Below are 57671 nucleotides of genomic sequence, written 5' to 3' on the forward strand. Positions count from 1 at the left end.
GGGGGTGGCTTATGACTCGAGTCCCAAGGAGCCGCAACTAGACAAGCTTATGACCCCGAGCCCCTAGGCTGCTTGCGCTAGATTGAAAACAAATAAACTGCCGCTTGGCGGCAGCTTTTTTATTTTAAGGGAAGGTCTAACCGAAGTAGATCTTCGTACGTTTCTCTTTTAACGACAAGAGTTTCCTTACCATTCTCAACAAAAACCACTGCTGGACGTGGAATGCGATTATAATTGTTCGCCATCGAATATCCATATGCTCCAGTACAAAAAACAGCAAGAAGGTCATCATCCTCAGTCTCCGGGAGTGGTAAATCCCATATCAGCATATCACCTGATTCACAGCATTTACCAGCTATAGAAACTTTATTTGTGCTTTTCGCTAATGGTTTATTTGCTAGCACCGCTTCATACTTAGCTTGATAAAGAGCAGGTCTAATATTGTCACTCATTCCACCGTCAACAGCTAAATATTTTCTAACCCCTGGAACCTCTTTAGAAGAACCAATTTGATATAATGTTGTACCTGCATCACCTACAAGTGATCGACCAGGCTCAATCCAGATTTCTGGCATTTCCATGGAGTATTGCTGTATTAATCTCTTTACTTCTTTAATAATTTCACTAACATATTGAGAAGGCAATAGTGGTTCATCTTCACTTGTATAGCGTATTCCGAAACCGCCGCCTAGATTTAGTACCTTCGCTTCAAAATTAAGTGAATTTTTCCATTGATTCATTTTGCCAACAATTTTTTCAGCAGCCAGCAAGAAACCAGTTGTTTCAAAAATTTGCGAACCAATATGACAATGTAACCCTAAGACATCAAAATGATTAAAACGAAGCGCGGTCACTAATGCTTCTTCCGCTTGTCCATTTTGCAAATCAAATCCAAACTTAGAATCTTCCTGCCCAGTTAAGATGTAATCATGTGTATGTGCTTCAATTCCAGGAGTAACTCGAAGTAGGATGCTTATTTTTTCGTTTTTTTCAAGGCAAATTGTTTTTAAAAGTTCTAATTCATAAAAATTATCAACTACAATACAGCCAATTTTGTTTTCTAGCGCCATTTCTAGTTCTTCTCTACTTTTATTGTTTCCATGAAAATGAATTCTCTCAGATGGAAAACCAGCTGCAATGGCTGTATATAACTCTCCACCGGACACTACATCAAGAGATAAGCCTTCCTCTTCAGCAAGCTGGAGCATGGCAATCGTCGAAAACGCCTTACTTGCATACGCAACCTGTGCTTTGACATTTTGCTGTTCAAAGGTCTGTTTAAAACCCCTTGCTCTTTCTCTCATTAATGATACGTCATAAACATAGAGAGGAGTTCCAAATTGCTCGGCCAATTCTACTGCATCTACTCCGCCTATTTCCAAATTACCTTTGCCGTTTACGCCTGTTGTTCCGTAAAAATACATTTCCTTCCCTCTCTCCGTAAAGACTCTTTATTAGTGTATGGTCAAGCTTAAAAAAGGTAATAAATAATAGACAGAATCCATAAAGGATACTGCCTATTTTTTTAGCTTTTTATCCTTTTATATAATTAAAAATACTTTAGCATAACCTTTCGTAAACCGCAATAAATTATTCACCTTTAGGCGGCTGGCGGTAGCGATTCCTCGGATGCACTATACTTGGACGAAGAATGGACCCTGGCACAGCACGTCGGAAAATAATTTGTAAGAATCCCTTTGGTTCGAAAGGGAGAAATGGCCAAAAATACGGAGTATTTAAAGCACGTGTGGTTACCAAATGGATAAATAGCAAGGTAGAGCCAATTACGAAGCCTGGTGTATGGAAAATGGCTACGAGAATAACTAGGGTCATTCTGCCCATTTTGTTCGCAACACTTAACTCATAACTTGGTGTAGTAAACGAGCCAATACCAGCAATCGCAACATATAGTATTACCTCAGAAACAAACAAACCTACTTCGATAGCAATCTGACCAATCAACACTGCAGCAATTAAACCCATGGCTGTTGAAAGTGGAGTAGGCGTATGTATCGCTGCTATCTTTAAAAATTCAAGACCAAAATCTGCTAATAATATCTGTACCACTATTGGAATATTAGTTTGTTCATTTGGTCCGATAAACGAGAGCTTATCTGGCAGCAAGGACGGTTCTAACACGAACAACAACCATAATGGCAGTAAAATGATTGATGTTATAATACCCAAAAAACGTGACCAGCGCATGAAGGTCCCCATTATGGGAGCTTCCCGAAACTCCTCAGCATGTTGTACATGATGGAAATAGGTGGTTGGTGCAATGATTACACTTGGTGAGGTATCGACATATATAACCACATGCCCTTCTAAAAGATGTGCAGCTGCTACATCTGCACGTTCTGTGTATCTTACCAACGGATAAGGATTAAATCCTTGTTTTAGTATAAACTCTTCTATCGTCTTATCAGCCATCGGAATCCCATCAATTTTAATTGACTTAAGTTCTTTACGAAGAATATTGACTAAGTCTGGATCTGCAATATCATTTATGTAGCCAATCGCTATATCTGTTCTTGAACGTTCACCAACTTTAAGAATCTCAAATCGAAGTCTTTCATCTCTAATTCTTCTTCTGGTTAACGCTGTATTAATTACAATATTCTCAACAAATCCATCACGAGAACCTCTAACTACTTTTTCTGTATCTGGTTCTTGAGGTGAGCGGCCTGGGTAACTTCTGACGTCAACAGCAAAAGCTGTATCTGCTCCCTCCACTACCACAACAATTAAGCCCGATAAAACCTGAGTGACCATTTCATCAAGTGTTTTAATTGGACTAACCGATTGATTGACGAGTCGGTTTTCGACAATCTTAAAAAGATCCGCTGACAGTTTTTCATGATCATTAATACGGACTAATTCTTCTACTGTTTCAATAATAAATTGAGTATCACATAAACCCGTTATCCAGTAAAAATGCACATCTTTTCTTAGAATTTTTAATTTTCGGACACCAAAGTCAAAACTTACACCTAAACCGACTCGCTGTTTCATGTAATGTTCAATTTCTTGCAGCGACTCAGGTATCGGCCAAGCTGTTTGATTCTCTCTCGTCACGAAAACCACTCCTTTCAAGTATTAGTTCAACCGCTATTTTCGTAATCGGTGCCCCACGTTCATAGTGATCACGCCGCGCCATCTTCCCCACATCTCCGATTCCTACAATAATCGGAACATCTAATTCATCCAGGCAGTAAACGGTATCTCCATTTAATCTTCCTATCTCAAGTTCTGGTATACCATGTTTATCTACACCATAAGGAGTTAATTCTCCATCTCGATCGATACTTACATCGATTCTTGTCCACTCTGCTTGATGAGTTTTTGCAGCGACTGCAATAATTCCCAATACTTCAATATCCTTATGGGTGGCGACATATTTTAATGCTCTTTCACCTGCACCTTCACCAACAAGTCCACTGTCATCAAACATTACTAAAACTGGATCATTAGCAGCCTTTTTAATTAACTTAATAAGTTCCTCCCCTGTTAGCATAGAAGGATTCCCATGAGACTGCGTAATACAACGCCCGCCTATTTCGTGAGCGACATGCTCTATAGCTCTCTTTGCATATTCATCACCATCAGTAATTAATATAACCCGCCTTCGAATACTCATTCTTCGATGTCCTTTCTAGTTGGAAATGCGGATGGAGCCTCGAAACAAGCAAAAACCGCTTGTTCTTTCGAGGCTTATTCTGTGAAGATTCCCTAAGTGCTTATCGGCGAAAAGCAAAAGAAGAGCCGGCATGATGGTTGTTCTTTAACCTTCTTGTCGGATTGACTTTTGACCGAGGAAAAAGCTATTTCCTTTTTCCCTCGAGCCGAAGGCGACTGCAGCTAGACAGTTCTCAAAGTTTTAATGATGAACAAAATAGACCCATTGAAAAATTGACCCAACAATTTTTCCTAAAACAATCGCCATAATTAAGATGATAATTTTCCCATCAATCCCCAGCCTCTTTGCAAGGACAGGAAACACATTTAATACCTCTGTAAGTCCTGCCGCTAACATTCCAACAAAGACGCCTCCAACTAATCCAAGAGGCAGCATAAGAAATGGGGATAACCCTAATATTGGATCTCTTAGGCTCCCTGCACAACCCGTAAGCGCTCCTACTACGACAGCCCATTCATAGTGCCGAATCATTTTCATTGTTTTCGATAACTGTGTCAACCTAGGGATGATTCCAAGTACTGTTAAAAATGCTACAAAGCCTGAACCAACTGCTAATCCACCTGCAAGCCCGATAAACATAACCGCAATTACTTTAATTGTCATTTGTTTGTTTCATACTTTCCTTATTTTCGTGAATGATGACATAGTTATCTAAATCCATTTGATAATTAAACATCTCGACTTCCAGGGGACTCGGTTCTTCGTTGATCCTTTTTTGAAATACATGATTAAAAAATAAAATCATGCCCAGACCTAACCCAATTGAATAGGGAATTTGAAATATCCATGGCTTAGAATCTTCCACACCTGTAATAATCTTGTATAACTTTTCCTGAACACTCCGCATACTGACATCGTCATGAAAGTTCATAATAGCCATTGCTGAACCAAAAAATAGTAAGAACCAGATTAAGATAAAGAACGGAAACGACATTTGTTTCTTTTTTAATATCACTTCTACAATCGTTTGCGCTGGTCCAATGGTCTGGACATCTACATCCTCAAGTAAACCTGAAATCAATCTAATTACTTTCATGACATCAATGATGACAATGTTTTTGTCCTTTAAGGATATTTGATGTACTATTAGTTTTTTCAATTCAGGGATTACTGTTTCTGGAGCAATGATTTGAGCTATATCCATTAAATAAATACTTTCTTCCGGTTTTGCCAGAACACGATTCCGCATGCGGATGTAGACTGTTTTTTCCAAAACATTCACTCCCCACACATTGATTTCCTTGTATAAATAGTATGAGCAAAAAAACTTACTTTACTAAAAAAAAAGACCGCGTGGATCAGAGATCCATACGGTCTTTCATTTGTTGTAAAATCTTTTTTTCAAGTCTTGAAACTTGAACCTGAGATATTCCTAGTCTCACTGCTACTTCCGATTGAGTTTGATCCTTATAGTATCGTAAATAAACAATGAGCCGCTCCCGTTCATCTAATTCTCGGATTGCTTCTTTTAAGGCAATTTTATCGAACCATTTGCCTTCATTTCCGTCATCTATTTGATCTAATAATGTAATAGGATCTCCATCATTTTCATAAACGGTTTCATGAATCGAAGATGGCGTCCGACTTGCCTCTTGAGCGAGAATAACATCCTCTGGCGACAGCTGAAGATGCTCTGAAATTTCATTCACAGTTGGAATTCTTCCATATGTTTTCGATAATTCATCTTTCGCCTTTCTAATTCGGTTTCCCATTTCCTTTAATGAACGGCTAACCTTCACTGTTCCATCATCACGAATAAACCTTTGGATTTCACCAATAATCATTGGAACCGCATAGGTAGAAAATTTTACATCATAGGAAAGATCAAACTTATCCACTGATTTCAGCAATCCGATACATCCAATTTGGAAAAGATCATCTGGATCATATCCCCTATTTAGAAACCGCTGGACAACGGACCAAACAAGTCGCATATTTTTTTCAGCAATTAGGTCTCTTGCTGCTTGGTCTCCATCTTGGCTTTTTTTAATCAATTCCTTCACTTCATGGTCCTTTAAATACGTTTGCGCTTTATCTTTTTTGACCTCCACATCCATTGGCAAGTCTCCTTAATTGCATAGCATTTTGCTCTGTGATAAATGCTTTTTTAGTCTTACTTCGGTTCCTTTACCTGGTTGTGTGAGAACCTCAACCTCATCCATGAAATTTTCCATGATAGTGAATCCCATACCAGATCTTTCTAAATCTGGCTTCGTTGTAAATAATGGCTGTCGAGCTTCTTCCACATCTACAATTCCTAATCCGGCATCTTTGATTGAAATATCCACTAGATTATCTTCAATGGTTACCTGGATATAAACAATTCCATTCGGGTCATTTTCATAACCATGAATAATGGAGTTGGTTACTGCTTCAGATACAACTGTTTTGATTTCAGTTAGTTCATCCATTGTAGGGTCGAGCTGCGCAATAAAAGCTGCCACAGTGACACGAGCAAATGATTCATTTTGACTTAAAGCACTGAATTGAAGATTCATCTGATTCTTCATATCAGGCCACCCCCAATCTTTGCAATGCAAACTCTTCAGTCGGTTCCAGCTTGATGATCTTAAACATCCCCGACATATCGAATAATCGTTGTATTGCAGGGGAAATTGCACAAACGACCATTTCACCATGCACCTGCTTTATTTGCTTGTACCGCCCTAAAATGACTCCTAATCCAGAGCTATCCATAAAAGAAAGCTGTTCTAAATTTAGTACTATATGACGAATATCATTTTTTTCTATTGCACTAGCAGCTTGTTCTCGTAATTCGTCCGCTGTATGATGATCTAGTTCCCCGCTTAAACGCAGTAAAAGAACATCATGTTTTATTTCCATTTCAATGTTAAGACTCACTATTCCTAGCCTCCTTCATCCGGTATAGTGAGTCAATTCGTTACCGTTAGAGCAATCTCCTTCTATCAAGACAAAACTAGTTGATATTTGCTAAAAATAGTTGTAATTCGACACGAAAAGCGGAAACGCCTTCGGAACAAACACAGCTTGTTCCTGCGAAGATTATTCTAAGGAGCTTTCCTTAGTGGTCAGTGGCTTATGACCCCAAGCCCATTGGCGCTGGAGAGCTGGACATTATCTATTTTCCAGCTTTAGTAAACATTCCGAAGGAACGTTTATATAGCGTCCACCAGTTTGCTTCTTTTACATCGTTTTTCGCAACTAATTCACTTTCAAGAACTACTTTTCCATCTTTCATAAGCTTAATGGTTCCAACCTTTTCTCCTTTAGTAATAGGTGCGTTTAGGTTTTTGTTAAGGGTAACTTTTCGTTTCACATCCTCTGTTTTTTCACCTTTTTTTGTGAGTAATGAAAGAGGTTCACTTGTTACTGCCTCGACTTTCTTGTCTTTTCCCTTATTAACATGGGCGTTACCAATCACTTCGTTTCGTTTAAACATTGGGTGTGTTTGATATTGGGCGAAAGCATAATTAAGCATTTTTGTCACTTGGGCATTTCTTTCTTTTGAAGTCGGTGCTCCAAAAACGACGGCAATTACACGCATGCCATCCTTTTGCGCAGTTGCGGTTAAACAATACTTTGCTTCAGCAGTAAAGCCTGTTTTTAGTCCATCCACTCCTGGGTAAAAGCGAACTAATTTATTGGTATTAACAAGCCAGAATTTATTATCTGTATCTTCACGAAGATACGCTTCATACATTCCAGTAAACTTTGTTATGTCTTCATATATTAATAGTTCCTTGGCCATAACCGCCATATCATGTGCGGAACTATAATGACCGCTTCCTGGAAGACCTGTAGTATTTTTAAAGATCGTATTTTTTAAACCAAGTTCTTTTACTTTGTTATTCATCATGTCAACAAAGGCTTCTTCAGATCCGGCAATTTTTTCAGCCATAGCGACAGAAGCGTCATTTCCAGAACCAATCGCAATGCCTTGGAGCATTTGTTTGACTGTCATTTCTTCTCCAGCTTCAAGGAAAATTTGTGAGCCGCCCATTGATGCAGCATACTCACTTGTTCGAACTTTTTCATCCCATTTGAGTTTTCCTTGATCAATTGCTTCCATAATCAGCAGCATAGTCATAATTTTTGTCATGCTTGCTGGTGGCAGCGCTTCATTGCTATTTTTCTCATAAAGAATTTGACCTGTATCACGCTCGATTAGAATCGCTGATCTAACATTATTTGTTATATCGGTACTCGGTGTTTCTTCTGCAGATACGGATGGAATCCATAAACTTGTAAGTAACAAGGCTATTACTAGTAAAGAGATATATCGTTTCATTCGCATAACCCTCCATTCTTTATATAGATTCCATTTTTTCCAAATGCAACAACTTTATACAGTATTTTCCTGTTAATGAAATAAAAAAGTCCAGGATTTTTTCCTGGACCTTCAAATCTATGTTCTATTCTGTTATTTCTTCATGAATTAGGATTGGTGCCTCCACTTTATCAGAAGAAAGGATTATATTTTCATAAAGCTTTTCTTTTACTTCATTTACATTTTCAAAGTTACTGTAAATAGTAACTAATGATTCGCCTTTTTTCACTTGGTCGCCGATTTTCTTTCTTAGGACAAGTCCTACAGCTAAATCAATAACTGATTCTTTTGTTGCTCTACCTGCCCCTAAAATCATTGCAGCCGTACCTACCTCATCCGCAACGATTTCAGAAACATAACCATCTTCCTTCGCTTCCAGTTCAAAAGTAAATTGAGCTTGCGGCATCTTAGAAGGATCATCAACAATCGATGCATCTCCACCTTGTGAGCTCAAGAAAACCTTTAATTTTTCAAGTGCAGAGCCGTCTTGAATGACATTTTCAAGCATTGTTCGTGCTTCTGCTAATGAACTCGCCTTTTCAGCTAAGTAAACCATGTGACTGCCAAGAGTTAAACAAAGTTCAGTTAAGTCCTCGGGACCTTCACCCTTTAAGGTATCAATTGCTTCCTTTACTTCAAGCGCATTTCCGATTGCAAAACCGAGTGGCTGACTCATATCAGAAATAACCGCCATCGTCCTTCTGCCAACATTATTTCCGATACCTACCATTGCTTTCGCTAATTCTCTTGAGTCATCAATCGTCTTCATGAATGCACCAGCACCAGTTTTCACGTCTAGAACAATTGCATCAGCTCCGGCTGCAATTTTTTTACTCATGATCGAGCTGGCAATTAATGGAATACTATTTACTGTTGCAGTAACATCTCTTAACGCATATAGCTTTTTATCAGCAGGGGTTAAGTTACCGCTTTGCCCAATGACTGCAATCTTGTTTTTGTTTACCAGTTCAATAAATTCCTGGTTCTCGATTTCAACATGGAATCCTTTTACTGCTTCTAATTTGTCAATGGTTCCGCCGGTATGCCCTAAGCCGCGCCCTGACATTTTTGCAACAGGAACATCTAGTGCTGCAACAAGCGGCCCAAGTACTAGTGTTGTTGTATCCCCAACCCCGCCAGTAGAATGCTTATCTACTTTGATTCCTTCTATTTGAGATAAATCAATTTGATCGCCTGATTCAACCATCGCCATTGTTAAATCTGCTCTTTCTTTTTCTGTCATCCCTTTAAAAAAGACGGCCATGGTAAAAGCGCTAATTTGATAATCTGGAATAGAACTATTTGTATATCCATTGATAATGTACTTAATTTCTTCCGTAGTTAGTTCATGTCCATCTCTTTTTTTCTCAATTAAGTCAACCATTCTCATTTTTATCACCACTTTTATAAGATAATTTCAGATTATTTCGCTATGCTTTTAACAATTTCTTTTATATATAATAGAAAGTTGGCTTTTACTCTCTCCGTTGTTTCAATTACCTCTTCATGAGATAAAGGCTGGTCAAGAATGCCAGCAGCCATATTTGTAATACATGAAATTCCAAGAACTTTCATGCCACTGTGACTTGCAACAATTACTTCTGGCACCGTGGACATTCCAACAGCGTCGCCACCAAGAGTTCTTACCATTCTAATTTCTGCTGGAGTTTCATAGACCGGTCCTGAAAATCCAAAATAAACGCCTTCTTTTACATCAATATTTAAGCGAGAAGCAACTTCTTTCGCAGCTTTCCTTAAGTCTTTTGTATAAGCCTCCGACATATCTGGGAAACGGGGGCCAAATTTGGAATCATTCGGACCTATCAAAGGATTAGTACCTGTAAAATTAATATGATCAGTAATAATCATTAGATCTCCTGCTACGAAGCTTTCATTTACTCCCCCTGCCGCATTGGTTACGATTAACATGTCCACACCAAGTTCTTTCATTACACGAACAGGGAAGGTTACTTTATCCATGCCATAACCTTCATAAAAATGGAACCGGCCTTGCATCGCAACAACTTCTACACCCTCTAATATCCCAAAAACAAGTTGTCCTGCATGACCTTCAACAGTTGAAATAGGGAAATCAGGTATCTCGTTGTATGGTATTTTAACTGGATTTACGATTTCATCAGCTAGAACACCAAGACCCGATCCTAAAATAAGACCAATTTTTGGTGTGTTGGAGTATTTTCCTTTTAAAAAACCTGCAGCATTTTGAATTTTTTTGATATCCATTTTTATCCCCCTTAGTTTAATTCTTGTAAAAAGCTTTTTCCGAAATTTGGCATTTTCACACTAAAGTTATCTGCAACTGTTGCTCCAATGTCAGCAAATGTTTCTCGAATAGGTAGTTCTTTACCTTCTGGCATTTTCTTTGAATAGACAATTAGCGGGACATATTCACGTGTGTGATCCGTTCCAGGTGCTACTGGATCATTCCCATGGTCAGCTGTAATGATTAACAAATCGTCTTCTTGCAACTTGGCAAACACTTCCGGTAAGCGTGCGTCATATTCTTCAAGTGCGTTTCCATAGCCTTCTGGATCGCGGCGATGCCCATATAGTGCATCAAAATCAACTAAATTCAAGAAGCTAATCCCTGTGAAATCCATATTCAGTGTCTGTACTAGCTTATCCATCCCATCCATATTGGAAATCGTTCTTAGAGACTGGGTAACACCCTCACCATCATAAATATCTGAGATTTTTCCAATCGCAATTACATCTAAACCAGCATCTTTCATCTCACTCATTACCGTTCTATCAAACGGTTTTAATGCATAGTCATGACGATTAGCAGTTCTTTTAAAATTGCCTGGTTCACCCAAGAATGGACGAGCAATGACACGACCGACCATGTATTTTTCATCAAGGGTTAACTCGCGAGCGATTTTACAAATTTTGTATTGCTCTTCAATTGGAATAATTTCTTCATGTGCTGCAATTTGCAGCACTGAATCTGCAGAAGTATAGACAATCAATGCTCCAGTTTTCATATGTTCTTCGCCTAGTTCATCGAGTATTTCCGTTCCACTAGCAGGTTTATTGCCTATAATCTTTCTTCCTGTGCGTTCCTCTAATTCTGAAAGAAGCTCATCGGGGAATCCATCTGGGAATACACGAAAAGGTGTTTGTATATTTAAACCCATTATTTCCCAGTGACCTGTCATGGTGTCCTTACCATTCGATGCTTCCATCATCTTTGTATAGTATGCCATTGGTTTTACTGCTTTTTCGATCCCCTTAATTTCACGGATATTACTTAAACCTAACTTTCCCATGTTCGGCATGTTTAGACCGTTCATTCTTTCAGCAATATGTCCAAGCGTATCTGCACCTTTATCACCAAACTTTTCTGCATCAGGTGATTCGCCAATTCCTACAGAGTCCATTACGATTAAAAATATACGTTTATATGTATTTACTGCCATTCTTGTCTTCCTCCTTTTTCTCCAATAATGACTACTTTGCTCATTTAATACAAATAGATTGCCCTTATTAAAATAGGATTATTAACACTTTTAAAAATATAACGTCAGAAGTCTGACCTCTATATTTTACTAAACATTAATAAAATTACAAGAAAAAAACTGCCAATTATTATGGCAGCTTTTCGACACTTTTGTAATTTTTATGTAACTAGTATCCTATTAAGCTCTTGGATGAAATTTACTATAGACATCCTTTAACCTTGTCTTCGTTACTTGGGTATAAATTTGGGTTGTAGAGATATCAGCATGTCCAAGCATTTCTTGGACTGCTTTTAGGTCGGCACCATTTTCCAAAAGATGTGTCGCAAACGAATGCCGAAGAGTGTTTGGTGTTAACTCATTGTCAATTCCAGCTTCTGTAGCAAGCTTTTTTAAGATCTTCCAAAATCCTTGACGTGTTAATCTTTTTCCTTGATGGTTTAAAAATAATGCATTGTCAGAGTGATTTTTCTGTAGAAAATTCACAGGATTATTTTTAGAAACAAAAATTATTCTACCTTTTTCTATGTAATGTTTTAGTGCCTCAATTGCTGTTGTTCCGATTGGAATGATTCGTTCTTTATTACTATTACCACTGACGTTAACAAATCCCATTGTTAAATTGACATGCTCCACATCAATTTGAATAAGCTCACTGACACGAATACCAGTAGCATAAAGAAGCTCTAACATTGCTTTGTCCCTCAAACCAAAATGCCCTTGTCCATTGGGTAAATCTAAAAGTTTTTCTACTTCCTCCAAGCTTAAAACTTTCGGAATTGACCTTTCTGACTTAGGAGGTTCAATAAGTACAGATGGGTCCTGATTCGATGCCTGATCCCGCAACAAAAATTGATGGAATGCGCGAATAGAAGCAACGTGCCTTGCCAATGTTTTTGCAGATTTTCCTTGTTCCTTTAAAAAGGACAGGAATTGGACAACGTGAACCCGCTGTACTTGATTTAATGTCTCAATTGCTTCAACGTTTTTTAAGTAGCGTAGATAGGTTTTTAAATCTCGTTCATACGACAGCAGCGTATTCTTTGCCATCCTCTTTTCTACGAGTAAAAACTGCATAAAATTTTTTAAATGATCATCCATTGAATACTACTCCCCATTTAAGTAAAACAAAATCAGCCGATCCAGCCACACAGGATTCTCATCTTTATTTAATGTCGAAACCTTTAAAGCAGAGCCTTCTGGTGAATCATAGCGATGATAATTTTGGTACTCCTCATTTACCCACATAATACCATAATAAAAGAGGATCGTGCATCCAGTGAATATGATAAAAACCTTTAAGGTTTGTAGTACTACTTTTATAAACGAGAACATTTACCTTCCCCCAAACAGTTAGCCTAGTAAAAGATATGCCAATTTGTCCAACTTTTATACCTAGCGTAACGGTTTTAGAGGAATTAATTTTGATAGAATAAAAAAAGCCCTTTTTCTTAAAAAGGACTCTTGGCTACAATTCTGCGTTTTCCTCAGCTTTTCCTTTATCCTTGCAGCGATAGCAGATGCCATGGAATGTAAGGCGATGGTCTTTTATCTTAAAATTCCACCTACGCTCGACTACAGCTTCCACATCTTCAAGAAGATCTTCTTGGATTTCATCCACTGCCCCGCATTCAATACAAACAAGATGATGATGAAAATGTGCTGCCCCTTCTTGGCGAAGGTCATAACGTGAAACTCCATCACCAAAGTTAATTTTATCAACAATTTTCAATTCAGTTAGTAATTCAAGTGTACGATATACAGTTGCCAATCCGATTTCAGGCGACTTTTCCTTAACTAGGAGGTATACATCTTCTGCACTTAAATGATCCTCTTCATGCTCTAACAATACCCGAACGGTTGCTTCACGCTGAGGTGTTAGCTTATAGCTTGATGAATGCAAATGCTTTTTAATTCTTTCAATTCTAGTTTCCATCCCGTAGTCCCTCCCTCGCCGCTGCTATTCTCATTATAACAGATGAGAAAGAGGTGTCAAAATAAAATTATTATAAACAAGTGATTATATTTAATATTATATAATAATTGTTATAAATCAAGTGATCCCATCATCGATTTCATTAGCCATGGTGATACGTAAGCCTCTACTCCTGAAGCAGCAGAAATAAGAACTACTGCAACTATGAAGATGAGAATATAGTTCTTAAAAAATGGTAAAATCGGTTGTCCATATGTTTTAAAGAATTGTTTTTTTATCATTCTCAATGAGAATATAACGGATAAAGCAGCCATCAAAATGAAAACGGGAATGATAATCAAATTTTGTGGCAGAATGGACACAAATGCAAGCAAAAATCCTTTCAATCCCAATTGACTAACTAAGAAACCAACCGTAAAACCTACAACCAAACCTTTAATAAATAATAGAATGAGGATCACTGGCAGTCCAATGATCGAAATGCCTAAAATCCAAATCAGCCCAATAAACTTGCTGTTATGAAGAAAACTTTGTGCAAATAAATCATTATTCTCTGCTACTTTACCATTTAGTATTTGACCAAAGAATTGTGATAAATAATAAAATAAATCTTCTTTTTGGGTGATACTCATACTATTCACGACAATAGCCCCAAAGATGACACCCATTAAAAATAAAATTACAATAAATAAAAAAATTGAGGAATGCTCACGGAAATAACTGGCGGCATCGTTCTGGTACAATCGTTTCTTCAACTGCAGTCCCTCCTATTTCTCCTAATCAGTTATTACATTTTATGCCTTTCTAGTATTTCTATGACCATAAATTAATAGATTTTAATTTTTGAGGGAGAGCGGTGGATTAGTTGGGCATCGCTAATATTTTTACTTTTTCCTGATATATTTCATTTTTTCCTGATATATATAATTTTTTGCTGATATATTTATTTTTTCACTGATATATTTTAATTTTCGCTGATATATTATTTTTCAGTAAAAATTCTGTTCAGAAAGACATAAAATAACCCGGCAGTTTGTGGATCTGCCAGGTTTTCAATGAAATAAATGATATTAATCAGCTATTTTTCCGTACTTTCCGCCGCCGCCGGCTGCCAAAGTAACTTTTCCTTCTCTTGCTTTCATAATCATATCAGCAATCTTAGGTGGAACCACTTCGTTCAATGCCTGTAAAGGAACTTCATGCAAAATGGCCATTTCTGATCCAAAATGATTGACCAGCTTTTCGAGTAACTTTGGTCCCAATCCCGGTATAAATTCTAGCGGGACTTGATGGACATAGGGAGGACGTCCTTCTGGACTCTGATCAGCAGTCTTCAATTCAAGAATTCGATCGGCTACACCTCTAATAATCTTTTTGTTACTACACTGACTACAAATTTGGTCTTCATCACTAGCTGGTTGCAAGCATTCGGCACAGACGGTTTTGTGATATTTCCCCAGGAGCGGATCTAACCCATAATTCGCTAGGATACGTCGTCCGTCTTCCTTTCTCAAAGCCATACCCAATTCTTTAAATGATGGTTCCATCATGGATATAACCTGATATTCACGGGCAATTTTCGCTAACGAGTGCGCATCTGAATTGGTCACAAAGGTATAGTTGTGTAATTCCTTTATCTGATCCGCCATCCTTGTATCCGAACTTAACCCAAGCTCAATCCCATCGATCAAATCAGGGTCGAATACTTCTGTTAACGATTTATTGACACCTTTACCGTAAAGGCTTTTAAAAGGTGTAAAAACATGAGCAGGAATAAATAATCCGCCAATTTCTTTTACTTTTCTTTGCAATTCGAGACCTGACACATAAATCCGCTGAGAACTCAATTGAACATTTTTCAAATGACCCGACAGCCAAATAGAGAACTCTCTCATGATGACGATAGTTGGAAAATAACAAAGTACATGTATCGGTCCATTGCATTGTTCATCATAGATTTCTAACTCTGAACCGGGGATTACGGTTAGATCACCGAATGCTAAGCCTCCATCTGGATGTTCAATAATGTCTCCACTCGTAACTAGGCTTTCCATTTCTATGATTACTTCTGGTGAGTGGCTATCAATAATTCCAATCATATTCAGGCCTTTTTCATGCCTAGCATGCTCAATGATGTTGGTAAACGTTAATGTTTTGGCACCTGTTATTTTTACAGGCTTACCCGTCCAGGTTCTCCCGATATGAATATGTAAATCTACATAATAGCGTTTCACTTATTTTCTAATGCCTCTTGCAGCTGCAGATATTGGACAGCATAGACGGTTTTGGCATCATAAATTTTTTGTTCCTTTATATATTGAAACGCTTCATCAAGTGTTAATTCCTCTATGTTTACAAACTCATCTTCATCTAGTGCCGCGGCATTTTCTTTCTTTGTTAATCCTTTGGCTACAAATAGATGAACGATTTCATCTGCAAATCCAGGTGATGTATAGAACGAGATGAGCAGCTCCAAACTTTCACATTCATATCCTGTCTCTTCCTCTAACTCTCGTCGTGCACAAAGAGCTGGCTCTTCGTCCTTTTCTAACTTTCCTGCTGGTATCTCAACGATCGTCCGCTCAAGAGCTTTACGAAATTGCTCTACCATAACAATTTTTTTATCATCGGTGATCGCCAAAATAGCAACTGCACCTGGATGTTTAACAATCTCCCTTTTTGACTGTTTTCCATTTGGAAGTTCAACATCCTGAAGGTGGAGACTAATGACTTTTCCTGAAAAAATTTCTTCGCTATGTATTGTTTTTTCCTGAAGATTATTCATCTATGTCAACTCCTGTTCTAATTCGCTATATGCTGCTCATACATTTTACCATACATTATTTGGAGGGGTATGGATGAAGGTATACGTGCATGATAAAGGAATTATTCTTGTTGGTAAGGGATGGGAGATTATCCAAAAGCTAAAAGAATACAATAAGGATTATTCCACAGTTGCCGAATGGGTAGAAAAAGTCGCTCCAAAATAACCTTTTTCGTTTGTAGTCTTCCCCAGACTCTCGTAAAATTATATAAAAGAACGGGGTGATCTATTTTGAATAAAAGAAAACTGGGAAACTCAGATTTATGGGTTACTGAATTAGGCTTAGGCTGCATGTCGATTGGCACTGAGGAGAAAACAGCTAGAGAGATTATTGAGACCGCGCTAGATGAGGGAATCAATTATTTTGATACTGCTGATTTGTATGATTTTGGAGAAAATGAAAAAATCGTCGGGGCTGCATTAAAGGAAGTACGTGAAAAGGTATTTATTGCGACAAAGGTTGGAAATCGTTGGAAATCAGATCGGACAGGCTGGTCATGGGATCCGTCCAAATCGTACATTAAGGAAGCAGTCAAACAAAGTTTGAAACGACTAAACACTGATTATATTGATTTATATCAGCTGCATGGCGGGACAATCGAAGATTCGATTGATGAAACGATAGAGGCATTTGAAGAATTAAAATCAGAGGGCTTTATCCGCTATTATGGAATTTCATCAATTCGTCCTAATGTCATTCGTGAGTATGTAAAGAAGTCCCATCTTGTTTCTGTCATGATGCAATATAGTATATTAGACCGTCGTCCAGAAGAAGAGGTATTGCCTATGCTGCATGAACATGGAATTAGCGCAGTAACCCGCGGCCCTCTCGCAAAAGGACTACTAAGTGATAAAATGTTAGAAAAGGTGTCACAAAAAGGATATCAAGACTATAGTCAGAAAGAGTTGCTTGATGTGTTACCTGCCCTAAAGGACAAGCTGGCAGCGGACCGTTCTTTTACTGAAATAGCGCTACAATATAATTTGGCACACCCTGCTGTTGCCACGGTCATCGCCGGAGCTAGCAGTCCTGAACAAGTAAGAAGCAATGCCAGGTCGGTTAGAAGCCAACCCTTGACCGAAGAAGAAATTACCATTATTAAAGAGACTTCAAAGGCTGAAACATATATAGAACATCGTTAAAACAGGAGACCATTTGGCCTCCTATTTAAATTCCTTCCAGTTCATTCCGCTCTCGTTTAGCAGCTCTTCAAATGATTTATTTTTTTCCTTTAAGCGGCGTTCTTCTCGTTTCCGTTTCTCTTCTTCTTCTTTCTTACGCTCTTCTGCTGCCTTCAGCTGATCCTGCTGTTCTTTTAGCTGCTTAATTAATTCAGGATTGATCATATCTTTAAGCGTTACCGCTGTTTCTTCTTTTTTTGGTTTAGTTTGATTTTTTTGTTTCAATTTCTTTTTCATCCTAAATCCCCCATAATCATCATTTCATATGTATTATAGCATTTTTGATAGAAAAAGCAGGCTGTTCTGTTAATCAGCCTGCCACACTTTTAATATGCTTCCACTACCACGTTTTCGTCTACTTCCAATGAAGCCTCTGTCGAGTTTATTACATCCCCGACAGTAAACCCTTTTGCTACTTCAACTAATTTTAGACCAGTATCCGTTACATCCATTACCGCCCGCTCGGTAATAATTCGATGAACCACACCTTTGCCCGTTAATGGCAGTGTGCATTGTTTTAATATTTTCGATTCGCCGCGCTTGTTGACATGCTCCATGATGACAATGATTTTTCGAGCCCCATGGACAAGATCCATGGCTCCACCCATTCCTTTTATCATTTTACCTGGTATCATCCAGTTTGCGAGGTCTCCAGTTTCAGAAACCTCCATGCCTCCAAGGATAGCCACATTGATGTGTCCGCCACGAATCATTGCAAAGGATTCAGCACTATCAAAATAGGATGCACCACTAATGGCTGTTACTGTTTCTTTTCCAGCATTGATTAAATCAGGGTCAACCTCTTCCTCGGTTGGATAGGGGCCAATCCCAAGCAGGCCATTTTCCGATTGCAGGACAACCTGCTTATTTTCAGATATATAATTAGCTACCAGCGTAGGCATCCCGATTCCTAAGTTCACATAAAAACCGTCTTCGATTTCTTTCTCTGCCCTTATTGCAATTCTCTCTCTAACAGAGACCATTGGACTCTCTCTCCCTTCATAAATCTATTTTCTAATGGTCATTCGCTCGATCCTTTTTTCCTGTTTACCTTCAATAATCATCTGAATGTACACACTCGGTGTGTGAATAAAATTAGGATCAAGTTCTCCGATTTCATAGAGGTTCTCTACTTCGGCAATTGTTACTTTTCCTGCTGCCGCTATCATCGGATTAAAGTTTCTTGCTGTTTTGTGGTAAACAAGATTCCCCATCTTGTCTCCCTTCCATGCCCTAACAAAACTAAAATCTGCAGTCAACGCTTCCTCTAGCAGGTACTCTCTACCATTAAAGACTTTTGTTTCCTTCCCTTCAGCAATCGGTGTTCCTACACCCGCAGGAGTGTAAAAAGCCGGAATTCCTGCTCCACCAGCCCTAATTTTTTCAGCTAACGTACCTTGTGGTGTTAGTTCTACCTCAAGCTCACCTGCTAGTACCTGTCTTTCAAACTCTTTATTCTCGCCCACATAGGAGCCTATCATTTTTATAATCTGTTTATTTTTTAAAAGTGGTCCAAGACCCCAATCATCGATTCCACAGTTATTGGAGATAACAGTTAAATCCTTTACGCCCTTATCAACCAATGCTTGGATTAGATTTTCAGGAATGCCACACAAACCGAAACCGCCAACCATCAACGTCGCTCCATCTTGAATATCCGCGACTGCTTCCTGGAAGGATGTACTAATTTTCTTCATCGTACTGATTCTCCCCTCATTGTAGGCTTACGCTAGCTCTACGACGGTTGCAACTCCTTGACCGCCGCCAATACAAAGTGTTGCTAATCCCTTTTGGGCATTCCTTCTTTTCATTTCATGAATCAATGTGACGAGAATTCTTGCTCCGCTTGCGCCGATTGGGTGACCAAGTGCAATAGCCCCGCCATTTACATTTAATATTTCTTTATTAAAATGAAGTTCACGGTCAACTGCCAGTGATTGGGCAGCAAACGCCTCATTCGCTTCAATTAACTCAAGGTCTTCTATAGAAATAGACGTTTTTTCCAGAACCTTTCTTACCGCTGGAACCGGTCCGATTCCCATAATGCTTGGGTCAACACCAGCGCTAGCATTCCCTTTAATTGTTACTAAAGGCTTAATCCCTAGTTCGTCAGCTTTTTTCCTGCTCATCACTACTAAAGCTGCTGCTCCATCATTGATTCCTGAAGCATTTCCAGCCGTTACACTGCCATCTTTTTTGAATGCTGGACGTAATCCTGCGAGTTTTTCGGCTGTTGTTCCTTTTTTCGGATATTCATCTGTATCAAAAACAATTGGATCCCCTTTGCGCTGCGGAATAACCACAGGGACAATCTCATCTTTAAATTTACCTGTTTCAATTGCCTTAACAGCCTTCTCCTGACTCCATGCCGAAAATTGGTCCTGTTCTTCTCTTGTAATGGAATATTTATCAGCTAAGTTTTCAGCTGTAACTCCCATATGATATTGGTTAAATACACATGTTAGTCCGTCGCTAGTCAAAGTATCTACTAATTTTTGATCACCCATTTTAAAACCATCACGGGCATTTTTTAATAGATAAGGAGCTTGGCTCATATTTTCCATTCCACCAGCGACAACAATCTCAGCATCTCCTGCTAGAATTGCCTGTGTTGCTAGATGAACAGCTTTTAAACCCGAGCCGCAGACTTTATTGATTGTCATGGATGAAACACTTTCAGGAATTCCCGCTCCTATTGCAGCTTGTCTGGCTGGATTTTGACCAAGTCCTGCTTGCAGAACATTCCCTAAAATGACTTCGTCTACTTGCTCCGGCTTTACGCCAGCTTGTTCGAGCGCTCCTTTGATAACAGTTGCACCTAATTCTTGTGCTGATACATTTTTTAAGCTTCCGTTAAAATTACCTAGTGCAGTACGAACAGCACTAACGATTACTACTTCTGTTTGACTCATTTTTTTCCTCTCCTTTTCACTACTTTTACCTTTACTATTTCTAGTGTGAACAAAGAAAATCCTCTTATTTTGTCAAAATTTCTATTATTCTTGATTTTTAGATTTCAACACCTCTACAATGAAAGTATGAAGATTCAAGGGGGAAAATGGTGTTTAATTTACCTAAAAACGTAACGATTATCGAAGTTGGTCCGCGTGATGAGTTGCAAAACGAAAAGTTATTTGATCCGACTGAAATAAAAAAGAAATTTATTAAGGAATTATAATTGCTGGTCTCCAAGAAATGGAGCTGAGATCGTTTGTTTCTCCAAAATGGGTACCGCAAATGGGCGACGCAGCTGATATTGTAGCTGACTGTCTGGATGTGAATACCAGAAACATTGTCTTAGCACCTAATCGTAAAGGAATTGATCGTGTTTACATGTCTGAATGTAAAGCCGTTGCCTTTTTTGTCGGTGTCTGTAACACCTTTAATCAAAAATATATCTTTCAAGGCAGATTGAAAGCGGCTATTTTAAGCTTCATGCTCAAACGGTATAGTTTTTTCACATGAATAATCAGTCTCCTATATAAGCACCTTATTAAATGAAACCAGTTCGAAGGGAGTCTGAAGATTATCATGAGCCAAAAACGGGATAAAGGCTATAGCCAAAAAGGTAAGGATTATGCAGAATCAGCTGGTGGAGGAAAGCGGATGATTGCTGCCGAGGAACTAGAAAAAGCGCTTCATCCAACGAAGAGACAAAATGCAGAGCAATAAGTTTATTTTAAATTAAGCCGCTAAATGGAGTTAGCGGCTTTTCCTATGATAAAATAAGTGCCAAGATAATTTCCAGATATATCTAACCTTTGGGAGGTGTACTTGTGAGGAAGGCAATGCGAGCTCTTTTAATTTCATTCTTGTTTACATTTTCTTTAGGTTTTTATTTTACAAATCGGCTTATGTATATGAAAAAGAAGGATGAGCAATTTATTGTACAGCGGGAAAAGGAAGCGGGGAGATTTAAACCCGAACATTTCGAATCACTTCCAAAGCGGGAGGTTACTATTGACTCCCCTTTTGGATATCCCATTAAAGCTTTGCTGGTAGAGCCTCACGATTCCATTCGCTATGTCATTATTTCCCATGGTGTGACGGAAACAAAAATTAATTCTATAAAATATATGAATCTTTTCTTAGAGCGCGGATTTAATGCCATCATATACGACCATCGGCGCCACGGAGATTCCGGGGGAAAGACAACCAGCTTTGGGCATTTTGAAAAATTCGATTTAAAGGCTGTTATTGATTGGGTAAAAAAAGAGAAGGGACCGACTCTTACGCTCGGTATTCATGGGGAATCAATGGGGGCAGCTACGATGCTTTTGTACGCAGGTATGCTTGAGGATGGCGCTGACTTTTATATTGCAGACTGTCCGTTCTCTGACTTGAAAGAGCAGCTTTCGTATCAACTTAAAAAAGAATACAAAATGATACCGACACTATTAATTCCCATTGCTGATTTTATTTTGCGTCTTCGTGAAAAATATTCAATCAGGCATGTCTCACCCATTTCGGTCATTGAAAATATTAAACATCCCATTCTATTTATTCACAGCGAGCACGATGATTTTATTCTTCCAACCATGACGAAGGAATTATATGAAAAAAAACAAGGTCCAAAAATGCTTTATCTCGCTGCGAATGGGCGCCATGCCCAGTCATTTAATGAAAATCCGGAAGAGTATCGAAGTGTCCTAGATAAATTTTTGTTAAAATACGTTGAGAATGCATAAATTCTTGAGGCTGTCTCACTTTATTTGCGTTAATCTGAATATATCTGCGTTCCGAAAAAAACAGACTGCCCTTGTAGGTCAGTCTGCTTTTTCTGTCACAACAAAACTCATGAATCCGTTCAAGATTTGCTGTGGGCTTTTTAGTTGAAAGCTATTTGTTGCATTTGAAAAATCAATCGTCATTTTTTCATCAAAGAAAACAGTTTTCGACTTTTCTATATAAACAGTTTGATCATTTGTTTCAAAACTTATATCGTCAGTATCCAATTCCGGTACGAACCACAAGGCAATTACACCACTTACCGCACAACCACAGCCCTCTGTATCCCATTTTAGCTTTAAGTAACCTTCCCGCCCTGCTGTTCTCTGATTAATTTTCTCAGCTGCTGCCGCTGTAATTACAATCTCCATGTTTAAATCTCCCCCTAGTTGGCATACGCTGATTGTATCATAATTTTTTGCAGCTGCTAGAGTATTTGCTCACTTGCATTTTCCTTATATTCATTATATTCTGAAGACAATATATATATTTTTCAAAGGAGTGTCTGGAATGACAAAGGTACAAATTAAAGTAAATGATAATGGTTCACTGCGGATTACCGGTGAGGTGGAATTGCTAGATGGTGCGGGAAATGTGATGGAAACAAAGCCTGCCTTTTCGCTTTGCCGCTGTGGGCTATCCAATAACAAACCTTTTTGCGATGGTTCGCATAAAGGAAAATTTGACTCTCAAGTGCGATTTGTAAAAGAAGATTAATGTCAACAGAAAAGGACTTCCAGTAGGAGAGTCCTTTTTCTTATCCTTATACTTTTTCTAAATGACGTACAATTTGTCCGTAATGTCCAGTTACGTGCTTAACGATTAAATGGTCGACTAAAAAGGACAATGGTTTTCCATCAAAGTTTGGATTATAACTTGGAGCTGTTTTTACTAAATCCTCTTCTTTCACTTTTACAAGAGCTGACTCTACTTTCAGGACTAAGTTTTGTAGTGCAGCTATGGCATCCTCTTTCTTATTTCGAGATACAAGGATTTCATCTACTGCAGCTAAACGACGCACATGTTCATGATTGCGTCCCCATTTTGCACCTGGAACAACTAGCAATGCTTCCAAATCTGCCACCCAAAAATCTACAGCTTCTAAAATATGAGAAACAATTTGCATGGCTGACCATTCATCTTCAGAAGGTTTAACATAAAGTGCCGCCTCTTCCGTATTTTTCAAAACCGCTACAATTTCATCTATACTCTGTTTAAACACTTCCAATTTTTCATTCAATACTACTGTTGCCATAAAATACTGCCTCCTTCAATTCATCTAATACATAAATTTTAAAAATGCGTTAGAGTTAGCTCTAACGCGTTTTTTTGTAAATTAGCAATCTACACGTTGGTAATTTTTCTTGAAATAGCCATATAGGAAATCAACAACATTGTAATCAGTTGGTTTGTGTTGTTCGAAAATAAAGTTGCGAAGTGCAAGTGCAGTTGGATCCTCCGCATGAATAATCTCGCCCCATCTGCGTGCTGATCCTTGTACCATTGCAGAACGTGGGATTCGAATTTCTTGGTATGCTTTAAATGCTTCCTCGTAGGTTTTATGTTCTTTTAATTTCTCACCTAATACAAACGCATCCTCGAGGGCTTGAACGCCGCCTTGAGCTAAATATTGAAGCATTGCATGACCTGAATCTCCTAATAGCGTAATGTTGCCATTTGTCCAATTTTCGATTGGTTCACGGTCATACATCTGCCAACGGAATTGACGGTTAATGTAAGTTAAGGCGTTTTCAACTTTTGGATGACAATTTTCAAAACGACGTGCCATTTCTTCTGGAGTTCCCCAATCTTCAACAGTAGCATCATATGATTTAAATACTACTACTTGGTTGTAAAGCTCTCCGCGACGAACTGGATATTGTACCATGTGCAGGTTTGGTCCAATCCACATGATTACATCATCTAAGTCTAAGTTTGCATTATTTGACACTTCTTCAATTGGAATCGTTCCACGGTAAGCTACATACGCAGAATTCACTGGTTTATCATCAACTAGCTGCTTACGCATGTTTGATTTTACCCCGTCTGCACCAATAACTGCTTCTGCAATAAACGTTTCACCATTTTGGTTAACAATTGTTACAATATCACCATTTTGTTCTGCAGTTTGAATCGTTTGGTTTGTAAAGAATGTGATATTACCGCTTTTTTGACATGCTTCATAAAGAGCTCTGTGTAAGTCAGAGCGATGCAATACGATATAGGGCTGGCCGAATTCGTTTTGGAAACCTTCCCCTAAATCAAGAGTTGCTAATTCTTTTGCAGTATATACATCTTTTAGTACAAGACGTTTTGGTAATACCACATGCTTTAAAATTTCTTCCTTTACACCTAAACGGTCTAAAACTTCTAATGCGTTGGGTGCTAACTGGATCCCTGCACCTACTTCACCAAATTCAGGTGCTTGCTCAAAAATTGCTACTGATTTACCCGTTTCTTGAATTGATAGTGCTGCTGCTAAACCACCGATTCCTCCACCCACTATAATGATATCGCTTACATTAACCATTGACATTTACCCTCCAACCGAGTTATTCTTTCCATAAATAGAGAACGATGTTATCTAATAAGAAAATTTTAAATCATTTTTCAGCATTTCGTCAACATAAAAGTTTTAAAATTTAGAAATTTCTATAAAGAGGATTTTATTTTTCTGAAAACAAATAATATTGACAATATTTTAAAATCTTTTAATATTTTTTATAAATAGTGAACTAGTTTCATAATTAGTGAAATTGAGGAGGACAACAATGAAACTTATTAATTTTACTGCCGCCGGGCATACACGTGCAGGGGCAATCGTTGATAACAAAGTAATCGACTTAAACTATGCTTACCAAGCAGAGTTAAAAACAGAAGGAAAATACCGATACGAAGCAATCGCAAAAGCTTATGTGCCAGATAATACAGATGAGTTATATCAAGGGGGCAATGAGTCGCTGCAACTAGCGCAAAATGCAATCGATTTCATTTTAGCTAATCCTGAAAGCTATGATAAAAAAGTGATTTACAATCTCGAGGAAGTTAAGGTAGAAGCACCAGTCAGGCGTCCAGGCAAAATTATTTGTGTAGGTCACAATTACCGCGAGCACATTTTAGAAATGGGTCGCGAAATCCCCTCGAACCCAGTTATCTTTGCTAAATTTGCTAATACCATTTTAGGGCCAGAGGACGATATCCCACACTATCCAATTTCTGACCAGCTTGACTATGAAGCCGAGTTTACTTTTGTTGTTGGCAAACAAGCACGCAACGTCTCCGAAGAAGATGCATTGGACTATGTAGCAGGTTATACCATTACTAATGACGTAACATATCGTGATATTCAACGACGCACTCTTCAATGGTTACAAGGAAAAACAGTAGATGGCAGCGCACCAATGGGACCATATTTAGTAACTTCCGATGAATTACAAAATCCATCTGGCCTAGATGTTGTACTAAAAGTAAATGGTGAAGTACGTCAAAAAACGAATACTGCCAATCTAGTATTCTCGGTTCCAAAATTAGTAGCTTTCTTATCAAATTTAATGACGTTAGAGCCAGGAGATGTTGTCTTAACAGGAACTCCTGGTGGAGTTGGAGTTGCGATGAATCCTCCGCAATTCTTAAAAGATGGAGACGTAGTTCGAATTGAGATCGACCAAATCGGTGCGCTTGAAAATAAAGTAAAGGCAACAGAAGCGGCAGCCACTGTTTAATTACGAGATACAAGGGGCGAGTAGAAATACACTACTCCCCTTTTCTCTATAAAATTTGAATTGTGAGGAGAATGTGAAATGGCTGAAGTAAATCCAGAAGTTCAAGAGTTTATGAAAAGCTCAATTGTAACCGATTACACCAAAGATATTCAACAATACAACTTAGGACCTCTTTGGGAGGCAATTCCTGCAATTATGCACAAAACGCCAAAGCCTCAAGCACAAGCTTATCTTTGGAGCGATGAATTAATTAAAAAGAAAATGGCCGAAGCAGCTCAAATCTTCACACCAGAACGCGGTGGAGAACGTCGTGCGATTTATTTCCAAAATCCTGGCTTAACTTATCGTGAACCTTGGGGATGGGGATCTACTACTCAAACCATTTATGCAGCTGTTCAAATGTTATTGCCTGGTGAAAAAGCTCCATCTCACCGTCACTCACAAAGTGCATTGCGCTTCATTTCTGAAGGTTCAGGTGCATACACGATCGTACAGGGCAAGCGTATTTTCATGGAAGAAGGCGACTTTTTAATTACTCCAAAGAACTTATGGCATGGGCATGCGCACTTAGGTACAGAGCCTATGTATTGGATGGATGCTTTAGATATTCCTACTATTTACGCAATCGGCGGTACATTCTTTGAACCTTATGAAGACGGTTTACAACAACCAGATATTCCGGATAACTTTACAGAGAGACGTTATCGTGGCGGTATGGTTCGTCCTGTTGGTGATGATAAATTCACAGTTGCTCCGCTTGCTAATTATAAATGGGATCGCACTGTTGAAGGAATTAAAGGCTTGATGGAATTCGATCCAGACCCACAACATGGCTATGCAGTAGAGTACATTAACCCATCTACAGGTAAATCTGCTAACCCGACGCTCGGCACAAGAATGCAGCATTTACCACATGGTTTCAAAACAAAGGCATTACGCCATACACACTCAACCGTTTACCAAGTACACAAAGGTTCAGGTCACACAGTAATTAATGGTATCCGCTTCGATTGGAAAAAAGGCGATTACTACGTTGTTCCAAACTGGGCTTGGTATGAACACTCTGCCTCAGAAGACTCTTACCTATTCTCAGTAAACGATTTACCAATTATGAATCGTTTTGACTTAGAACAAGAGCAATCGTTTAAAGAAAATAACGGTCACCAAAAAATTACTGGTGAATTTAAAGCGGACTTCCGGTAATAGATTGGACCATTTTTTTCAATATATAATAAGAGAGCGAATCCGAATGGAGCCGCTCTTTTTTAATGTTTACACATCCGTTATCCTGATATCCGCAATGGCATCAATAGGAATGCGGTGTACCTCTTCAAAGTGATCGACAATATGAAGCCTTTGCGTCATTTCGTCCCAATAATGGATTTTTCCAATCACGAGCTCATAATTTCGATTTCGATAATGAGTAATGGTAACGAATTGGTCGAATTCGATTGCTTCAGATAAGGTCATATTCATGAGTTCTAGCTGCTGCTCATCCATTTCTTTTTTCACTTCATACTGATCTTCCTTCACCCAATCCCTAAGCAATTTCACATGCTCAGGAAGCATCATCGAAACCCATTTGATCCTTCCACGGTCGCGAATCATCCGACTCCTCCTCCTTCGTTGTCTAGCTCCAGCGCCTAGGGAAAAAAGAGGTTCATTTTTTTCCCTGTTCAAGGCGCTTCTGCTTTTCTTCCTACCTCTTATGTCCTCCAACTAATGTGGCCCGGTGCTTTGCCGTTCCGGCAGCTGTATAGGAAACAGCCCGTAATAAGGAACCTGAACCAAAGCGTCTGCGAACAGAATCAACTACATAGCCAAGCTCCCGCCGCTTTACCGCACCCATGTCAAAAAGATCGAGCTGAAACTCGTGATCATCGACAATATTTCCGATACTAATCGCAATTTGCCTTACCGTCTTACCTGTATAGTGTTCGTGGAATAATTCGAGACAGACACGATAAAGATCCATGGTTACATTTGTTGGCTGCTTGATGGTTCTTGAGCGATGAAAGCCGCCGCCAAGTTCATCTTGGCTATATCCAATGCTAAGGCTGATTGTCCTCCCAGCTTTACGGCGAGATCTCGCTCTTCTGGCCACTTCTTCACACATTTCTAAAATCACATGCTTTATTTCTTCTTCCTCTTTATAATCTCTTAAAAGAATTTGGCTTTTTCCAAAGCTGATTTGCCCCTCAATCAGAGGTGCTCCCAAGTCTGAAAGATCTACTCCCCATGCATGATGATATAGCTGATTGCCCATGATTCCGAATTTCTTTTCCAGCGCTTCTAAATCATATCGAGCCAGCTGACCAACCGTGAAAATGCCCATTCCATTTAGTGTTTTTTCAACACGCCTGCCGATTCCCCACATTTCTCTTAGTGGTGAAACGTTCCAAAGCTTCGTCTGGACGTCCTCATACTTCCATTCGGCGATTCCGTGCTTCTTTGCTTCAAGATCGAGGCAAAGCTTCGACAGTAACATATTAGGACCAATTCCGACCGCACAGGGAAGCTGGAATTCACGTTCAATATCATCCTTTATTTTTGCTGCAATCGTAAAAGCGTCCCCCCACAAACGAAGTGCTCCATCCACCTTGATAAAACTTTCATCAACACTATACGTGTGGATGGCTTCCTTTGGCACATAACGATTAAACACGCGGGTAATTTCAGTAGAAATACGCAAATAAGTTGCCATTTTCGGCTCAACTACTCGGATACGGGGATCATCGGGAATCTCAAATAGCCTGGAACCTGTTTTAATTCCAAATTCTTTCTTCAAACGCGGTGAAGCGGCAAGCACAACACTTCCATTTCGTTCTTTGTTACCAGCCACAGCTAGATAGCAAGTCAAGGGATCAAGACCAAGCATGACAGCGGAACAGCTTGCATAAAAGCTCTTCATGTCTACGCATAAAATTTGATTGTGCGGTAACGTGTTGTAATCAACCATGACTTTTCCTCCCAATTCGAAAAGCGTAGGGCGCCCGCCCATCGGCGACAAGCGTAAGACGAGCCGGCATGAAGGTTGCTCTTTAACCTTCTTGACGGATTGGCTTACGACCTCGAGCCGATGGCGCCCGGAGCTAGACACATTAAATATCGAACGTTTGTTCCTTATATTATATACATATCTTACGCGAATATACGTTCGTATTCAATGGGAATTTTTTGACAGGTTTCATGGTTATGGTTATTTTTCTGGAGAAAAAAACGGTATAATGGTGAATGAGGTGCACGCACATGGAGAAAAAATTGATAGTCAAAATGATAAAAAATTGCTTTAAACAATATTATTCCGAAGTGGATTCACTGCCAATGAGCAGTGAAGATTTAGAGGAACTTGCGGATCGGATTATTCAAATAAAAGTAGAACAGCCAACTGTAGATTTATACGAGGCTGTTAATGATACAGTCTACGAATTTTTAACAGGATGAAAGCATTTAATGAAAACAAAAAACCGCTAAGTGCGGTTTTATTTTTTGTTAAACGCTTTTTTTCCAATGCGCTCAAAAAGTCTCGGAAAGAGAACATAAACGACGCTGCCCATGTTCATCCAGCGCGGTAGATTGATTTCTCTTGTTTTCGTAAGCATACTGTCAACAACTTTCCGAGCGACATATTCAGGCTGAAGCATAAACTTTTTAACATTTTTAACATACGTACCTTTTTCATCAGCGATGTTAAAAAAGTTCGTTGCAATGGGTCCAGGATTCACAGATGTTACTAGAACATTATAATCACTAAGCTCCATTCTAAGTGAATTGGTGTAGCCGAGAACAGCATGCTTGGTAGCCGAATAAACACTTGATTTTGGCGTAGCGATTTTTCCCGCCTGGGAGGCAATATTAATAATATGACCGAAACGGCGTTCGCGCATTTTAGGAAGCACCATACTTGTACACGCCATCAGTCCGACAACATTGACATCAAACATCCCTTTAATTTCCACCATAGTTGCTTCATGAGCTTCACGGAAAACACCGAAACCAGCGTTGTTCACAAGTATGTCAATATGGTCAATATTCTCTATAATATCGCTAAAAACTGCCTTCACTTTTTCCGTATCAGAGACATCTAGTTGATAGACATCAACCCTAACTTGATGCTTTTGCTGCAATTCCGTTTGCAGCTGTTTCAGCTTTTCAATGCTGCGTGCTATTAACACAAGATTCGCGCCACTTTCGGCACAAAGCCTTGTAATTTCAGCACCTATTCCCCCGGATGCACCGGTAATAACAATATTTTTACCCTTAAGTAGTTCCCTTGCCATATACACACCTCACCGAGCTTGATAAAGGACAGGTCGATGACCCTCACTACTACTAATCTCGCCGATAGAGGCTAAATAGTCAAGCTGCCCCACTGTTTCCGATATCGTTAACTTCAATTCACGCTTGTAAGCAGCCGGAAAAAGCCGCTTGCAAAGTTCAAAAACAGTTTGCTGCTCTTCTTTAAGCCAATTATTGACCTTCATCGCCCGTTCGTGTTGGTGAAGCAATCTTTTTTCGACCAGCTCTTTTAATTGGAAGACTTCCTCGCCATGTCCTGTGTAAACAAACTGAATCGGATAAGACAACAGCTTTTTCATCGAATGATTGTGCTGCAGCTGCGGCTTTGGTCTTTCTTTTTCGCCTGGTGCTGGTGTCTCAAGGAATGGATTGGGTGAGATATGTGCAAGAATCAAATCCCCTCCAATTAGAATCCCATCTCTTTCTCGAAATAGAGCAATTTGACTCTGGGCATGGCCAGGTGTCTCAATAACCGTCCATTCACTTAACCCCGGCGGGACCATCCCTTCAACCAGTCCTCCAGTCAATGAGCGGTTACAGGAATACCTGAATGCAAGTCTTATATTTAAAAGAGAAGGAAAATATTCTGCTGGGATTCCAAAGTCAAGAAATTGTCTGCGAAAAAAATCCTCTTGTTCTTGAAAAAAAAACTCCGTTGGTTTAATCCATCGTTCATTCAGCGGATGACCGTAGACCTCTACCTTATCCGATAAAAAATCAAGCATCCCAACATGATCAGCATGGTGATGGGTAATAATCACCTGTTCAATATCATCCGGGCTTAATTGTAATTGAGACAACTGGGCCTTAAATGCAATCCATGACTCCTTTGTTTTTACACCACAATCAACAAGTGTCAGCCTTTCCCCTTTTATTAAGTAAACATTAACGTCCCCGACTGCATAAGGAGTCGGCAAAATTATTTTTGCGATACCGTCTTTCCATTTTGCCATTCAAAAAAACTCCAATCGTTATTTTTAAATAGAATGTGAACATTTTTTGACAATTATTTATAAAGTAAGTGTAACGATTTCCTTGCCAATTGTCAGTATTTTTGCATAATAAATAAAAAATTCAGATTTTTATTCCTTGACAGACAGGCTGTTTATCTTGCATAATCACTAGTAAAATTTGATTCGTAAATTGCGATGATTAAGACCAGTAAATGAAAAATGGCGAAAGAGAGTGAAGCTCACCGGCTGAAAGGCTTCACAGTCCTCTTTATCATTGAACCTACCTTATGAGCACTTAGGAAAACCTAACGTAAATCCGGCGTTATCGGAGTCGAGTGAACCCTGACTGTATTTTTTAGTTTGGGGTAAATGAAGGTGGTACCGCGGAAGATAGACCTTTCGTCCTTTTTGGATGAGGGGTCTTTTTGTATTTTATTAAGAATTTGGAGGGAGAAATATTCATGAAAAAATTAGCATTTATCGGTGCAGGTTCGATGGCTGAGGCATTTATTTCAGGAATTCTTGAAAATAGTTTGATTGATAGAAAGAATGTTTGGGTTACGAACAACTCAAATGCAGAGAGGCTGAAGAAGCTAAGTGATACGTATGGAGTCCGTACTACCTACGATTTAAACGAATTGTTTTCAGGAGCTGAAATTGTCATATTATCGATGAAACCAAAGGATGCGGCAACCGCCATTCAATATATACGTGAATATTTAACTGAAAAAATGCTAGTTGTTTCGGTATTAGCTGGTGTGTCCATGAGTACCATCGAAACATTAGCAAGATTACCGATTGCCATTGTAAGAGCAATGCCAAATACATCAGCAGCTGTTGGAAAATCAGCCACTGCTATTGCCGTAAATGAACGTGTTACACCTGAACAAATTGAATTAATGAAAAATCTTTTTAGAACGGTCGGCTTGACTTCTTTTGTGGAGGAGGAGCAGCTTGACGCCGTAACAGGACTCTCAGGCAGCGGTCCTGCATATATTTATTACCTTATTGAAGCAATGGAAAAAAGTGCCGTTGAGGTTGGGCTCGATAAGGAAATGGCGAGTGAACTAATCGTGCAAACGTTAATTGGGGCAGCAGAAATGGTGAAAAACTCCACAAAATCATCTGAACAGTTACGAAGAGATGTAACAAGCCCAGGTGGTACAACAGAGGCTGGGGTCAAGGTACTTGAAGAACATCAAGTCCAGGAAGCGTTCATTTCTTGTATCAAGGCTGCAACCGCCCAATCAAAAAAAATGGGAGCTGCCTTACGTTCACAGTTAGAAGTCACAGAACCAACTTCCTAATTTGGATGATTGACTCTATTCATTTAAACTAGGTAAAAAAAGCCTAGGAAGTGTACAAAATGCTAACACTTTTATTTTCAATTGGTATCCTTGTCTGGACTGTTTTTCTCATAGACGGATTAATGGGTTTACGGAAAATTGACTCTTTAGAAGTTGAAGATAGCTTAGAGAATGGGTCATTGTTATCCGTCATTGTTGCCGCCCGCAATGAAGAAAATCAAATTAGAGACAGTATCTTCAGTCAGTTAGCGCAAACTTACAGAAACGTTGAATGGATTCTCGTCAATGATCGGTCAACCGATACCACCGGGCTGATGATGGAAGAATTAAAAAAGGAAGATCGGCGAATTTCCGTTATTCATATAGAAGAATTGCCTGAAGGCTGGCTTGGAAAAAATAATGCCTTATACCAAGGGTTCCTTAAAGCTTCTGGAAAATGGCTATTGTTTACCGATGCGGATGTAAAGTTTGAAAAAGAGGCATTTGCAAAGGCGCTTCATTATTTTGACAGGCATGAGCTAGACCATTTAACAGCTGCACCAAACTTGAGCGCGAAAAAGTTTTGGTTAAAATCATTTGTCGCCTTTTTTCTATTTGGATTTTCATATTTTAAACGACCTTGGGCAGCCAATAACCCAAAGTCAAAAATTGGGACTGGAATTGGCGCCTTTAACCTCATTTCGAAGGAGGCGTATGAGGAGTTCGGAACACATGAGAAGGTGAAAATGAGGCCGGATGACGACCTGCAGCTTGGAATGAGAATGAAACAAGCAGGTTATCGTCAAAGGATTGTTACGGCACTTAGGCTGATTGAGGTAGAATGGTATGGGAGTTTACGGGAGGCGTTTGTCGGACTAGAGAAGAATACTTTTGCCGGATTACATTACCGGGTAAGTATGGTGTTCTTTGCGATATTCGGTGTATTTATTACCAATGTCCTGCCCTTTATTACGATATTTTCTTCTAATAAAATAGTTGCCCTACTAAGCTTAGGAAATATTTTATTAAGCGGAATTCACTACGTAATGGTCATCAAAAAAATGACTATCTTCTCCCCTGCTATGTTTCTAGTATTGCCTGTAACAGCTCTACTATTTATCTATTCCATCATCCGTGCCAGCTATTTAACCTATAAACGCGGGGGTATTATGTGGAGAGGTACCCTATACAAATTAAGAGAATTAAGAGATAAAGAGTAAAGCACTTTTTTTAAATAAATGAATGCCTTTTGCTATACTAAAGTGGGATTAGTATATAAAAAAGGAGGACCCATTATGTCTGAAAAATTATTTTCGCCTTTTACGATTAAGGATGTTACGCTGAAAAATCGCATTGTGATGGCGCCGATGTGCATGTATTCCAGTCATAACGAAGACGGGCACGTTGAAAACTGGCACCGCACGCATTATACAAGCCGAGCTGTTGGTCAAGTTGGACTGATTATCGTGGAAGCAACTGCGGTAACTCCACAGGGCAGGATTTCACCAAGGGACCTAGGGATTTGGAGTGATGACCACATTGAAGGATTCACAGAACTCGTCAACTTGATGAAGGAGAATGGTGCTAAAACGGGTATCCAGCTTGCCCATGCAGGTAGAAAGGCAGTCCTAGCTGGTGAAATCATCGCCCCTTCCGCTTTAGCTTTTAATGAAAAAATGAAAACTCCTAAAGAAATGACCAAAGAAGAAATTGCCGAGACGGTTGAGGCTTTTAAAAATGGTGCTGAGCGGACCGCAAAGGCTGGCTTTGATGTCATTGAAATCCATGGTGCACATGGCTATTTAATTAATGAATTCCTCTCTCCTCTATCAAATAAAAGAACTGATGAATACGGCGGATCTGCTGAGAATCGTTACCGCTTCCTGCGTGAGGTGATTGAAGCAATCAAAACAGTCTGGGATGGCGTGCTATTTGTGCGGGTTTCTGCTCATGACTATCATGAAGATGGATTAACACCGCTTGATTATGTGTTTTTCAGTCAATGGATGAAGGAACAAGGTGTGGATTTAATTGATGTCAGCTCAGGAGCAGTCGTACCGGCAAACATTAATGTATATCCTGGCTATCAAGTTCCATACTCAGAAACGATTAGAAATGGTGCCGATATTTCTACCGGAGCAGTAGGATTAATTACAACTGGTATCCAAGCGGAGGAAATCCTTCAAAATGAGCGTGCTGATTTAGTATTTGTGGCACGCGAATTATTACGTGATCCCTACTGGCCTAGAACAGCAGCCAAAGAATTAGGTGTAACGATTGAAGGACCAAAACAATACGAGCGTGGCTGGATTTAATGAGTAAAAGACGGCTTTTTGGCCGTCCTTTTATTTAACTTTTAGGCATCGCTGATATATTTGATTTATCGCGGATATATCGAATTTATCGCTGATATATTTTGATTTTACACAAAATTATTTATTTACTCGGGATGTTTATTTCTTTAAAGTCTTCAGCAATATCTGTATTCACAAAGATTTCTTGTGCTTCCGCGACTAGTTCACGCCAGGCTTGACGGTCGTAGCGTGAGCTGATGTGGGTCAAACAGAGCTGTTTACTTCCAGATAGTTTCGCCACCTTTGCAGCCTGTTGGGTGGTCGAGTGGAAATAATCGTAGGCAAGCTTCTCTTCCCCTTTTGAAAAGGTTGCTTCATGGATTAACAGATCTGCATCCCGGGCTAATAAAATCGCGTTTTCACAGTATCTTGTATCTCCAAGTAATGTTAGAATCCGTCCCTTTTGATCCGGACCTAGAAAATCTGCCGGTACGATGAAGGTTCCATCATCAAGTGTAACAGTTTCGCCTTCTTTAATTTTTCGGAATATCGGTCCTGGCTGTACTCCCGCCTCGACAAGCTTATCCGCTAAAAGCGTCCCTGGTTTGTCCTTCTCGACAATCCGATACCCATATGAAGGAATACCGTGGTCTAACAGTCGTGCTTCTACAGTAAACTGTTCATCTTCAAAAATAACCCCTTGGTCAATTTCTACGATCTTCAGTGGGTATTTTAAATAGGTTTGGCTGACTGAAAGGCTAATCGTGATATATTCTTTCAGTCCTTTTGGTCCATAGACAATCACTTCCGATTCGCCGCCTTGAAAAGAACGGCTCGCTAACAACCCTGGAAGACCGTAAATGTGATCACCATGAAGGTGGGTAATGAAAATTTTCTCGATTCTACGGGGTTTTATCGATGTATGTAAAATTTGATGCTGTGTCGCTTCACCGGCATCGAACAACCAAATGGATCCTCGTTCTTCAAGTAATTTTAAGGCGATTGAAGTAACATTTCGGAGCTTAGCTGGAATTCCAGCACCCGTTCCTAAAAAAAATATGTCCAAAATAACCCCTCCTTTCTGAATAATGTTATAAATAATATAGCATATCGCTTGCACAAATGCCCTCTGGCGTTTATCCTCTTTTAAAGGAATTGATTTGAATACATGCTTCAGTCGATTTTTGCTAAATCTAAAATTGAATACATATAAGGAGAGGTAATTACTGTGGAACAATCTAGAAATATGACTTCATTAATCATGATATTTGGTGCAACAGGAGATTTAGCTATTCGAAAGCTCTTTCCCTCCCTTTACCGCTTGTTCCAAAAAGGAAAGTTAGATAAATTTGCAGTCATTGGCGTAGCAAGAAGACCATTATCCACTGAAGATTTTCAAAATTCCGTGAAGGACTCTGTTTTAAGCGCACTAGGAAAAAAGGATCAGATTGATGAGTTTATTTCTCATTTTTACTATCAATCACACGATGTAGCAGATTCTAGCTCCTATTTAGCGCTAAAAAATTTAGCAGAGCAAATCGATGAGAAATACGAGCTAGAAGGAAATCGTATTTTCTATCTAGCAATGGCTCCTGAATTTTTTGGTCCGATCGCCCTCCATTTAAAATCTGATGGATTGACGGAAGTAAAAGGCTACAAACGACTTGTAATTGAAAAACCATTTGGACATGATTTAGAATCGGCAAAAGTGTTAAACAAACAAATTCGTAAGGCTTTTTCAGAAAGCGAAGTCTATCGGATTGATCACTATCTAGGTAAAGAAATGGTTCGGAATATCGAGGTTATTCGTTTTGCCAATGCCCTTTTTGAACCACTGTGGAATAACCGTTATATCTCTAATATTCAAATTACCTCCAGCGAGATTCTTGGAGTGGAAGAACGGGGCCGCTATTATGAAACAAGCGGGGCTCTCCGGGATATGGTTCAAAACCATATGATGCAAATGGTAGCATTACTTGCGATGGAACCACCGATTAAGTTAACGACGGATGAGGTTCGTTCTGAAAAAGTCAGAGTGTTTCGTTCATTGAGAATGATAACTGGTGATAAAATAGATAAATACTTTGTTCGCGGACAATATGGATCTGGTATGGTCGAGGATCAACAGGTTCCTGAATACCGCGCAGAACCAATGGTGGACAAAGAGTCAAACACAGAAACCTTCGTAGCCGGTAAGATTATGATTGATAATTTCCGCTGGGCTGGTGTACCATTTTATATCCGTACTGGAAAACGAATGACGACAAAATCAACTAAGATTGTTGTACAATTTAAAGATATTCCGATGAATCTTTATTATCAGCCTGAGAAGCTGTTGAATCCGAATCTGCTTGTGATTCATATCCAGCCAGAGGAAGGAATTACACTTCATCTTAACGCTAAAAAAGCTGGTGGACATCTCGACGCCCAGGAGGTCAAACTAAGTTTTGCTAATACAGGAATTCATGCAATGAACACTCCTGAAGGGTATGAAAAACTCCTATATGATTGCATGCGCGGTGATGCAACCAACTTTACTCACTGGGATGAAGTAGCCTATTCTTGGGCCTTTGTCGATAATATTTCTACAGTATGGGAAAAAACGAAAGCCGAAAACTATCCAAATTATGAATCTGGTTCAATGGGACCGAAAGCTGCGGATGAGCTATTAGAAAAAGACGGATTTTTCTGGTGGCCTGTAACGGATTTAGATGTAGATATCTGCAAATAGTACAAAAAAGCTCCGCTGTTGTTTATAAAACAATGGCGGAGCTTTTTAATCATCCTCCTTCTTTTTTTGTGGAAAGGTGCGCAGGAAATCTTTATTAAAACTTGTTCCCGTTCCAACGTTATGAGCATTATTGACTTTTCGAATGCCGGCATTTTCAATGATATTTTTTCCATATTTATCACGTAAAGTGGAAAGGGTTTTGAGTAACGGTTCTTTTTTTGCATCATTTTCAAATGAAAATAAATCAAGCTGTTTAAAGGCTAAATCCTGCTCTACTAAATCATAGCCTGTAATGCCTAATAAACGGACAGGGTCACCATTCCAGTGCTTAAGGAAAATTTGCTTCGCAAGCGAAGCGATGTCCTCTTTATGTTGAATGGGGTTGGAAAGTTTCTTACTCCGAGTAATTGTTTTTCGATCTTTAAAACGGATTGTAATGCCCAGCGTTGTTGCTAGGACATTCTTTCGCTTTAACCTTACAGAAACCGTTTCTGCCAATGATTCCAATACCCGATATAGTTCTTGTTGATTGCTCGTATCCTTTGGCAGTGTCGTTGAATTTCCAATACTTTTAAAATCAGAAACCGACTCAGGATCGACTGGTCTAGTATCTACGCCGTTTGCCCTTTCCTTGATGCGAATTCCATTAATGCCAAGCAGTGATTTAAGCTGTATCTCATTGCCGGCGGCTAACTCTCCAATGGTAAGAATGCCAATTGTCGTTAACTTTTCAGCAGTCTTTTTACCAACACCATGCATCTCACTCGTGCTTAACGGCCACAAAATGGAAGGGATATCACGCTTTCGCAGAATTGTTATCCCCATTGGTTTCTTCATATCAGAAGCAGTTTTTGCCAAAAATTTATTGGGTGCAATCCCAATGCTGCACGGCAGATCAAGCTGTTCGAGAACTCTTGTTTGAATACTTTTGGCAATTTCAATTGGACTTCCTAGTTCAAAGGAATCACTAATGTCCATATACCCTTCATCAATGGATACGGGTTCCACCAGCTCTGTATAATTCCTGAGAATCTCAAACATGGCGATAGACGCAGTCCGGTACCGTTCAAAATTGGGTTTCCTAATAATTAACTGCGGACAGAGCTTCTTTGCTTCCCACAGAGGCATGGTAGTTTTGACTCCAAATTTTCTAGCTTCATAGCTGCAGGTAATAATAATCCCCCGCCGTTCCTCCACGTTTCCGGCAATCGCAACTGGCTTCCCCTTCAATTCTGGATCATAAGCCATTTCCACTGAGGCGTAAAAGCTATTCATATCAACATGCAGAATGACTCTTCCCTTTCTCGGATACATTTCCTTCATACACGACACTTCTCCTAAAAACAATGGTATCTCTAGTATAGCAAAAAGGAGAACCAGATGGCTCTCCTCTTACGTATCCTTATTGATTTGTAACCTCTTCAATAATGGCTATAGTCATTTCTGCAAGCTTGTTTAATTCTTCAATCGGCATACGTTCATTTGTGGTATGAATATCTTCGTAACCAACTGCTAAGTTCACGGTTGGAATGTTAAAGCCAGCTATGACATTGGCATCGCTTCCGCCGCCGCTATGCTGTAATTCACAACTGCGGCCAATTTTCGCTGCCGCTTTACGTGCGATTTCTACAACTTGGTCACCTTCCCCAAATTTAAAGCCTGGGTACATGATCTCAATTTCCACTTCTGCTCTTCCGCCCATTTCAGCTGCCACTGTTTCAAAGGCGTCTTTCATCTTGGCAGCTTGTGCCTCCATTTTTTCAGCAATGAGTGAACGGGCTTCTGCTAGAATATCAACACGGTCACAAACGATATTCGTTGCAGAGCCACCCTCGAAGCGGCCGATATTTGCCGTTGTTTCTGAGTCAATTCTGCCTAATGGCATTCTCGCAATTGATTTAGCTGCTATCGTAATCGCAGAAACTCCTTTTTCTGGAGCCACACCTGCATGAGCTGTTTTTCCGTAAATAACCGCTTTTATCTTAGCCTGGGTAGGAGCGGCCACAACGATATTTCCAACTAAACCATCACTGTCTAATGCATAGCCATACTTTGCTTTCAATAAAGAAGAATCAAGGGCTTTAGCACCTACGAGACCAGATTCTTCTCCTACCGTAATGACAAATTGGATTTGTCCATGAGGAATATTTTGTTCTTTTAAGACACGAATGGTTTCAAGCATGACGGATAAACCCGTTTTATCATCAGCTCCCAAAATCGTCGTTCCATCTGTAACGACATAACCGTCTTTAATAGATGGCTTAACACCTCTTGCAGGAACGACTGTATCCATATGGGAAGTGAAGTAAATTGGATCTACGCCATCTTTAGTGGCAGCAAGTGTACAAACTAAGTTACCGGCACCATGTCCTGTTACAGCCGTTGTATCGTCTTCAAAAACGTCAAGACCTAAATCTGTAAACTTCTGTTTTAAAACCTTCGCAATTTCTGTTTCGTATTTTGTTTCGGAATCAATTTGTACAAGCTCTAAAAATTCTTTCAAAAGACGTTCATGATTAATCATCTGAATAACCCTCCGTTTTATGTACTCACTACTAGAGTATACTCCTTCATAAACCCGTCTTCAAATGATTGCATTAAAGTGGTATATTCCCGTGTTTCTTGAACGGTCTAGATTCTTTTTTATTTCGCAGCATTTCTAATGCTTGGATTATTTTAATTCTCGTTTCACGAGGGTCAATGACATCATCGACCATCCCTCTGCTCGCAGCCACATATGGATTTGCAAATTTTTCCCGATATTCTTCAATCTTTTGCTGCCTTACTTGTTCTGGATTTTCACTATTTTGAATTTCCTTAGCAAAAATGATATTAGCAGCTCCCTGTGGTCCCATTACGGCAATTTCAGCATTTGGCCATGCAAAAACTAAATCCGCACCAATAGACTTACTATTAAGGGCTACATATGCGCCTCCATAAGCTTTTCTTAAAATAACGGTCAGCTTCGGAACTGTCGCCTCTGAATAGGCATATAGAATCTTTGCCCCGTGACGGATAATACCTCCATGCTCCTGTTTTACTCCTGGGAAGAAGCCTGTTACATCCTCAAATGTTATAATCGGGATATTAAACGAATCACACGTACGAATAAATCTTGCTGCTTTATCAGAAGAATTAATGTCAAGCCCGCCCGCCATAACCTTTGGCTGATTACAAACAAGTCCTACCGTTTCACCCTTAATCCGTGCAAAGCCAACGACAATATTTTTCGCAAAGTTTTTTTGAATTTCCATAAAAGAATCCGCATCTGCTATTTGTTCGATTACCTTTCGAACATCATAAGGACGGACGGCATCGAATGGAATAACGTCCGTCAAGTCCGGACGATAATCATTTTCGTCTTCTACCGCAAGTCTTGGAGGCTTTTCTTCATTATTTTGTGGAAGATAGCTTAAAAGTTTTCGAACCTCTTCTAATACCTCCTGCTCGGAAACAGCCTCAAAATGCGCATTTCCACTAATACTATTATGAACATGCGCTCCGCCAAGGTCTTCAGCAGATATCTTCTCACCTGTTACAGTCTCAATAACTTTTGGACCTGTTATAAACATTTGACTCGTTTTTTCAACCATAAATACAAAGTCAGTTATTGCTGGTGAATAGACAGCACCACCTGCACAGGGACCCATAATGACGGATATCTGAGGAATCACTCCAGAATAAATGGCATTTCGATAAAAGATATGACCGTAACCATCTAGTGAAACAACACCTTCTTGAATTCGTGCACCTCCAGAATCATTTAGGCCCACAAACGGTGTACCGTTTTTAGCAGCTAAATCCATAACATTGGCGATTTTTTTGGCATGCATTTCCCCAAGTGCACCACCAAATACAGTAAAGTCTTGTGAAAATAAGTAGATCGGTCTGCCATTTACTTTCCCATAACCAGTTACAACACCATCTCCAGGGCCTTTCTGTTCATCGAGACCAAAGTCGTTGGTCCTGTGCTCAATAAATGGACTTAATTCCACGAATGACCCTTTATCGACCAAAAGTTCAATTCGTTCTCTTGCCGTTAATTTTCCCTTCTCATGCTGTTTCTCGATTCTTTCGTCACCGCCGCCAAGCTCTACTTCCCGCCGTTTATCATATAATTCATTTATTTTTTCATAGATGTCTAACATATACCTCTCATCCCTTCTTTTCGCATAGCTCGACCAATACACCTGCTGCTGACTTGGGATGCATGAAGGCAATATGTGCTCCTCCTGCACCAATCCTAGGTTCTTCATCAATCATACGAATCCCTTTTTCTTTCATTTCTATTATTCTTTCTTCAATAGAGTTAACGCCCAACGCTACATGGTGTATCCCCTCACCACGTTTTTCTATATATTTGGCAATGGCACTATCTTCTGAGGTTGGCTCAAGCAGCTCAAGTTTGGTTTCTCCTGCCTTTAGAAATGCCACTCTAACCTTTTGACTGTCAACTTCTTCAATCCCTAATAAAGGAAGCCTGAGGACCTCTGTATAAAAAGGCAGGGTGATCTCAAGAGATCGAACAGCAATTCCAATGTGGTCTACTTTTTTAATCATTTATACCCCTCTGTTTTTCATAATTTAAATTGTTTCGACAATTATCATATTCGCTAAAAAATTCATAATTCCTTCCCAAATTGAGATGTTGTTCCATTGTTCAATTGGGCTTTTCCCTGTAAAATATAAATAAAGCTATTTAATATAAAGGGGGAACCCAAATTGTCTAAGAAAAGAACAAGAAAAATTGTAGTATATTTAATGCTAATCGCTATGTTATCGTCAACTCTCTTAATCGGGATTGCTCAATTTATTTAATAAAAAACATAGAAAAAGGGACTGTTCCTAGAGAACGGTCCCTTTTTCTATTTATTGAATCGCCCCATTTTCTTTTGCGAGCTGCTCAAATGACTTATTTGTTGAAGTAACTAATATTTTTGTACCTAAAGGAATTAAGGGATATAAAGAGGAAATAACTTCATTCTGTGAACGAATACAGCCTTGTGACACATATCTTCCGATGGAGGCAGGCTGATTGGTTCCATGAATTCCGTAAGTTCGGCCATCTGTTTCCTCCGCATCAAAGCCAATCCATCTTGAACCAAGTGGATTATTTGGGTCACCTCCAGGAATATCCTTACGGCGATAATACGGGTCTTCAGCTTTTACCGTTATCGTAAATAAACCTTCTGGTGTTAACTCTTTCGTCTTACCTGTACCAACACTCACAACGGTTTGGACCTTGTTTTCATCAATCAATGCCAATTCATTTGTTGTTTTATTAACAATTACGAAAGGGTCACCAGAGAGAGGATTAGGTCCCAGGGGCCAAAGGGGTGAAATAAAAAAAGCAAACAGGATTGGCGAGAGTATCTTAAACATAAAATCCACCTGCCATTTTTTCCTTAGTTTGCTTCTATCTTTTTCAATTTATTCCATCTGGTTGTATTAAAGGTACTTTTAATGATGAGATATTCATTCATCTCTTTTACTAATTGAAGCAGTGCAGCACGCACCTCAAATTCTTCTCTTGTCTTAGGCAGCTCCATTTCTTCAAATTCCTTTTTCATCTCTTTTAATTTTTCAAGATAAATATGCGCCGTATTACCAGGTCGAATATTTTCGGATAATTCTTGGAGAAATTCAGCAATCATTTTTCCTTGTGGTAACGTCACAGTAAGTGAAGTTACAATCGGTAAAACCCGTTCTAGTATTTCAAATTGCTTTTCTCTCATTCTAAAGTAATAAAAATAGTCATTTTCTTCCCTTAACACGTGATTTTCTACATCTAGAAATGCAATTGATTTCGCCTCATCCAATACCTGTGCTGTTTCCGTAATTTCTTTACCAGACCAGTCACTGTCACCAGTTCTCAGATAATTTACCATTTCACAAAAAATCACTTTAAAATTGCCCTCAACTCTACTTTGATAATGCCTTAATTTTTTATCTACGCTTGGCATATAGACATTTATCAACAGCGCAACACCAATACCAGTGACAATAACACCGAGCTCATTAATAAAAAGATCTATCGTAATCTTGTTAGCCAAATATATATGTAAGATAATAACACTACTGGTAACGACTCCATCGGTTGCTTTAAGCATAACCACTGTCGGGATAAAGAATAACAGCATGACTCCAATGACGATTGGATGATAGGCAATCCCTTCAAAAAAAAGGGCAGAAAAGGGCATAACCAAAACACAGGCTAAAAATCGGTCCCAAGCTGTCCGTAAAGATCTTCTTTTCGTTACTTGAATACAAAGAATAGTTAGTATACCTGCTGAAGCAAAGTTATCTAGACCGAGCTGTTGGGCAATTAGAATGGAAATGGCCGTGCCTGCGGCTGTTTTCAATGTTCTGTAACCAATTCGAAATTTCATAGAAATCTCCCTTATAATAATAAAAAAGATGATCCATATAGACCATCTTTAGCTTATCCTTTTTAGAGCATTTTTTGCAAGAAATCTTGTGCACGCTTGCTTTTTGGGCTTGTGAAAAAGTCATGCGGTTTAGCGTCTTCTACTAGTACTCCTCCATCTAGGAAAAGTACACGGTCAGCCACTTCACGAGCAAAGCCCATTTCGTGCGTCACAATAGCCATTGTCATCCCAGTATGAGCGAGGGATTTCATTACTTCTAATACTTCCTTCACCATTTCTGGATCAAGTGCAGAGGTAGGCTCATCAAAAAGCATAACCTCTGGCTCCATTGCCAATGCTCTTGCAATCGCGACCCGCTGTTTTTGCCCGCCAGATAATCTGGTCGGATATTCATTAACTTTTTCCGATAAACCTACTCTTTCTAACAAATCAAAAGCAATCTTTTCTGCATCTGCCTTTGACAATCCTTTAACCTTTATTGGTGCATAGGTAAGATTCTGCAAAACGGTTTTATGCGGGAATAGATAAAAATGCTGAAATACCATTCCAACGTTTTGCCGCACCTTCATAATGTTAGTCTTTTTATCGGTAACATCCTGGTCACCCACATATATTCTTCCACTAGTTGGATTTTCAAGGAGATTCATACAACGCAGAAAGGTGGACTTCCCTGATCCTGAGGGTCCAATAATGGCGACAACTTCTCCTGCATCGATGGTTGTGGATATTCCCTTTAATACTTCAAGTTTTCCATAATTTTTATGCAAATTTTCCACCTTAATCACTGCGTCTCATTCTCCTTTCAACCGCTTTTCCTAGGAAGGTCAAAGTTACGACCATTAAGTAATAGATTAGACCGGCAATCAATAATGGTTCGAAGAATGAATAGTTTTCAGCCCCAACTTGATAAGACCGGCGCATTATATCCATTACTCCAATTGTGGTGACAATCGCAGATTCCTTCGTTAATGTGATAAATTCGTTCATTAATGCAGGAAGGATATTTTTAAGAGCCTGCGGCAGGATGATATCCCACATCATTTTCGTGTAGGGAACACCTAGGGCCATTGCGGCTTCTTGCTGTCCTTTATCAATTGCCTGAATCCCTGCTCTGATAATTTCTGAAATGTAAGCACCTGAATTCAGAGCAAAGGATAATATCGCAGCTGTGTATGGTTCAATTTGATACCCAATCAACTGTGGCGAACCATAATAGATTAACATCAGTTGTAAAACTAATGGCGTGCCACGAAAAATTGACGTATAAGCGTCCGCAAACCAGCCGAGAAATTTAAATTTGCTAATTTTAAACAACGAAAGAATAATACCTAAAGCAAATCCTAATATACCTGCCAAAATGACAATCTTAAGTGTAACAAGTATTCCCTCTAAAATGTATGGCATTGAAGGAATGAATTGTGCAAAATCTAAGTTCATTCATCTGCCGTCCTCTCTAAATAATGAAATTAGTAAGACGTTCAGAAGACTTTCTGAACGTCTTGGTTGTAGATTTAGTTTTCCCCACCAAACCACTTAACAATCAATTCTTGTAGTTCGCCATTTTCTTTCATTTTTTGAAGCTCTTGGTTAAATTTCTCTGTTAGATCGCTATCCTTTGGAAATGCAATCGCTGATCCTGCTTCTTCTGGGTCATCGCTGATTGTGAAGCTCGTTAAATCCGCTTCTTTATCAAGATATCCTTTAGCCACTGTGTCTTCAATAATGATAGCGTCAAAACGGCCGGCTTTCAATTCTTGAATCAGCTCTGGGATACGGTTACGATTTTCTACTTTTAAAGCTACAGTTTCATTAATTTCTTCTGCTTTACCTTCTTGAATAGAACCTAACTGAACGCCAACTGTTTTACCTTCTAAATCTTCTACTGTTGCAATTCCACTTTCTTTTTTAGAGATAACCATGTGCTGTGCTGTATAGTAGATATCACTGAAATCTACATTTTTCTTTCTTTTTTCGGTTGGAGTCATTCCCGCTAATACAAAGTCTGCTTGTCCAGATTTAAGTGACTGAATCAAACCGCCAAAATCCATATCTTTTACTTCAACTTCATAGCCAATTTTTCCAGCAATCGCTTTAGCTAAATCAACATCAAAACCAATAATGTCGTCACTTTTATCTGATTCAATATATTCAAACGGCGCATAATCGGCTGAGGTTGCCATCACTAATGTCTTTTTATCACCTGTATTAGAATCTTTAGTTTCACCACAGGCTGCGAGTAAGCCAACAGCTAAAATCATTATTAAAAATAAAACCATTACCTTTTTCATTTGTTTTCCTCCTATAATTTTCTGAAAATTGAAATTTACTTTTGAATATGACTTTTACTAACTTTATAGAGTTAAAGGCTTAATATTTATACAACGTAATGAATTTTAACACAGAGCAAAATAATTATGCAAGTATATTTATAAAAAATATTATTACTTTTGTAAAATAAAAAAAGAGCCAGCCTCCAGGAACGGAGATTAGCTCTTTGGGCAATTATTTAGAGTTCTTCGCAGTTTTCTTCGAATTCCTTCTGCAGCCTTGCCACTACTGTTGCTGGATCGTAGCCTTCAATTTGGTGTCTTTCAACCATTGTAACAATCTTGCCGTCTTTTAATAAGGCAAAGGAAGGTGAGGATGGTGGATAACCTGTAAAATAGCTGCGTGCTTTTTCTGTTGCTTCTTTATCCTGTCCTGCAAAAACCGTAACAAGATGGTCAGGACGTTTATCATAATGAAGGGCATGAGCTGCTGCTGGACGTGCAATACCGCCTGCACAACCACAAACTGAGTTGATCATTACTAAAGTAGTACCCTTTTGTTCAAGTGCTGCTTCGACCTCTTCAGGTGTCTTCAACTCTTGATAACCAGCTGACGCGATTTCTTTACGCGCTTGAGTCACAACATCATTCATGAAAAAATTGAAATCCATGCTCATACAATCACTCCTAATTTATGTCGATATAACTACATGATAACAGTAAAAATGTGTTTTTTTCAAATGAATAAGATTATTACCTGCAAAAGAAGACTGACAACTAATCGACAGCCGTTACTTTTTATCAGTTAGGAATGCATTAAACAGGATCTCCACTGCAGTGGCTGCTGTTTTTTCCCCTGCCATAACTTCATTTTCTAATTGGGGCAATTTAAGCTTCACGTCTGGATGGTGGAAAAAGCTATAATGAAGCTGATCGGTGATCAATGAATAAATCCAATCGCGCTGCTGCCCTTTACGTCTTTCTGCAAACACGCCCGAGGATTTACCTTTCTCTTCGAAATCCTTAATGACATCCCAAATCTCTTTAATCCCTTCCCCCATTAAAGAGGAACAGGTATAGGCCTTTGATGACCAACCTTTTGTAGCAGGCTGAAGAAAATGCAAGATACGGCTATACTCTTTTCTAGTCTGCTCCGCTTTCACTTTATTAGCTCCATCTGCTTTATGAACAAGGACAGTGTCTGCTAATTCCATAATCCCTTTCTTCATACCCTGCAATTCATCACCCGCACCTGTCAGGACAAGAAGCATGAAAAAGTCAACCATGTCTCGAATAATCACTTCGCTTTGCCCCACACCGACAGTTTCAATTAAAATCACATCAAAACCCGCAGCTTCGCAAATCAACATAGCTTCCCTAGTCTTTCGATGTACACCGCCTAACTTTCCAGCCGTTGGTGAAGGCCGGATAAAGGCCCTTGGATTTCGCGACAATTTCTCCATCCTCGTTTTATCGCCAAGTATACTACCGCCGGAAAGACTAGAGCTTGGATCTATCGCAAGTACTGCGACCCGAAGACCGAGATCACAAAGGAACATGCCAAATGCTTCGATAAAGGTACTTTTGCCAGCACCTGGGACTCCCGTAATTCCGATTCTAATTGATTTCCCACTGTTAGACAGGAGCTTTTGAAGGAGCTCCTGTGCCTTATGGAAATGCTGTTCAGCATTACTTTCAACTAGGGTAATGGCCCTGGCAAGCTGACCTCTATTCCCTGACAGCACCCCAGCAACTAACTCTTCAACCGAAGGTTCCTTAGACTGACGTTTACGATAGACAACGTCTTTTTCGATGATTGCAGACTGGGCTTCCTGCTCTTCCCCTTTTTTGATTACGGTTGAGAATTTTTCCGGTTCATTTGGGTCGCTCCATTCCGGTTTCCTATCCTCAGCCATCTATTTTCCCACTTCCTCATAGCCAAGCTGCTTATAAATTTCCTTAATAACCTTTTGAGCAGCAACTGGGATAATTGTTCCCGGGCCAAAGATAGCGGAAGCACCATTGTCATATAAAAATTGATAATCCTGCGCCGGGATAACGCCGCCGATTACCATTAAAATATCTTCACGACCAAGTTTTTTTAATTCAGCTGCAAGCTGTGGCAGTAATGTCTTATGTCCAGCAGCCAGTGAGCTCATACCAATGACATGAACGTCGTTTTCAACCGCTTGCATGGCCGTTTCTTCCGGAGTTTGGAACAATGGTCCGATATCGACATCAAAACCAAGGTCAGCGAAGGCCGTGGCGATGACCTTGGCACCGCGGTCATGTCCATCCTGCCCCATTTTCGCAATTAGAATCCTTGGTCTCCTGCCTTCGTTTTCAAGAAAATCATCTGTCATCGTTTTCACTACAGAAATTTCTTCTTCGTTTGTAAATGCCTTGCTGTACACTCCACTAATAGAACGAATCACGGCTTTATGTCTGCTGGCCACATTCTCAATCGCATCAGAAATTTCTCCTAAGGTTGCCCGCACTCTTGCCGCTTGAACAGCAAGCTCCAACAAGTTACTTTCACCTGTTTCTGCACCCTTCGCTAATGCAGCTAAAGCTTCTTCCACTTTTTTGTCATTGCGACCAGCCTTTAAGTTGGTTAACTTCTCGATTTGCTTCAAGCGGACTGCAGTATTATCAATATCTAAAATATCAATTGCTTCTTCTTTCTCAAGGCGATAGCGGTTAACTCCGATAATGGTTTCTTTGCCAGAATCTATTTGAGCTTGTCTTCTTGCTGCAGCCTCTTCGATTCTCATTTTGGGAAGTCCTGTTTCGATTGCTTTTGCCATGCCGCCAAGACTCTCAATCTCTTCAATATGCGTCCAAGCTCTATTCACCAATTCATCGGTCAGCTTTTCAACATAATAAGAGCCAGCCCATGGATCGATTACTTTGGTAATACCTGTTTCTTCTTGTAAAAATAATTGTGTATTCCGGGCAATTCGAGCTGAGAAATCTGTTGGCAGAGCAATCGCTTCGTCCAAAGCATTCGTATGGAGGGATTGTGTATGTCCCATAGCCGCAGCATGCGCTTCAAGCAAGGTCCGCATTACATTATTAAACGGATCTTGTTCGGTTAAACTCCAGCCAGACGTTTGGGAATGAGTTCTAAGCACCATAGATTTCTCATTTTTCGGTTCGAATGATTTCATCATTTTCGCCCATATTAAACGACCCGCCCGCATTTTGGCCACTTCCATAAAATAATTCATACCTACAGCCCAGAAAAAGGACAAACGAGGTGCAAATTTATCAACATCAATTCCTGCCTTGAGTCCTGTCCTAACATACTCCAACCCATCAGCAAGGGTATATGCCAATTCAAGATCAGCAGGAGCTCCAGCCTCTTGCATATGATAACCGGAAATACTGATACTATTAAACTTTGGCATATATTTGGACGTATACTCAAATATATCTGCAATGATTTTCATCGACATCTCAGGTGGATAGATATAGGTGTTACGGACCATATACTCTTTTAAAATATCATTTTGAATCGTTCCTGAAAGCTTTTCCTGGCTGATTCCCTGTTCTTCAGCCGTAACAATGAAAAAGGCAAGAATCGGCAGAACAGCACCGTTCATGGTCATTGAAACCGACATTTGATCCAAAGGAATTCCATCAAAAAGTGTCTTCATATCGAGAACAGAATCGATTGCAACCCCTGCTTTACCTACATCACCAACAACGCGCGGATGGTCAGAATCATAGCCCCGATGTGTAGCTAAATCAAAGGCAACGGATAAACCTTTTTGACCCATTGCTAAATTTCTGCGATAGAAAGCATTACTCTCCTCAGCAGTTGAAAATCCAGCATATTGTCTTACAGTCCAAGGGCGATTCACATACATCGTCGGATAGGGTCCTCGTGTATAGGGTGGAATGCCTGGCAGATCATCTAAATGCTTTATACCTCCACGATCTTCAGAAGTATAGAGTGGTTTCAATTGAATTTGTTCATTGGTTTCAAACAGTAATTCATCAATGGAGGAGTCAATTTCTTTTTCAACTTCATCCTGCCATTGCTCTTTTGTGATGAAGTCTTGCTCATCAAATAAGGGTATGTTTTGAAAATTAGGCTTTTGTGACTTCATCTAGCGCCACCTCCATTTCTGTAAGAATCGTTGAAAGAATTTCATAACAGTTACTATTTATATGAATAAACTGCTTTATCCCTTCATTTGTCCATTTTGTTTGCAGGTCTTTTTCAGGTAATCCCGCTAAGTAAAAAATTCGATCCGGAAAAACTGTATTTAGTGTTGAAAGAATTTCGTGTCCAAGGGATTCATATTGCTCATTACTGCCGCATAGACAGAAATACTTTGTTTCTTGACTTAAGACAAATTGTTTGGCAATTTCTAAAGAAGAAATCGAACCACTTTCGATTGATTCAATTCCCCCAGCAGCGAGGAACCCTCTCATGAAATCCAACCTTGGTTTGTATTGTTTAAGCTCACCCAGGCAAATCATACCAATTTGAGGTTTAGATCCTGATTTACTTTCAATCTTTCCGCTTATTTTACGCAGGTTTTCAAATGACTCTGATAATCTTGTGCTCTTCATCTTTTTAATTTTTATCGTATTAGTAAGATCGACATTAAAATAGTTATCAGATGTTTGTTCTCTGACCTGAGCAGCAGCTTCAGTAAGATTGGCATAGACATTCGACCCGACTATACTTTGTTTTCTCGTATAAATATCATTCTCCCGTTTTGTATGAACAGAAGATATTTCGATTTGTAACCAGTCTGATTTTAAGACTTCCAGCATGCCGCCTTTTGCTTCTATCTGCTGAAAATACTGCCACGCTTTTTCTGCAAGCTCTGTTGTTAATGCTTCTACATACCAAGAACCGCCGGCAGGATCGATAACTTTTTGTAGATAAGCTTCTTCCTTTAGAATGTTTTGTGTGTTTCTCGCAATTCGTTCAGCTAGTTTGGAACTTCCTGTTTCGTAATCAAATGGAGTTACATGGAGGTATTGAACTCCTCCAACCACAGCTGCAAACGCCTCATTTCCAGCACGAAGAATGTTTACATGAGGATCATAAATTGTTTTTGTAAACGAAGAAGTTTCTGCTGCAATCTGCATTCCCCTGTTCTTAGAATCAGCCCCATAAATTTGAGTAATTTTATTCCACAAAATACGTGCTGCACGCAATTTAGCCAGCTCCATAAAGAAATTACTGCCGATAGAGAATTGAAAAATCATTTTGTTAAGAATATCCTCGAGCTCCATACCATTATCAAGTAGTTGCTGAAGATAAAATGAACCGGTTGCTGCTGCTATTCCAAGCTCTTGAACAGCATTCGCCCCTCCTTGATGATAAGTCGAGGTATTGATTAACACCGTCTGTAATTTCGGTAACTTTTCGTTTACATTCTTAACATCCTCAATCCAACTATTTAAAAAATCTTCTGCAATATATCCTTCCTCAGCAAACAAGGAAATAGGGTCATTGCCGACATATCCAGTAAATTGATCAGCAGTTTCTTCTTGTTCTGCTAACACCTCTAGTATTGCGGACTGCAAGCCTTTACCGTTAACAGCAAACGGAGATGCAGCAGGTAAACCCCCTAGTATTTCTATTAGTGTCTTTTTGGATTTAAAAAGTGCATCTGAAACTTCAAAAGAAAGAGCTGTCTGTCCTTTTTCAGCACTCTCAAGAAGTTTTACTTTCAATTCTTCAACAGTTTGGTAAGAAATTCGCTGCGCTACCTTCCAGTTATTCGTGACATAACCTAATGAGTGAACCCCTCTGCGAAAATCTGAACCTCCTGGATAATCAGAAACGTTTTTTTGATCTTGTTGAGAATAAAGCGGTTTCAAAATGATGTTTTCATATGTACTGCTTTTTAAAGAATCAACACTTTTGCCTTTTAAAGTTATTTCGGCTTTTTCTTTCCAGTCCTCTTTTGATTTTAAAGGAAAAGATTGATTCCGTAGGTTGTCCAAACTCATAAACTCCCCCCAAATACATAATTTTCTTTAAATTTCCCGTTACTATCTATTTTAGGATACTATTGCCTATCAAGCAATGAAAATAACCGCTACCAGTACCGGCAGCGGTTATTTTAATTAATATATAGAAGTTGTTGATTTTGATGTGTTTTCTAGGATTTCTTTTACTCGTTGTAAGAATCGACCGCAAACAAGTCCGTCTAATACTCTGTGATCAAGTGACATACATAGATTTACCATATCACGGACAGCAATCATTCCATTATTCATCACGACAGGACGCTTGACAATTGATTCTACTTGAAGAATCGCTGCTTGTGGGTAGTTGATAATTCCCATTGATTGCACCGAGCCAAATGAGCCAGTATTATTGACCGTAAACGTTCCACCCTGCATATCTTCGGAGCGAAGTTTTCCTGTTCTTACTTTCACAGCAAGTTCAGATATTTCACGAGCAATTCCTTTAATGGTTTTCTCATCCGCATTCTTAATTACAGGTACGTACAATGCATCATCGGTTGCAACTGCAATCGAGATATTAATGTCTTTCTTTTGGATAATCTTATCTCCAGCCCACATGGAATTAACCTGTGGGAATTCCTTTAAAGCTTGCGCAACAGCTTTTACAAAAAAGGCAAAGAAAGTTAGATTGAAGCCTTCTTTTTTCTTAAACTCATCCTTCAAGAAATTGCGGTACTCCACAAGATTAGTTGCATCGACTTCAATCATGGTCCATGCATGCGGTGCTTCGTGCTTGCTGCGGAGCATGTTCGCCGCAATCGCTTTGCGGATTCCTGTTACAGGTATTTCGATATCACCTGCAGCAACAGGGATATTCGGAGCAGAAACTGTTTGTTTCGGAGCCGCAGCTGGCTGAGCTGAAACAGCTGGTACAGTTTCTTGTGCTGTCGTAGGTTGAACCTCTGCCTGTTTAGTTGCTTCTACCCTCGCACTTGCAGCTGGGATATTCCCTGATTCAATCAATTTTAGCAGGTCTTTACGTGTAATCCGTCCGCCTGCACCGGTGCCTGTCACCTGAGCTAAATCAATACCATTTTCTTGAGAAATCTTTAAAACGGCAGGCGAATAACGGGCTTTGTTACCTTGATCAGTTTGTTGAGCAACAGCAACTGTCTCAGATACTTCTGTTTTTTGCTCACTAACTTCGGTTTTTTCAGCATTACTTCCTTCGATTTCAATGGTACAAATGATTTCACCGACGGCAAGTGTGTCTCCATCTTCCGCAACTAGCTCTTTAATTGTACCTGTGAAGGAAGAAGGAACTTCTGCATTTACTTTATCTGTCATTACTTCAGCCAAAGGATCGTATTTATTTACTTTATCTCCGACAGAAACAAGCCACTTTGAGATTGTCCCTTCAGTTACACTTTCCCCTAACTGAGGCATTTTAATTTGTTCAATAACCAAGTTTCCAACCTCCTATTAATATTCCGCTAATTCTCGCATTGCTTTTTCAACTTTATCTGGATTAACCATAAAGAACTTCTCCATTGTTGGTGCATATGGCATAGCAGGTACATCTGGTCCAGCTAGGCGCATAATTGGAGCATCTAAATCAAATAAGCAATTTTCAGCAATGATGGCAGAAACTTCACTAATAATGCTGCCTTCTTTATTATCTTCTGTAATTAGTAATACTTTACCAGTTTTAGAAGCTGCTTCAATAATTGCTTCTTTATCTAAAGGATAAACCGTTCTTAGATCAAGAATATGTGCGGAAATTCCATCTTTCGCTAATTTTTCAGCTGCCTGAAGGGCAAAATGAACACAAAGACCATACGTAATGACAGTAATGTCTTCACCCTCACGCTTTACATCTGCTTTTCCAATAGGCAATGTGTAATCGTCAGTTGGTACTTCTCCTTTGATTAAACGGTATGCCCGCTTATGCTCAAAGAATAATACTGGATCATTGTCACGAATGGCTGCTTTTAATAGCCCCTTCACATCATATGGGGTTGAAGGCATGACAATTTTCAAACCTGGTGTATTCGCAAATACCGCCTCAACAGATTGGGAATGATAAAGTGCCCCGTGAACTCCGCCGCCATATGGTGCACGGATAACCATTGGACAGCTCCAGTCGTTATTTGAGCGATAACGAATCTTGGCCGCTTCTGAAATAATTTGATTCACAGCAGGCATAATAAAATCAGCAAATTGCATTTCAGCAATCGGTCTCATTCCATACATAGCAGCACCGATTCCTACCCCGGCAATCGCAGATTCAGCAAGTGGTGTATCAATTACACGCTCTTCACCAAATTGTTCGTATAAGCCTTGAGTGGCTTTAAAAACCCCGCCTTTTACCCCAACATCCTCTCCAAGAACAAAAACCTTTGGATCTCGTTCCATTTCTTCCCGAATGGCCATTGTGACCGCATCAATATAAGAAATTACTGCCATTTTACATCCCCCTTACTTATCCGCATAAACGTATTTCAGCGCGTGTTCAGGTGCTGCATACGGTGCATTTTCAGCATAATCAGTAGCTTCATTCACTTGTTTCATTACTCGATCGTTGATTTCTTTTTCCAACTCATCATTCATCACACCTGTTTCTTTTAAATAGGCGCCAAAGGTAATGATGGGATCTTTCGTTTTCGCTTTTGCCACTTCATCAAGGGCTCGGTACGAACGGTCATCATCATCAGAAGAGTGAGGTGTCAGTCGGTATGAAATAGTTTCAATTAAGGAAGGTCCTTCTCCGCGGCGTCCACGGTCTGCTGCATCCTTGACCACTTTATAAACTTCTAAAGGATCGTTTCCATCAACAGTAAATCCTGGCATACCGTAACCTATTGCACGATCAGAAACTTTTTCACATCCCAATTGTTTCTCAATTGGAACAGAAATCGCATATTTATTATTTTCACACATGAATATGACTGGTAATTTATGAACTCCGGCAAAGTTAGCTCCTTCATGGAAATCTCCTTGGTTTGAGGACCCTTCACCAAAGGTTACGAAGGTCACGAGATCCTTCCTTTCCATTTTCCCTGCTAACGCTACGCCGACAGCATGTGGAACCTGGGTTGTTACTGGAGATGAACCTGTAACAATGCGATTGCTCTTTTGCCCAAAGTGCCCAGGCATTTGCCGGCCGCCTGAGTTTGGATCCTCAGCTTTCGCAAAACCAGATAGCATAAGTTCCTTAGGTGTCATTCCAAAAGTTAAAACAACACCCATATCACGGTAATAAGGGAGAACATAATCTTTTTCCTTATCGAGTGCAAAAGCGGCCCCTACTTGTGCAGCTTCTTGTCCTTGACATGAAATAACAAATGGTATCTTTCCAGCACGATTCAATAGCCACATCCGTTCATCAATCCGGCGGGCTAAAAGCATAGTTTCATACATTTCCAAAACCTTTTCATCACTTAAACCTAATGCATGATGACGATTTTCTGTCATATTTTAAACCTCCCGTTCGCATAAAAAATTAATTAAGAATGGATTGCCCTGCCATCTACTGCAAGTGCAGCTTCCCCAATCGCTTCTGATAGCGTTGGATGTGGATGAATCGTATGAGCAATTTCCCATGGTGTTGCATCCAATACCATTGCCAATCCTGCCTCTGTAATCATGTCAGTCACATGCGGACCAATCATATGCACCCCTAGAATATCATTGGTCTCTTCATCAGCAACAATCTTGACAAAACCATCGGATTCTCCAAATACAAGGGCCTTCCCGATTGCTCGGAATGAAAATTTACCCACTTTTACATTATGGCCTTTTTCTTTTGCCTGTTCTTCAGTAATCCCAACACTAGAAACCTCAGGATTGCTATATATACATCTAGAAACTAGATTGTAATTAAGCTCGGAAGGATCCTTCCTAGCAATATGTTCAACTGCAATTATTCCTTCATGGGAGGCTACATGTGCCAACTGCAGACCGCCAATCACATCACCAATTGCGTAAATATGAGATTCCTTCGTTTGGTAAAATTCATTGGTAACGATAAAGCCCTTTTCAACCTGGATTTCTGTATTTTCCAATCCAATTCCTTCAACATTTGCTTGACGTCCAACAGAAACAAGGAGTTTTTCCGCCTTAAATTCTTTCTTGCCAGCCTTTACTTCAGCCGAAATGGTGACACCATCACCTTTTACTAGTGTTTCAGGAAGGACCTTTGCTCCTGTTACTAGCTTAATTCCCTTTTTCTTCATGAGGCGTTGCATTTCTTTAGAAATCTCGTGGTCTTCAGTTGGAATAATGCGATCCGCATATTCGATAACCGTCACATCGACCCCAAAATCCGAAAGCATTGATGCCCATTCAATTCCAATAACACCACCTCCAACAATAATGATGGAAGCTGGTAAGTTCTCAATTTCCAACGCTTCGTCAGAAGTGATGACAAATTCTCCATCAATTTCAAGTCCAGGAAGCGTTCTTGGTCTCGAACCTGTCGCAATGACAACATTTTTCGGAATGAGCATTTCATTTTCTTCGCCATTATTCATTTCAACCGAAATCGTTCCAGGCATAGGTGAAAAAATCGAAGGTCCTAAAATCCTTCCCAGCCCCTCATAAACGTCAATTTTTCCTTGCTTCATGAGATGTTGTACACCTTTATGAAGTTGATCAATAATTTTATTTTTTCTTTCCTGTACTTTGCCAAAGTTATAGGATACTTCACTTGTAATGACACCAAAATCTTCGCTATGCTTAGCAGTCGAATAAACCTCAGCACTTCTGAGAAGAGCTTTACTTGGGATACATCCTTTATGAAGACAAGTTCCTCCCAATTTCCCTTTTTCTACTATCGCTGTTTTTAAGCCAAGCTGAGAGGCACGTATGGCTGCTACATAACCGCCGGTACCACCGCCAAGAATGACTAAATCGTATTCTTGTGACACTGCTTTTCCTCCCCAATTCGTTAGATTTTTGCTGTTTTGAACGTACCAGGATACTCTTTTACTTTTTCCTCACCACGTAAAACTCTTAGTGCACCTTCAGCTAATGCTTGAAGTTCATTTTCACCTGGATGGACTATCGTATCTGCAATCCAATTTATTCTATCGGTGATGGATTTCACAAAACCTTTACCATAAGCAAGACCGCCAGTTAGCACAATGGCGTCCACTTTTCCTGATAGGACTGCACTGGCTGCTCCTATTTCCTTAGCAACCTGATAAGCCATAGCTTCGTAAATTAAAGCCGCCTGTTCATCACCTGCTTCAATTCTCTTTTCAACTTCCACAGCATCGTTGGTCCCAAGATAACCAACAAGCCCCCCTTGTCCAACAAGTTTTTTCATTATTTCATCGCGGTAGTACTGACCTGAATAGCAAAGAGCCACTAAATCCCCAACCGGAACAGTCCCTGCACGTTCAGGGCTAAAAGGACCATCACCATGGAGCCCATTGTTTACATCAATGACTTTTCCTTGCTTATGTACCCCAACGGTAATCCCACCGCCCATATGGGTTACAATAAGATTCAAATCGGTATATTTTTTCCCTAATTCCTTTGCGGCCCGTCGAGCAACCGCTTTTTGATTTAAAGCATGAAAAATACTTACTCTCTCAATTAAAGAAAATCCAGAAATTCTTGCAATCGG

The 57671-nt window shown here is 39.5% G+C and carries 61 protein-coding genes and 1 pseudogene (1 of these 62 cut by a window edge); 14 read left to right on the forward strand and 48 right to left on the reverse strand.

Annotation, left to right across the window (positions count from 1 at the left end):
• Positions 1 to 119: 119 nt before the first annotated feature.
• From lysA to TR08_RS08710, 18 genes are all read right to left on the reverse strand, one after another.
• The gene (gene lysA, locus TR08_RS08625) at positions 120 to 1424 is read right to left on the reverse strand and encodes a diaminopimelate decarboxylase (RefSeq protein ID WP_045517418.1); all 1305 of its coding nucleotides are present in this window, start codon (positions 1422 to 1424) and stop codon (positions 120 to 122) included.
• 166 nt (positions 1425 to 1590) lie between these two features.
• The gene (locus TR08_RS08630) at positions 1591 to 3084 is read right to left on the reverse strand and encodes a spore germination protein (protein ID WP_370576290.1); all 1494 of its coding nucleotides are present in this window, start codon (positions 3082 to 3084) and stop codon (positions 1591 to 1593) included.
• Complete coding sequence (locus TR08_RS08635; protein ID WP_045517420.1) at positions 3038 to 3637, reverse strand: stage V sporulation protein AE; 600 nt, start codon at positions 3635 to 3637, stop codon at positions 3038 to 3040. Before TR08_RS08635 ends, TR08_RS08630 begins: the two co-directional genes overlap by 47 nt.
• Positions 3638 to 3877: 240 nt before the next feature.
• Positions 3878 to 4300: a stage V sporulation protein AB gene (locus TR08_RS08640; protein ID WP_045517422.1), complete on the reverse strand. Its 423-nt coding sequence runs from the start codon at positions 4298 to 4300 to the stop codon at positions 3878 to 3880.
• Positions 4290 to 4910, reverse strand: coding sequence for a stage V sporulation protein AA (locus TR08_RS08645; protein ID WP_045517423.1), 621 nt, complete (start codon positions 4908 to 4910; stop codon positions 4290 to 4292). Before TR08_RS08645 ends, TR08_RS08640 begins: the two co-directional genes overlap by 11 nt.
• 85 nt (positions 4911 to 4995) lie before the next feature.
• Positions 4996 to 5754 (reverse strand): RNA polymerase sporulation sigma factor SigF, encoded by a 759-nt coding sequence (gene sigF, locus TR08_RS08650; RefSeq protein ID WP_034677308.1) that lies wholly within the window; start codon positions 5752 to 5754, stop codon positions 4996 to 4998.
• A gap of 12 nt (positions 5755 to 5766) precedes the next feature.
• Positions 5767 to 6207: an anti-sigma F factor gene (gene spoIIAB, locus TR08_RS08655; RefSeq protein ID WP_045517424.1), complete on the reverse strand. Its 441-nt coding sequence runs from the start codon at positions 6205 to 6207 to the stop codon at positions 5767 to 5769.
• A 1-nt stretch (position 6208) separates the two neighbouring features.
• Positions 6209 to 6559, reverse strand: coding sequence for an anti-sigma F factor antagonist (gene spoIIAA / locus TR08_RS08660; RefSeq protein WP_045517427.1), 351 nt, complete (start codon positions 6557 to 6559; stop codon positions 6209 to 6211).
• A gap of 238 nt (positions 6560 to 6797) precedes the next feature.
• Positions 6798 to 7967: a D-alanyl-D-alanine carboxypeptidase family protein gene (locus TR08_RS08665; protein WP_045517428.1), complete on the reverse strand. Its 1170-nt coding sequence runs from the start codon at positions 7965 to 7967 to the stop codon at positions 6798 to 6800.
• A 124-nt stretch (positions 7968 to 8091) separates the two neighbouring features.
• Positions 8092 to 9396, reverse strand: a complete 1305-nt coding sequence (locus TR08_RS08670; protein WP_045517430.1) for a pyrimidine-nucleoside phosphorylase — start codon at positions 9394 to 9396, stop codon at positions 8092 to 8094.
• A gap of 32 nt (positions 9397 to 9428) precedes the next feature.
• Positions 9429 to 10250, reverse strand: coding sequence for a purine-nucleoside phosphorylase (locus tag TR08_RS08675; RefSeq protein WP_045517431.1), 822 nt, complete (start codon positions 10248 to 10250; stop codon positions 9429 to 9431).
• Positions 10251 to 10261: 11 nt separating this feature from the next.
• Complete coding sequence (gene deoB, locus TR08_RS08680) at positions 10262 to 11446, reverse strand: phosphopentomutase (protein WP_045517432.1); 1185 nt, start codon at positions 11444 to 11446, stop codon at positions 10262 to 10264.
• Positions 11447 to 11665: 219 nt separating this feature from the next.
• On the reverse strand, positions 11666 to 12586 hold the full coding sequence (xerD, locus tag TR08_RS08685) for a site-specific tyrosine recombinase XerD (protein WP_045517434.1): 921 nt from the start codon (positions 12584 to 12586) through the stop codon (positions 11666 to 11668).
• A 6-nt stretch (positions 12587 to 12592) separates the two neighbouring features.
• The gene (locus TR08_RS08690; protein WP_045517435.1) at positions 12593 to 12820 is read right to left on the reverse strand and encodes a YqzK family protein; all 228 of its coding nucleotides are present in this window, start codon (positions 12818 to 12820) and stop codon (positions 12593 to 12595) included.
• 133 nt (positions 12821 to 12953) lie between these two features.
• Positions 12954 to 13421 (reverse strand): ferric iron uptake transcriptional regulator, encoded by a 468-nt coding sequence (gene fur / locus TR08_RS08695; RefSeq protein ID WP_045517437.1) that lies wholly within the window; start codon positions 13419 to 13421, stop codon positions 12954 to 12956.
• 110 nt (positions 13422 to 13531) lie between these two features.
• Positions 13532 to 14176 carry a stage II sporulation protein M gene (spoIIM, locus tag TR08_RS08700; protein WP_045517440.1) on the reverse strand — a complete coding sequence of 215 codons (645 nt, stop codon included), beginning with the start codon at positions 14174 to 14176 and terminating at the stop codon, positions 13532 to 13534.
• A gap of 315 nt (positions 14177 to 14491) precedes the next feature.
• Positions 14492 to 15655: an endonuclease Q family protein gene (locus TR08_RS08705; RefSeq protein ID WP_045517442.1), complete on the reverse strand. Its 1164-nt coding sequence runs from the start codon at positions 15653 to 15655 to the stop codon at positions 14492 to 14494.
• On the reverse strand, positions 15652 to 16206 hold the full coding sequence (locus TR08_RS08710) for an NUDIX hydrolase (RefSeq protein ID WP_045517444.1): 555 nt from the start codon (positions 16204 to 16206) through the stop codon (positions 15652 to 15654). Before TR08_RS08710 ends, TR08_RS08705 begins: the two co-directional genes overlap by 4 nt.
• Positions 16207 to 16279: 73 nt before the next feature.
• Here TR08_RS08710 and mciZ point away from each other — a divergent pair, with 73 nt between their 5' ends.
• Positions 16280 to 16411, forward strand: coding sequence for a Z-ring formation inhibitor MciZ (gene mciZ, locus TR08_RS30880; RefSeq protein WP_081954406.1), 132 nt, complete (start codon positions 16280 to 16282; stop codon positions 16409 to 16411).
• A gap of 65 nt (positions 16412 to 16476) precedes the next feature.
• The gene (locus tag TR08_RS08715; protein ID WP_045517445.1) at positions 16477 to 17388 is read left to right on the forward strand and encodes an aldo/keto reductase; all 912 of its coding nucleotides are present in this window, start codon (positions 16477 to 16479) and stop codon (positions 17386 to 17388) included.
• A 21-nt stretch (positions 17389 to 17409) separates the two neighbouring features.
• Here TR08_RS08715 and TR08_RS08720 read toward each other — a convergent pair whose 3' ends face one another.
• The 4 genes from TR08_RS08720 to TR08_RS08735 form a co-directional block, all read right to left on the reverse strand.
• Entirely contained in the window at positions 17410 to 17664 is a 255-nt protein-coding gene (locus TR08_RS08720) for a YqkE family protein (protein ID WP_045517446.1), read from the reverse strand.
• Between the two features lie 89 nt (positions 17665 to 17753).
• Complete coding sequence (locus TR08_RS08725; protein WP_045517448.1) at positions 17754 to 18410, reverse strand: CoA transferase subunit B; 657 nt, start codon at positions 18408 to 18410, stop codon at positions 17754 to 17756.
• Between the two features lie 24 nt (positions 18411 to 18434).
• Entirely contained in the window at positions 18435 to 19124 is a 690-nt protein-coding gene (locus tag TR08_RS08730; protein ID WP_045517450.1) for a CoA transferase subunit A, read from the reverse strand.
• A gap of 27 nt (positions 19125 to 19151) precedes the next feature.
• Positions 19152 to 20339, reverse strand: coding sequence for an acetyl-CoA C-acetyltransferase (locus TR08_RS08735; RefSeq protein WP_045517451.1), 1188 nt, complete (start codon positions 20337 to 20339; stop codon positions 19152 to 19154).
• 146 nt (positions 20340 to 20485) lie between these two features.
• On the opposite strand from TR08_RS08735, the pseudogene TR08_RS08740 reads away from it, so the two are divergent.
• The 3 genes and pseudogenes from TR08_RS08740 to TR08_RS08745 form a co-directional block, all read left to right on the forward strand.
• Positions 20486 to 20826: pseudogene (locus TR08_RS08740) on the forward strand (hydroxymethylglutaryl-CoA lyase); the annotation flags it as partial.
• Positions 20827 to 20958: 132 nt separating this feature from the next.
• On the forward strand, positions 20959 to 21099 hold the full coding sequence (locus tag TR08_RS32455; RefSeq protein ID WP_193747704.1) for a hypothetical protein: 141 nt from the start codon (positions 20959 to 20961) through the stop codon (positions 21097 to 21099).
• A 104-nt stretch (positions 21100 to 21203) separates the two neighbouring features.
• On the forward strand, positions 21204 to 22115 hold the full coding sequence (locus TR08_RS08745; RefSeq protein WP_045517452.1) for an alpha/beta hydrolase: 912 nt from the start codon (positions 21204 to 21206) through the stop codon (positions 22113 to 22115).
• A gap of 78 nt (positions 22116 to 22193) precedes the next feature.
• Here TR08_RS08745 and TR08_RS08750 read toward each other — a convergent pair whose 3' ends face one another.
• The gene (locus TR08_RS08750; protein ID WP_045517453.1) at positions 22194 to 22526 is read right to left on the reverse strand and encodes an iron-sulfur cluster biosynthesis family protein; all 333 of its coding nucleotides are present in this window, start codon (positions 22524 to 22526) and stop codon (positions 22194 to 22196) included.
• Positions 22527 to 22665: 139 nt separating this feature from the next.
• Here TR08_RS08750 and TR08_RS08755 point away from each other — a divergent pair, with 139 nt between their 5' ends.
• Positions 22666 to 22872 carry a CDGSH iron-sulfur domain-containing protein gene (locus tag TR08_RS08755; RefSeq protein ID WP_045517454.1) on the forward strand — a complete coding sequence of 69 codons (207 nt, stop codon included), beginning with the start codon at positions 22666 to 22668 and terminating at the stop codon, positions 22870 to 22872.
• A gap of 46 nt (positions 22873 to 22918) precedes the next feature.
• On the opposite strand, the gene TR08_RS08760 is transcribed toward TR08_RS08755, so the two are convergent.
• Positions 22919 to 23410 (reverse strand): DinB family protein, encoded by a 492-nt coding sequence (locus TR08_RS08760; RefSeq protein WP_045517456.1) that lies wholly within the window; start codon positions 23408 to 23410, stop codon positions 22919 to 22921.
• Positions 23411 to 23491: 81 nt separating this feature from the next.
• On the reverse strand, positions 23492 to 24685 hold the full coding sequence (locus tag TR08_RS08765; RefSeq protein ID WP_045517458.1) for an FAD-dependent monooxygenase: 1194 nt from the start codon (positions 24683 to 24685) through the stop codon (positions 23492 to 23494).
• A 241-nt stretch (positions 24686 to 24926) separates the two neighbouring features.
• Between TR08_RS08765 and TR08_RS08770 the strand changes: the two genes are divergently transcribed.
• Together TR08_RS08770 and TR08_RS08775 are read left to right on the forward strand one after the other, a co-directional pair.
• The gene (locus TR08_RS08770) at positions 24927 to 25877 is read left to right on the forward strand and encodes a fumarylacetoacetate hydrolase family protein (RefSeq protein ID WP_045517460.1); all 951 of its coding nucleotides are present in this window, start codon (positions 24927 to 24929) and stop codon (positions 25875 to 25877) included.
• Between the two features lie 78 nt (positions 25878 to 25955).
• Positions 25956 to 27080 carry a cupin domain-containing protein gene (locus TR08_RS08775; protein ID WP_045517462.1) on the forward strand — a complete coding sequence of 375 codons (1125 nt, stop codon included), beginning with the start codon at positions 25956 to 25958 and terminating at the stop codon, positions 27078 to 27080.
• 69 nt (positions 27081 to 27149) lie between these two features.
• Here the strand turns inward: TR08_RS08775 and TR08_RS08780 are convergent, their stop codons facing one another.
• A complete protein-coding gene (locus TR08_RS08780) occupies positions 27150 to 27485 on the reverse strand; it encodes a YolD-like family protein (protein WP_045517464.1) in 336 nt (111 codons plus the stop codon).
• A 91-nt stretch (positions 27486 to 27576) separates the two neighbouring features.
• Positions 27577 to 28836 carry a Y-family DNA polymerase gene (locus TR08_RS08785; protein ID WP_045517465.1) on the reverse strand — a complete coding sequence of 420 codons (1260 nt, stop codon included), beginning with the start codon at positions 28834 to 28836 and terminating at the stop codon, positions 27577 to 27579.
• Between the two features lie 290 nt (positions 28837 to 29126).
• Between TR08_RS08785 and TR08_RS08790 the strand changes: the two genes are divergently transcribed.
• Positions 29127 to 29321: a YqzH family protein gene (locus tag TR08_RS08790; protein WP_045517467.1), complete on the forward strand. Its 195-nt coding sequence runs from the start codon at positions 29127 to 29129 to the stop codon at positions 29319 to 29321.
• Between the two features lie 38 nt (positions 29322 to 29359).
• Here TR08_RS08790 and TR08_RS08795 read toward each other — a convergent pair whose 3' ends face one another.
• The gene (locus TR08_RS08795) at positions 29360 to 30157 is read right to left on the reverse strand and encodes an SDR family NAD(P)-dependent oxidoreductase (RefSeq protein ID WP_045517469.1); all 798 of its coding nucleotides are present in this window, start codon (positions 30155 to 30157) and stop codon (positions 29360 to 29362) included.
• 9 nt (positions 30158 to 30166) lie between these two features.
• On the reverse strand, positions 30167 to 31129 hold the full coding sequence (locus TR08_RS08800) for an MBL fold metallo-hydrolase (protein WP_045517471.1): 963 nt from the start codon (positions 31127 to 31129) through the stop codon (positions 30167 to 30169).
• 461 nt (positions 31130 to 31590) lie between these two features.
• Here TR08_RS08800 and proC point away from each other — a divergent pair, with 461 nt between their 5' ends.
• The 3 genes from proC (at position 31591) to namA (ending at position 34730) form a co-directional block, all read left to right on the forward strand.
• A complete protein-coding gene (gene proC, locus TR08_RS08805; protein WP_045517473.1) occupies positions 31591 to 32436 on the forward strand; it encodes a pyrroline-5-carboxylate reductase in 846 nt (281 codons plus the stop codon).
• A 59-nt stretch (positions 32437 to 32495) separates the two neighbouring features.
• On the forward strand, positions 32496 to 33635 hold the full coding sequence (locus TR08_RS08810) for a glycosyltransferase (protein WP_045517475.1): 1140 nt from the start codon (positions 32496 to 32498) through the stop codon (positions 33633 to 33635).
• Between the two features lie 75 nt (positions 33636 to 33710).
• Complete coding sequence (namA, locus tag TR08_RS08815) at positions 33711 to 34730, forward strand: NADPH dehydrogenase NamA (protein WP_045517477.1); 1020 nt, start codon at positions 33711 to 33713, stop codon at positions 34728 to 34730.
• A gap of 121 nt (positions 34731 to 34851) precedes the next feature.
• Here namA and rnz read toward each other — a convergent pair whose 3' ends face one another.
• A complete protein-coding gene (gene rnz, locus TR08_RS08820; RefSeq protein ID WP_045517478.1) occupies positions 34852 to 35775 on the reverse strand; it encodes a ribonuclease Z in 924 nt (307 codons plus the stop codon).
• A gap of 195 nt (positions 35776 to 35970) precedes the next feature.
• Between rnz and zwf the strand changes: the two genes are divergently transcribed.
• Complete coding sequence (gene zwf / locus TR08_RS08825) at positions 35971 to 37440, forward strand: glucose-6-phosphate dehydrogenase (protein WP_238579111.1); 1470 nt, start codon at positions 35971 to 35973, stop codon at positions 37438 to 37440.
• A gap of 45 nt (positions 37441 to 37485) precedes the next feature.
• On the opposite strand, the gene TR08_RS08830 is transcribed toward zwf, so the two are convergent.
• The 4 genes from TR08_RS08830 to mce all read right to left on the reverse strand — a co-directional run bounded on the left by TR08_RS08830 (position 37486) and on the right by mce (position 42000).
• The gene (locus tag TR08_RS08830) at positions 37486 to 38763 is read right to left on the reverse strand and encodes a DNA polymerase IV (protein WP_045517480.1); all 1278 of its coding nucleotides are present in this window, start codon (positions 38761 to 38763) and stop codon (positions 37486 to 37488) included.
• 79 nt (positions 38764 to 38842) lie between these two features.
• Entirely contained in the window at positions 38843 to 39964 is a 1122-nt protein-coding gene (locus TR08_RS08835) for a tripeptidase T (protein WP_045517482.1), read from the reverse strand.
• Positions 39965 to 40037: 73 nt separating this feature from the next.
• Positions 40038 to 41588, reverse strand: coding sequence for an acyl-CoA carboxylase subunit beta (locus tag TR08_RS08840; RefSeq protein WP_045517484.1), 1551 nt, complete (start codon positions 41586 to 41588; stop codon positions 40038 to 40040).
• 7 nt (positions 41589 to 41595) lie between these two features.
• Positions 41596 to 42000 (reverse strand): methylmalonyl-CoA epimerase, encoded by a 405-nt coding sequence (mce, locus tag TR08_RS08845; RefSeq protein WP_045517486.1) that lies wholly within the window; start codon positions 41998 to 42000, stop codon positions 41596 to 41598.
• Positions 42001 to 42162: 162 nt separating this feature from the next.
• Here mce and prli42 point away from each other — a divergent pair, with 162 nt between their 5' ends.
• The gene (prli42, locus tag TR08_RS33565; RefSeq protein ID WP_152597369.1) at positions 42163 to 42258 is read left to right on the forward strand and encodes a stressosome-associated protein Prli42; all 96 of its coding nucleotides are present in this window, start codon (positions 42163 to 42165) and stop codon (positions 42256 to 42258) included.
• A gap of 51 nt (positions 42259 to 42309) precedes the next feature.
• Here prli42 and TR08_RS08850 read toward each other — a convergent pair whose 3' ends face one another.
• The 14 genes from TR08_RS08850 to buk form a co-directional block, all read right to left on the reverse strand.
• The gene (locus TR08_RS08850; RefSeq protein WP_045517488.1) at positions 42310 to 42822 is read right to left on the reverse strand and encodes a L,D-transpeptidase; all 513 of its coding nucleotides are present in this window, start codon (positions 42820 to 42822) and stop codon (positions 42310 to 42312) included.
• Between the two features lie 23 nt (positions 42823 to 42845).
• Complete coding sequence (locus tag TR08_RS08855) at positions 42846 to 43829, reverse strand: aromatic acid exporter family protein (protein ID WP_045517490.1); 984 nt, start codon at positions 43827 to 43829, stop codon at positions 42846 to 42848.
• A 62-nt stretch (positions 43830 to 43891) separates the two neighbouring features.
• Entirely contained in the window at positions 43892 to 44614 is a 723-nt protein-coding gene (locus tag TR08_RS08860; protein ID WP_045517491.1) for an amino acid ABC transporter ATP-binding protein, read from the reverse strand.
• Positions 44607 to 45266 carry an amino acid ABC transporter permease gene (locus TR08_RS08865; protein WP_045517492.1) on the reverse strand — a complete coding sequence of 220 codons (660 nt, stop codon included), beginning with the start codon at positions 45264 to 45266 and terminating at the stop codon, positions 44607 to 44609. The genes TR08_RS08860 and TR08_RS08865 overlap by 8 nt, the downstream gene beginning before the upstream one ends.
• Before the next feature lie 74 nt (positions 45267 to 45340).
• A complete protein-coding gene (locus TR08_RS08870) occupies positions 45341 to 46117 on the reverse strand; it encodes a transporter substrate-binding domain-containing protein (RefSeq protein ID WP_045517493.1) in 777 nt (258 codons plus the stop codon).
• Positions 46118 to 46335: 218 nt separating this feature from the next.
• Positions 46336 to 46773 carry a BrxA/BrxB family bacilliredoxin gene (locus TR08_RS08875; RefSeq protein ID WP_045517495.1) on the reverse strand — a complete coding sequence of 146 codons (438 nt, stop codon included), beginning with the start codon at positions 46771 to 46773 and terminating at the stop codon, positions 46336 to 46338.
• 114 nt (positions 46774 to 46887) lie between these two features.
• Positions 46888 to 48012, reverse strand: a complete 1125-nt coding sequence (gene meaB, locus TR08_RS08880; RefSeq protein WP_045517497.1) for a methylmalonyl Co-A mutase-associated GTPase MeaB — start codon at positions 48010 to 48012, stop codon at positions 46888 to 46890.
• A complete protein-coding gene (scpA, locus tag TR08_RS08885) occupies positions 48013 to 50211 on the reverse strand; it encodes a methylmalonyl-CoA mutase (RefSeq protein ID WP_045517498.1) in 2199 nt (732 codons plus the stop codon). It abuts the gene before it with no gap.
• Entirely contained in the window at positions 50192 to 52078 is a 1887-nt protein-coding gene (locus tag TR08_RS08890; protein ID WP_045517500.1) for a methylmalonyl-CoA mutase subunit beta, read from the reverse strand. Before TR08_RS08890 ends, scpA begins: the two co-directional genes overlap by 20 nt.
• Positions 52079 to 52195: 117 nt before the next feature.
• Positions 52196 to 53506: a dihydrolipoamide acetyltransferase family protein gene (locus tag TR08_RS08895; RefSeq protein WP_045517502.1), complete on the reverse strand. Its 1311-nt coding sequence runs from the start codon at positions 53504 to 53506 to the stop codon at positions 52196 to 52198.
• 15 nt (positions 53507 to 53521) lie between these two features.
• Positions 53522 to 54505 carry an alpha-ketoacid dehydrogenase subunit beta gene (locus TR08_RS08900; RefSeq protein WP_045517504.1) on the reverse strand — a complete coding sequence of 328 codons (984 nt, stop codon included), beginning with the start codon at positions 54503 to 54505 and terminating at the stop codon, positions 53522 to 53524.
• A 12-nt stretch (positions 54506 to 54517) separates the two neighbouring features.
• Positions 54518 to 55513, reverse strand: a complete 996-nt coding sequence (locus tag TR08_RS08905; protein WP_045517506.1) for a thiamine pyrophosphate-dependent dehydrogenase E1 component subunit alpha — start codon at positions 55511 to 55513, stop codon at positions 54518 to 54520.
• A gap of 32 nt (positions 55514 to 55545) precedes the next feature.
• Complete coding sequence (gene lpdA / locus TR08_RS08910; protein WP_045517508.1) at positions 55546 to 56967, reverse strand: dihydrolipoyl dehydrogenase; 1422 nt, start codon at positions 56965 to 56967, stop codon at positions 55546 to 55548.
• A gap of 20 nt (positions 56968 to 56987) precedes the next feature.
• A protein-coding gene (buk, locus tag TR08_RS08915; RefSeq protein WP_045517510.1) for a butyrate kinase crosses the window boundary here: on the reverse strand, positions 56988 to 57671 show its 3' portion. Its footprint extends 420 nt past the window's final position; 684 of the gene's 1104 nt are visible here — the last part of the coding sequence; the start codon falls outside the window, past its right edge; its stop codon occupies positions 56988 to 56990.

This window comes from Neobacillus niacini (genome assembly GCF_000759675.1).
GTDB lineage: Bacteria > Bacillota > Bacilli > Bacillales > Cytobacillaceae > Neobacillus > Neobacillus niacini_A.

Excerpts from the sequence above, each read along its gene's own strand:
- lysA (WP_045517418.1), bottom strand. The coding sequence starts at position 1,424 with ATGTATTTTTACGGAACAACAGGCGTAAACGGCAAAGGTAATTTGGAA.
- TR08_RS08635 (WP_045517420.1), bottom strand. The coding sequence starts at position 3,637 with ATGAGTATTCGAAGGCGGGTTATATTAATTACTGATGGTGATGAATAT.
- TR08_RS08640 (WP_045517422.1), bottom strand. The coding sequence starts at position 4,300 with ATGACAATTAAAGTAATTGCGGTTATGTTTATCGGGCTTGCAGGTGGA.
- sigF (WP_034677308.1), bottom strand. The coding sequence starts at position 5,754 with ATGGATGTGGAGGTCAAAAAAGATAAAGCGCAAACGTATTTAAAGGAC.
- spoIIAB (WP_045517424.1), bottom strand. The coding sequence starts at position 6,207 with ATGAAGAATCAGATGAATCTTCAATTCAGTGCTTTAAGTCAAAATGAA.
- TR08_RS08665 (WP_045517428.1), bottom strand. The coding sequence starts at position 7,967 with ATGAAACGATATATCTCTTTACTAGTAATAGCCTTGTTACTTACAAGT.
- TR08_RS08670 (WP_045517430.1), bottom strand. The coding sequence starts at position 9,396 with ATGAGAATGGTTGACTTAATTGAGAAAAAAAGAGATGGACATGAACTA.
- TR08_RS08675 (WP_045517431.1), bottom strand. The coding sequence starts at position 10,250 with ATGGATATCAAAAAAATTCAAAATGCTGCAGGTTTTTTAAAAGGAAAA.
- deoB (WP_045517432.1), bottom strand. The coding sequence starts at position 11,446 with ATGGCAGTAAATACATATAAACGTATATTTTTAATCGTAATGGACTCT.
- xerD (WP_045517434.1), bottom strand. The coding sequence starts at position 12,586 with ATGGATGATCATTTAAAAAATTTTATGCAGTTTTTACTCGTAGAAAAG.
- TR08_RS08690 (WP_045517435.1), bottom strand. The coding sequence starts at position 12,820 with ATGTTCTCGTTTATAAAAGTAGTACTACAAACCTTAAAGGTTTTTATC.
- fur (WP_045517437.1), bottom strand. The coding sequence starts at position 13,421 with ATGGAAACTAGAATTGAAAGAATTAAAAAGCATTTGCATTCATCAAGC.
- TR08_RS08710 (WP_045517444.1), bottom strand. The coding sequence starts at position 16,206 with ATGAATAATCTTCAGGAAAAAACAATACATAGCGAAGAAATTTTTTCA.
- mciZ (WP_081954406.1), top strand. The coding sequence starts at position 16,280 with ATGAAGGTATACGTGCATGATAAAGGAATTATTCTTGTTGGTAAGGGA.
- TR08_RS08720 (WP_045517446.1), bottom strand. The coding sequence starts at position 17,664 with ATGAAAAAGAAATTGAAACAAAAAAATCAAACTAAACCAAAAAAAGAA.
- TR08_RS08725 (WP_045517448.1), bottom strand. The coding sequence starts at position 18,410 with ATGGTCTCTGTTAGAGAGAGAATTGCAATAAGGGCAGAGAAAGAAATC.
- TR08_RS08730 (WP_045517450.1), bottom strand. The coding sequence starts at position 19,124 with ATGAAGAAAATTAGTACATCCTTCCAGGAAGCAGTCGCGGATATTCAA.
- TR08_RS08735 (WP_045517451.1), bottom strand. The coding sequence starts at position 20,339 with ATGAGTCAAACAGAAGTAGTAATCGTTAGTGCTGTTCGTACTGCACTA.
- TR08_RS32455 (WP_193747704.1), top strand. The coding sequence starts at position 20,959 with ATGAGCCAAAAACGGGATAAAGGCTATAGCCAAAAAGGTAAGGATTAT.
- TR08_RS08750 (WP_045517453.1), bottom strand. The coding sequence starts at position 22,526 with ATGGAGATTGTAATTACAGCGGCAGCAGCTGAGAAAATTAATCAGAGA.
- TR08_RS08755 (WP_045517454.1), top strand. The coding sequence starts at position 22,666 with ATGACAAAGGTACAAATTAAAGTAAATGATAATGGTTCACTGCGGATT.
- TR08_RS08760 (WP_045517456.1), bottom strand. The coding sequence starts at position 23,410 with ATGGCAACAGTAGTATTGAATGAAAAATTGGAAGTGTTTAAACAGAGT.
- TR08_RS08765 (WP_045517458.1), bottom strand. The coding sequence starts at position 24,685 with ATGGTTAATGTAAGCGATATCATTATAGTGGGTGGAGGAATCGGTGGT.
- TR08_RS08770 (WP_045517460.1), top strand. The coding sequence starts at position 24,927 with ATGAAACTTATTAATTTTACTGCCGCCGGGCATACACGTGCAGGGGCA.
- TR08_RS08775 (WP_045517462.1), top strand. The coding sequence starts at position 25,956 with ATGGCTGAAGTAAATCCAGAAGTTCAAGAGTTTATGAAAAGCTCAATT.
- TR08_RS08780 (WP_045517464.1), bottom strand. The coding sequence starts at position 27,485 with ATGATTCGCGACCGTGGAAGGATCAAATGGGTTTCGATGATGCTTCCT.
- TR08_RS08785 (WP_045517465.1), bottom strand. The coding sequence starts at position 28,836 with ATGGTTGATTACAACACGTTACCGCACAATCAAATTTTATGCGTAGAC.
- TR08_RS08790 (WP_045517467.1), top strand. The coding sequence starts at position 29,127 with ATGGAGAAAAAATTGATAGTCAAAATGATAAAAAATTGCTTTAAACAA.
- TR08_RS08795 (WP_045517469.1), bottom strand. The coding sequence starts at position 30,157 with ATGGCAAGGGAACTACTTAAGGGTAAAAATATTGTTATTACCGGTGCA.
- TR08_RS08800 (WP_045517471.1), bottom strand. The coding sequence starts at position 31,129 with ATGGCAAAATGGAAAGACGGTATCGCAAAAATAATTTTGCCGACTCCT.
- proC (WP_045517473.1), top strand. The coding sequence starts at position 31,591 with ATGAAAAAATTAGCATTTATCGGTGCAGGTTCGATGGCTGAGGCATTT.
- TR08_RS08810 (WP_045517475.1), top strand. The coding sequence starts at position 32,496 with ATGCTAACACTTTTATTTTCAATTGGTATCCTTGTCTGGACTGTTTTT.
- namA (WP_045517477.1), top strand. The coding sequence starts at position 33,711 with ATGTCTGAAAAATTATTTTCGCCTTTTACGATTAAGGATGTTACGCTG.
- zwf (WP_238579111.1), top strand. The coding sequence starts at position 35,971 with ATGATATTTGGTGCAACAGGAGATTTAGCTATTCGAAAGCTCTTTCCC.
- TR08_RS08830 (WP_045517480.1), bottom strand. The coding sequence starts at position 38,763 with ATGAAGGAAATGTATCCGAGAAAGGGAAGAGTCATTCTGCATGTTGAT.
- TR08_RS08835 (WP_045517482.1), bottom strand. The coding sequence starts at position 39,964 with ATGATTAATCATGAACGTCTTTTGAAAGAATTTTTAGAGCTTGTACAA.
- TR08_RS08840 (WP_045517484.1), bottom strand. The coding sequence starts at position 41,588 with ATGTTAGACATCTATGAAAAAATAAATGAATTATATGATAAACGGCGG.
- mce (WP_045517486.1), bottom strand. The coding sequence starts at position 42,000 with ATGATTAAAAAAGTAGACCACATTGGAATTGCTGTTCGATCTCTTGAG.
- TR08_RS08850 (WP_045517488.1), bottom strand. The coding sequence starts at position 42,822 with ATGTTTAAGATACTCTCGCCAATCCTGTTTGCTTTTTTTATTTCACCC.
- TR08_RS08855 (WP_045517490.1), bottom strand. The coding sequence starts at position 43,829 with ATGAAATTTCGAATTGGTTACAGAACATTGAAAACAGCCGCAGGCACG.
- TR08_RS08865 (WP_045517492.1), bottom strand. The coding sequence starts at position 45,266 with ATGAACTTAGATTTTGCACAATTCATTCCTTCAATGCCATACATTTTA.
- TR08_RS08870 (WP_045517493.1), bottom strand. The coding sequence starts at position 46,117 with ATGAAAAAGGTAATGGTTTTATTTTTAATAATGATTTTAGCTGTTGGC.
- TR08_RS08875 (WP_045517495.1), bottom strand. The coding sequence starts at position 46,773 with ATGAGCATGGATTTCAATTTTTTCATGAATGATGTTGTGACTCAAGCG.
- meaB (WP_045517497.1), bottom strand. The coding sequence starts at position 48,012 with ATGGCTGAGGATAGGAAACCGGAATGGAGCGACCCAAATGAACCGGAA.
- scpA (WP_045517498.1), bottom strand. The coding sequence starts at position 50,211 with ATGAAGTCACAAAAGCCTAATTTTCAAAACATACCCTTATTTGATGAG.
- TR08_RS08890 (WP_045517500.1), bottom strand. The coding sequence starts at position 52,078 with ATGAGTTTGGACAACCTACGGAATCAATCTTTTCCTTTAAAATCAAAA.
- TR08_RS08900 (WP_045517504.1), bottom strand. The coding sequence starts at position 54,505 with ATGGCAGTAATTTCTTATATTGATGCGGTCACAATGGCCATTCGGGAA.
- TR08_RS08905 (WP_045517506.1), bottom strand. The coding sequence starts at position 55,513 with ATGACAGAAAATCGTCATCATGCATTAGGTTTAAGTGATGAAAAGGTT.